The sequence below is a fragment of the Kluyvera sp. genome (genome assembly GCF_965301105.1).
Map to the genome: position 1 here is coordinate 1 of NZ_CBDKZX010000011.1, position 57671 is coordinate 57671.

Genomic DNA, 57671 nt, shown 5'->3' on the forward strand with positions numbered 1-57671 from the left:
TGACCGCATACTCCCTTAGCAGGGGAGCGCCTTCAGCCTCTCGGCCACCTCACCAACAACACCTCTTGCGAGTGCTTCGAAGAACTTGTTTCTGCTCATCGTCGCTGTGTGGCGCACATATTACTTTCTGGGACTTATAAGTCAAACAATTTTCCGCAGATTTTTTTTCGTTTGCACATTTCACAGGCAATCAGGTGTTAAAAAAAGCAGAACGGATGTTTTATCAACAGATAAAACGCGATGAAGGCCGCAAAACGGTAACCTGGGAAAATGACATCAAAGAGATAAGCAGAAGAAAAAATGGTTAATACAGAGGATAAAACGAGACAAGGGGTGGGATTTGCGTCTCACCCACTGGGTGAGACGCGAGAACTTAGTAATTGGACTGCTGGGATTTTTCAGCCTGGATACGCTGGTAGATCTCTTCACGGTGAACAGAGACTTCTTTCGGGGCATTTACGCCGATGCGCACCTGGTTACCCTTCACCCCTAAAACTGTCACAGTGACCTCATCTCCAATCATGAGGGTCTCACCAACTCGACGAGTCAGAATCAGCATTCTTTGCTCCTTGAAAGATTAAAAGAGTCGGGTCTCTCTGTATCCCGGCATTTTCCATCATATAACGCCAAAAGGTCAGCGATGACAAACACCTTCACGTGTAAGCAGTCACGGCATCACATTCTGTTAAATGTAAGTCTAGCCGATCTACATGACTTCAACCTGACTTTATCGTTATCAGTACCGCATATGCAAGACGCCGTAACAGATAACGTTAAGGCGTCTGCGTGCGTTTATTGTTATTACAGTTTAGCGCTTACCCAGCCTTTCACGCTGGCCAGTGCAGCAGGGAGTGCAGACGCGTCGGTACCGCCAGCTTGCGCCATATCCGGACGACCGCCCCCTTTGCCGCCCACCTGCTGAGCGACCATACCAATCAGCTCCCCTGCTTTCACACGGTCTGTTACATCCTTAGACACACCGGCAATCAGAGAAACCTTACCTTCCGCTACCGTCGCCAGCACGATAATCGCAGAACCCAACTGGTTCTTCAGATCGTCGACCATGGTACGCAGCATTTTCGGCTCAACGCCAGCGAGCTCGCTCACCAGCAGGTTAACGCCGTTAATCGTCTCAGCTTTGTTGGAAAGATTCGCGCTTTCCTGTGCTGCCGCCTGCTCTTTCAGCTGCTGAAGCTCTTTTTCCAACTGGCGGGTACGCTCGATAACGGTACGAACCTTCTCCGTCAGGTTGTGGCTATCGCCTTTCAGCAGTTGGGCGATGTCACTTAAGCGATCGCTTTCCGCATGCACAGAGGCAATGGCACCTTCACCGGTTACGGCTTCAATACGACGTACACCTGCGGCAGTACCCGATTCGGACACAATGCGGAACAGACCAATATCACCCGTACGGGAAGCGTGAGTACCGCCGCACAACTCGGTTGAGAAGTCGCCCATGCTCAGTACGCGCACGTGGTCGTCATATTTCTCACCAAACAGCGCCATCGCACCCTTCGCTTTCGCCGCTTCCAGATCCATGATGTTGGTTTCAACAGGCAGGTTGCGACGAATCTGGGCGTTGACCAGATCTTCAACAGCACGAATCTCTTCCGGCTTCATCGCTTCGAAGTGAGAGAAGTCGAAACGCAGCACTTTATCGTTAACCAGAGAGCCTTTCTGCGCAACGTGAGTGCCCAGAACCTGGCGCAGCGCCGCGTGCATCAAGTGCGTTGCGGAGTGGTTCAGACGGATGCGAGCGCGACGCGCTTCATCGACATCAGCCTGCACGCCATCACCCACTTTCAGCGCGCCGGTTGCCAGCTTGCCGAGGTGGCCGATAGCCTGACCATATTTTTGAGTATCGCTGACCGCAAAGCTAAAGCCCGCGCCTTTCAGCTCACCTTTATCGCCAACCTGGCCGCCGGACTCCGCGTAGAACGGCGTCTGGTCCAGAACGACAACGGCTTCCTGGCCCGCAGCGATAGACTCTACCGCTTTACCATCAACAAACAGCGCGGTGACTTTACCGTTCAGTTCCAGATGGTCGTAGCCTTTAAATTCGGACGCACCGTCAACACGGATCATCGCGTTATAGTCCGCGCCAAAACCGCTGGACTCACGCGCGCGACGGCGCTGTTCTTCCATCGCCGCTTCGAAGCCCGCTTCGTCAACTTTGATGTTACGCTCACGGCAAACGTCCGCCGTCAGATCAACCGGGAAGCCGTAGGTGTCGTACAGACGGAAAGCGGTTTCGCCGTCCAGCGTATCGCCGGTCAGTTTTGCCAGCTCTTCATCGAGCAGCGCCAGACCGCGCTCCAGGGTACGAGCAAACTGCTCTTCTTCGGTTTTCAGAACCTGCTCAACCTGCGCCTGCTGACGTTTCAGCTCTTCGCCTGCGGCACCCATCACCTCTACCAGCGGGCCAACCAGCTTGTAGAAGAAGGTGTCTTTCGCGCCCAGCATGTTGCCGTGACGGATTGCGCGACGAATGATACGACGCAGCACGTAGCCGCGGCTTTCGTTAGACGGCATCACGCCGTCGGCGATCAGGAAAGCACAGGAACGAATATGGTCCGCGATAACGCGCAGCGATTTGTTGCTCAGATCGGTTGCGCCAGTCACTTTCGCGACGGCATCAATCAGATTACGGAACAGATCGATTTCGTAGTTGGAGTTAACATGCTGCAGGACAGCGGTGATACGCTCCAGGCCCATACCGGTATCCACGGACGGCTTCGGCAGCGGTTCCATGGTGCCGTCAGCCTGACGGTTGAACTGCATGAAGACGATGTTCCAGATCTCAATGTAACGGTCGCCGTCTTCTTCCGGAGATCCCGGAGGGCCGCCCCAGATGTGGTCGCCGTGATCGTAGAAGATCTCGGTGCACGGGCCGCAAGGACCGGTGTCACCCATCTGCCAGAAGTTATCGGATGCGTACGGCGCGCCTTTGTTGTCGCCGATACGAATAATGCGCTCACGCGGGATACCGACTTCTTTTTCCCAGATTTCGTATGCTTCATCATCGGTTTCATACACGGTGACCCACAGACGCTCTTTCGGCAGGGCGAACCAGTTTTCACCGGTCAGCAGTTCCCATGCGTACTGGATAGCGTCGTGTTTGAAGTAGTCGCCGAAGCTGAAGTTACCCAGCATTTCGAAGAAGGTATGGTGACGCGCGGTGTAGCCGACGTTTTCCAGGTCGTTGTGTTTACCGCCCGCACGCACGCAACGCTGCGCGGTGGTCGCGCGAGAATAATTACGTTTGTCGAGACCGAGGAACACGTCCTTGAACTGGTTCATCCCGGCGTTGGTAAACAACAGAGTGGGGTCGTTATTCGGTACCAGGGAGCTGCTGGCAACTACCTGATGGCCTTTACTATGGAAAAAGTCGAGAAACGCCTGACGGATCTCAGCGGTGCTCTTGCTCATAATTATCCTGAAATCAAGCTACACTTCATCCTTCAAACCGCCTCTGCGTTGGCTGCGCTCGTTCACCCCAGTCACCTACTGATGCACGCTCAGGGGGTTCACTCACTTGCCGCCTTGGTGCGGCTTGAATGATTTTGTGTATTTAAGGAATATTCGTCGTAGACGCTAATCGCGATAAAACGACCTGCGCCCGGACGGAAAAAGTGGGAATAAGATAAGTTTTCTTTAGTGGGAAGTAAAATCCCGAGTGGGGTCAATCAGCAAAATTTCGCCATATTTCCTGGATATCTTCCATCAGGTAGCCGCGGTAAAGCAAAAAACGTTGAATTTTGACCTTCTCAGCGAAGACGGTTGGCAGCGGTTCGCCATATTTTCGCTGGGCCTGTTCGCGCGCCTGCGCGGCCCAGTCGATTTCGCATTCACGCATCGCCTGTTCAATCACCTCACGGGCAATTCCCTTCTGGCCCAGCTCCTGACGAATGCGTGCGGGCCCATAACCTTTGCGGCTGCGCCCGGCCATAAACTGCTGCACGAAGCGGCTATCATCGAGATAGTGGTTTTCAAAGCACCATGCCACCACCTTTTCAACATCTTCGGGCGGCGCATCGATAGGCTCCGGACCATTTTTCCCCATCACCGGGGCGGTAAGCTTGCGCCGCAGCTCCTGTTCGCTGTGGTCGCGCATCGCCAGAATACGGATAGCGCGATCCAGCAGGCGAGCGTAGGAGGAACGGCGCGGTGAGTTTTCGGTCATCGTTATCCTGCCATCGTGATAAATGCAAAAGGGCTGCATAAGCAGCCCTTAGTGTCGATTCCGAGGTTATCAGAAGTCTTCGTTGGTTTCTTCAACGCTGTTGTTATCAACAACGAAGTCAGGTTTGTCGTCCTGGTTATTGAGCAGCAGTTCACGAACTTTCTTCTCAATTTCTTTTGCCGCCGCCGGGTTCTCTTTCAGCCAGGAGATAGCGTTCGCTTTACCCTGACCAATTTTGTCGCCGTTGTAGCTGTACCAGGCGCCCGCTTTCTCAATCAGCTTCTCTTTCACGCCCAGATCGACCAGCTCGCCAAAGAAGTTGATGCCTTCACCGTAGAGGATCTGGAATTCAGCCTGTTTGAACGGCGCCGCGATTTTGTTTTTCACGACCTTCACGCGGGTTTCGCTGCCGACGACATTATCGCCTTCTTTCACCGCGCCGATACGACGGATATCCAGACGAACGGAGGCGTAGAATTTCAGCGCGTTACCGCCGGTGGTGGTTTCCGGGTTACCGAACATCACGCCAATTTTCATACGGATCTGGTTGATGAAGATCAGCAGCGTGTTGGACTGCTTCAGGTTACCCGCCAGCTTACGCATCGCCTGGCTCATCATACGTGCCGCAAGGCCCATGTGAGAGTCGCCGATTTCGCCTTCGATTTCCGCTTTCGGCGTCAGCGCCGCTACGGAGTCGACCACGATAACGTCTACCGCGCCAGAACGCGCCAGCGCGTCACAGATTTCCAGCGCCTGCTCACCGGTGTCCGGCTGGGAGCACAGCAGGTTGTCGATATCGACGCCCAGCTTACGCGCATACACTGGATCCAGCGCGTGTTCCGCATCGATGAACGCACAGGTTTTACCTTCGCGCTGCGCCGCGGCGATAACCTGCAGCGTCAGCGTCGTTTTACCGGAGGATTCTGGCCCGTAGATTTCGACAATACGGCCCATTGGCAGGCCGCCAGCGCCCAGCGCGATATCCAGGGACAGCGAACCGGTAGAAATGGTTTCCACATCCATAGTGCGATCTTCACCCAGACGCATGATGGAGCCTTTACCGAATTGCTTTTCGATCTGGCCCAGCGCTGCCGCCAACGCTTTCTGTTTGTTTTCGTCGATAGCCATTATTACTCCTGTCATACCGGGTGTTACCGGATAGTGAATTCTGTTCTGTTGAGGCAATTATACTGTATAGTCATACAGTATCAAGTATTTTGTAGAAATTGTTGCCAGAGGAGTTTTAGCGCGTAAGCCGTCGCCTGACGACGCACCGATTCACGGTCGCCAGAGAAGCATTCGCGCTGGGTCACGCCCTGCCCGTTCGCGCTGGCGACGCCAAACCAGACGGTACCGACCGGCTTTTCCGCACTGCCGCCGTCCGGCCCGGCGATGCCGCTGACCGAGACCGCGAAGTCGGCGCGCGCCGCGCGCAGTGCGCCAATCGCCATTTCGACCACGACCGGTTCGCTGACCGCGCCGTGCTGCTCCAGCGTCACTTCACGTACGCCGATCATCTGCGATTTCGCTTCATTGCTGTAGGTGACAAAACCGCGCTCAAACCAGGCGGAGCTGCCCGCCACGTCGGTGATAGTTTTCGCAATCCAGCCGCCGGTGCAGGACTCTGCGGTGGTCATGGTCGCGCCGCGCGCCTTCAGCGCCAGGCCTACCTGCTCGCTTAGCTGCAGTAATTCTGAATCTGTCATTGTCGCTCCGCTTAAGCCCGATAAAGAGGCCATCAAAGATAGCACTTTCAACAGAGATGTGGGGACGGGATGACGATTTTACGAGGGAGCTTCAGAAAATGTATCGCCCCGGCTAAACCGGGGCAAAAAAGAGCAAGACTCAGCGCATGCTATCCGCAATCAGCTTCACGTTATGACGCAGCATCTTCACATAGCTGTCCGCCACGCCGCCGGGCGCAGACAACGCTTCGGGATACAGTTCGCCGCCCGGCTGTGAACCGGTGGCAGTAGCAATCTGCTTCACCAACCGCGGGTCGAGCTGATTTTCCATAAACCAGGTGTGCACGCCGTCAGCTTTAATCTGCTTAATCAGCGCAGCCACCTGCGCCGCGCTGGCTTCGCTTTCCGACGACAGCCCCTGCGGAGCCAGGAAAGTTACACCGTAAGCGCGGGAGAAGTAGCCAAAAGCATCGTGGCTGGTCAGGACCTTACGCTTCGCTTGCGCAATACCGTCGAACTGACTTTTCGCCCAATGATGAATATCGTTTAACCGGGCGATATAGCGTTCACCGGAAGCCTTCAGCGCTGCGCTATCCTCCGGGTCGGCTTTTATCAGCCCGTTCATGATATTTTTCGCATACAGCGCACCGTTGGCTGCGCTGTTCCAGGCATGGGGATCGGTCACGGTTTTCCCGTCCTCATCCAGCGTATGCGTCTTCACGCCGGTAGAGGCCACCACCAGCTCGCCTTTGAAACCGGAGGCTTTAATCAGCCTGTCGATCCACCCTTCCAGCCCCAGCCCGTTAACCACCACCACGTCCGCCTTGCTGAGCAGCGCGCTGTCCTTCGGCGACGGCTCGAAGGTATGCGGGTCGCCGTCCGGGCCGACCAGCGTGTCGACATGCACGTGCTCACCGCCCACTTGCTGCACCATATCGCCCAGCACCGAGAAGCTGCTGACCACATTCAGCGTTTTCGCCATCGCCCCTTGCGCCGAGAGCCCCAATGCCAGCGCCAGAATCACCCCAATATGTTTCATGTTTTCCCCTATCTTGTGAGTTTTTGCCAGCTGACGGTCAGCCGGCTTCGCTTGCCAAAAAACACCGAGACCAAAAAGACGCCGCTGGCGGTCAAAACGATCGAAGGACCGGCGGGTAAATTGGCGGCCCACGACAGGCTCAACCCCATCCACGCGCAGACGCTGCCCATCAACGCCGCCAGCAGTAAAATTCCCGGCAGGGTCCTCGCCCAGCAACGTGCCGCCACGGCAGGCAGCATCATGACCCCTACCGCCATCAGCGTGCCGAGCACCTGAAAACCCGCCACCAGGTTAAGCACCAGTAAGGCCAGAAACAGGCCGTGCAGCAGAACCGGCAGCCAGCGCGCGTTGACCTGTAGCCAGGCGCTGTCGAAGGCTTCACTCACCAGCCCGCGATAAAACAGCGCGATGCAGATGAGTGTCAGGCTGGCAACGCCCGCCACAAACAGCGCCGCGTCGTTATCAACGGCCAGAATGGAGCCAAACAGCAGATGCAGCAGGTCGACGTTTGAGCCGCGCAGCGACACCAGCGTGACGCCCAGCGCCAGCGAGCCAAGATAGAATCCGGCAAAGCTGGCATCCTCCTTCAGCGGCGTGCGCCGGCTGACCCAACCGGCAATCAGCGCCACCGCAATCCCGGCGATAAAGCCGCCGACGGTCATCGCCAGCAGCGACATGCCGTTGACCAGATAGCCCACCGCCACACCGGGGAGAATGGCGTGCGATAATGCGTCGCCCATTAAGCTCATACGCCGCAGCAACAGAAATACGCCGAGAATTGTGGTGCTCAGCGACAGTGCCAGGCACACCACCAGCGCGCGGCGCATAAAGCCAAATTCAATAAACGGTTGAAAAAAGGTATGCCAGATCATGCGTGCCTCACGGAGCGAAACGCGGGCAGCACCTCATGAGTTGGCCCCCAGCAGGCATTTTGCGGCGCCAACAGCAGCGTTTCCGGGAAATAGTCCGCGACCCGCTGGTTATCGTGCAACACCGCCAGCACGGTCTGCCCCTGCTGATGCATCTCCTGAATCACCCCCATCAGATCATGGGTCGTGTTCTCGTCAATGCCGGTAAAGGGTTCGTCGAGCATCACCAGCGGCGCGCGCTGAACCAGCACACGGGCGAACAACATGCGTTGAAACTGGCCGCCAGAGAGTGCTTCGATCGGCGTTTTCGCCATCTCAGTCAGCCCCACACGCGCTAGTGCGGCCTGGATGCGCCGCCGCACGTCGTTACGCAGGCCGCGCAGCAGCGAAATACGCGGCCACGCCCCCTGACTCACGACATCGAGCACCGTCAGCGGAAACTGCGACTCCAGCGCGTGACGCTGAGCTAACCAGCCGATCGTCGGGCGCGTCGGCGACCAGCGCACCACGCCGCTCACTGGCGGAATAAATCCGGCCAACGTTTTTAGTAGGGTGGATTTACCGCAGCCGTTCAGACCGACGATGGCCGTCATGCTACCTTTGTGAATCACGCCGCTCAGCGCAGGCGTGATCGCCGCGCCTTCATATCCTGCGACCAGGTTGTCCAGTTCAATCATGGCAGCGTGACCGCCCACCAAACCGTCAGCCAAAGCGCGGCTAGCAGCGCGCAGGCCAACAACAGACGCGTCGCGCTGGACGCCATAAAAACAGGAGTCAACATCTTTGCCTCATTACATTATGTTATAACATAACAATACGAGATGAGATCTAAGATGTAAACGGCGAGAAATGATGCAAAATGTAACAAGCCCCTCCCCGGACGGAGAGGGGCAAGAAAGGAAAATTACTGACCGCGGGCCTGAGACACCGCCAGCCCCAGCTGCCAGACGGCCATCGCGTAGTGGGTGCTGTGGTTGTAACGGGTGATGGTGTAGAAGTTCGGCAGACCGTACCAGTACTGGTAACCGGTGCCAATATCCAGGCGCAGCAGGCTGGCCTGCTGATGGTTACCCAGCGGCTGCATCGGGGTTAAGCCCGCCGCCGCCAGCTGCGACACGCTGTACTTGGTCTTGAAGCCGTTTTCCAGCCCCGGCGCCTGACCCATCGCCTGCACCGCTACCGTGTCGCCCGTCACCCAGCCATGCTGTTTGAAGTAGTTCGCCACGCTACCGATGGCATCTTCCGGATCCCACAGGTTGATGTGGCCATCGCCGTTAAAGTCCACCGCGTACTGACGATAAGACGATGGCATGAATTGCCCATAGCCCATCGCGCCGGCGAACGAGCCTTTCAGATCCAACGGATCGTCTTTTTCATCACGCGCCATCAACAGGAAGGTTTCCAGTTCGCCGGAGAAGTATTCGGCGCGGCGCGGATAGTTGAAGGAGAGCGTTGCCAGCGCGTCAAGAATGCGGGTTTTCCCCATCACGCGGCCCCAGCGGGTTTCAACACCGATAATCCCCACGATGATTTCCGGCGGTACGCCGTAAACCTGCTGCGCGCGCTGTAGCGCCCCCTGATACTGATTCCAGAAAGCCACGCCGTTCTGCACGTTATCCGGGGTAATAAATTGTTTGCGATAGCGCAGCCACGCGCCGTTCGGGCCGGTTGGCGGCAGGCCGGTCGGGGCCTGTCTGTCCATCAGGCGCAGCACGTAGTCCAGACGCTTGGCCTGGGAGAGAATTTCGTGCAGTTGCTGACGGTCAAATCCGTGCTTGCTCACCATCTTGTCGATGAACTGTTCTGCCGCCGGGTTATTGGCAAAATCACCGGTCGGGATCAACGCATTATGCTGGGGTTCAAGAAGAAAACCGCCGGAGGTGGTTGCCGGCGATTCAGCCGTTTTCGGCTTACTGCTACAGGCAGCGAGCAGGACACACAGGGGGAGTAAAGCCAGAACGCGACGCTTCAACATGGGACTTCCGTTTAACAATATCAGCAAGAGTTAAATATGGTAAAGCATCCGCCTCGCTGCAAGGAAGCGCCTTCTGGTCCGGCGGGAAAAAAAATCTCCGACTCCGAACAATCATGATGCAATCGATGATCTCAATGGGTGGAATGTTTTATCATCGCCGCGCAAAACTGGACCGTGTGACGCGCTAATTATCGGAGAAAGTCATGAGTGATTTTTTGTTAGACGCCGGGCGTAAGGCCCTGTTACTGGAATTACAGGAAGCCAGCCGCCTCCCCGACCGTCTTGACGAGACCTTTGTGCAGGCCGCAAAAGCCATTCTCGACTGCAAAGGCAAACTGATCGTATCCGGAATGGGCAAGTCCGGTCATATCGGCAAAAAGCTGGCCGCCACCTTTGCCAGTACCGGCACCCCCGCCTTCTTTGTCCACCCGGCAGAAGCGCTGCACGGCGACCTGGGCATGGTTGAAAGCCGCGACGTGATGCTGTTTATCTCTTATTCCGGCAGCGCCAAAGAGCTGGATTTCCTCATCCCTCGTCTGCAGGAGAAATCGGTCGTGCTGCTGGCGATGACCGGCAAAGCGAATTCGCCGCTGGCGCTGGCAGCCGACGCGGTGCTGGATATCTCCGTTGAACGCGAAGCCTGCCCGATGCACCTGGCCCCCACCTCCAGCACCGTCAACACGCTGATGATGGGCGACGCGCTGGCCATCGCCGTAATGCAGGCGCGTGGCTTTAATGAGGAAGATTTTGCCCGTTCGCATCCGGCCGGGGCGCTCGGTGCGCGTCTGCTCAACCGCGTGCATCACCTGATGCGTAAAGACGCAGATATTCCGCAGGTCAACGTGCACGCCAGCGTCATGGACGCCATGCTGGAACTGAGCCGCACCGGGATGGGGATGGTGGCGGTTTGTGACGATGTGCTACAGGTGCATGGCGTGTTTACCGACGGCGACCTGCGCCGCTGGCTGGTGAGCGGCGGCTCGCTCGCCGACAGCGTCAACGAAGCAATGACCAAAGGCGGCGTGACGATTCACGACAAAGCGCGCGCCGTCGACGCCAAAGAGAAGCTGATGAAGCTGAAAATCAGCGCCGCGCCGGTGGTGGATGAAAATCACCGTCTGGTCGGCGCGATTAACCTGCAAAACTTCTACCAGGCCGGGATTCTCTAATCCTTGAGGCCCAGACGTTTCGCCAGCCGATGCAGGTTGGCGACGTCTGTCTCCAGCGCTCGCGCGCTCGCCGCCCAGTTGTGCTGGTTCGCATCCAGCGCCTGGCGAATCATCTGCCGCTGAAAATCTTCCGTCGCGTCGCGTAAATTATGCACCGCCGCCGCGACTGACCGCTCCTCTACTGCCGCCGCTGGCGCCCCTTCCTGAAAGGCAAAATGCTGCGCCTCCAGCACCACTTCACCACTGCTGCGGGCCGCCCGCGCCAGCACCACCGCGCGGTGAACCGCATGTTCCAGCTCACGCACATTGCCTGGCCAGCCGTAGCTTTGCAGGTGCGCGCGTGCGCCGCTGCTCAGCACCACGCGGGACAGGCCTAATCGCAGCCGACACTGCTCGCAAAAATAGCCCGCCAGCAGCACCACGTCATCACCCCGCTCGCGCAGCGGTGGCACCGAGAGCGGGAACACGCTCAGACGATGGAACAGGTCGGCGCGGAAGTTGCCCGCCAGCACCTCTTCGCGCAGGTCGCGGTTGGTCGCTGCCAGCACGCGTACGTCGACCCGCAGGCTGCGATCGTCGCCGACGCGCTGAATATCGCCGTATTGCAGCACGCGCAGCAGCTTGGCCTGAAGCGCCAGCGACAGTTCGCCAATTTCATCTAAAAACAGCGTGCCGTTGTCGGCCATCTCAAACTTGCCGCTGCGGTTACTGATGGCCCCGGTAAACGCCCCCTTCACGTGGCCGAACAGCTCGCTTTCGGCCACGCTTTCCGGCAGCGCGGCGCAGTTCAGGTAAACCAACGGGCTCACCGCGCGCGGCGAGCCTTCATGAATCGCCTTCGCCACCAGCTCTTTACCGGTGCCGGTTTCGCCGCTGATCAGCACGTTGAGATCGGAGGCCGCGACGATTTCAATCTCTTTTTTCAGCTGCATCATGCCCGGCGACAGGCCAATCATCTGCGTCTCTTTAACCTGCTCGAAGTCGCTTGCCGAGCCGGGCAGCATATTCTGGCTTTCAAGCTGTTCAATCAGCAGCGCATTGCTGAGCGCCCCTGCCGCCAGTGCGGCAATCAGCCGCAGCTCTTCATCGCTGAAGACGTCGAACTGATCCGGCGACATGCCGTCGAGAGTCAGCGCGCCAATCAGGTTCTGCCCGGCAAACAGCGGCAGGCCGATGCAGGCGTGCACTTTCAGGCTCTCCTGGCCGGGGATCAGGCCATCGTAGGGATCCGGCAAATCGCTGTCAGCGGGGAAGCGCACCACGTCGCCCGCACGGGCGATAGCCTCCAGCCGCGGGTGCCCTTCCAGCGTAAAACGGCGGCCCAGCACGTCCTTCGCCAGGCCGTCGATCGCCAGCGGAATAAACTGCCGCGCCTCGTAGCGCAGCAACGCCGAAGCATCGCACTCCAGCACCTGACGCAGCGTGGTAATCAGCCGCTGGAAGCGGTCCTGATGGCCGACGCCGCGCTGGAGTTCAATGGCGATGCCCGCCAGTACGTCAACAGAAAAGCTCATGGCAACCTCAAATAGTCATTTCGACAATGCATAATGTCATATTGACAATTTTATGCATAGTCATTTTGACTAACAAGAAATGAGTAAAAACAAAATAAAACAATAAAATCAATAGATTAAAAAGTTGGCATGCAACCTGCAATAAGCAATACATCTTTTTTGAAAACGCTGAATTAATTGAGGTTGCTATGTCTATTCTGGTTAAAAATAACATTCATTGGGTTGGCCAACGTGACTGGGAAGTACGTGATTTCCACGGGACTGAATACAAAACGCTGCGCGGCAGCAGCTACAACAGCTATCTCATCCGTGAAGAAAAAAATGTCCTGATCGATACAGTAGACCACAAGTTTAGCCGTGAATTCGTGCAGAACCTGCGCAGTGAAATTGACCTCGCGGATATCGACTACATCATCATTAACCACGCGGAAGAAGACCATGCCGGCGCGCTGACCGAGCTGATGACTCAGATTCCCGATACGCCAATTTACTGCACTGCCAACGCCATTGACTCCATCACCGGCCATCACCATCACCCGGAGTGGAATTTCAACGTGGTGAAAACCGGCGATTCGCTGGACATCGGCAACGGCAAACAGCTGATCTTCGTGGAAACGCCAATGCTGCACTGGCCTGACAGCATGATGACCTACATGACCGGCGACGCGGTGCTGTTCAGTAACGACGCCTTCGGCCAACACTACTGCGACGAACGCCTGTTCAACGACGAAGTCGACCAGACCGAACTGTTCGAGCAGTGCCAGCGCTACTATGCCAACATTCTGACGCCGTTCAGCCGCCTGGTCACGCCGAAAATTACCGAAATCCTCGGCTTCAACCTGCCGGTGGACATGATTGCCACCTCTCACGGCGTGGTATGGCGCGACAACCCAACGCAGATCGTTGAGCTGTACCTGAAATGGGCCGCTGACTATCAGGAAGATCGCATCACTATCTTCTACGACACCATGTCCAACAACACTCGCATGATGGCGGACGCCATTGCCCAGGGTATCAACGAAGTTGACCCGAACGTGGCGGTGAAAATCTTTAACGTCGCCCGTAGTGATAAAAACGAAATCCTGACCAACGTCTTCCGTTCCAAAGGCGTGCTGGTCGGCACCTCGACCATGAACAATGTGATGATGCCGAAAATCGCCGGCCTGGTGGAAGAGATGACCGGCCTGCGCTTTCGCAACAAACGCGCCAGCGCCTTCGGCTCTCACGGCTGGAGCGGCGGCGCGGTTGACCGCCTGTCTACCCGCTTACAGGATGCCGGTTTCGAAATGTCTCTGAGCCTGAAAGCCAAATGGCGTCCGGATCTGGATGCACTGGAACTGTGCCGTCAGCACGGTCGTGAAATTGCCCGTCAGTGGGCGCTGGCGCCGCTGCCAGAAATGAACACCGCGTCAGCCACAGCGAAAGAAGCGTGCGCCTGTGCCGCAGCAGCGGCGGCAGACCTCGGCCCAAGCATGCAGTGCAGCGTGTGCCAGTGGATTTACGACCCAGCGAAAGGCGAACCGAACCAGGACGTCCAGCCAGGAACCCCGTGGAGCGACGTTCCGGACAACTTCCTGTGCCCGGAATGCTCATTAGGCAAAGACGTCTTCGACGTGCTGGCAACGGAGGCAAAATGAATCATGGCATCGTGATCGTTGGATCGGGCTTCGCGGCCCGCCAACTGGTGAAAAACATCCGTAAACAGGATGCGAGCGTCAAACTGACGCTCATCGCCGCCGACAGCATTGACGAATACAACAAACCAGACTTGAGCCACGTGGTGAGCCGGGGGCAAACCGCCGCTGACCTCACCCTGCAAACCGCCGGTGAGTTTGCCGAACAGTACAATCTGAACCTGTTTCCGCAAACCTGGGTCACCCACATCGACGCCGAGGCGCACGTAGTCAAAAGCCAGCATCATGAATGGCAGTACGACAAACTGGTCCTGGCCACCGGCGCGGCGGCAATCGTTCCGCCGGTGCCGGGCAAAGAGTTGATGTTAACCCTCAACAGCCAGCAGGAATTTGGCGCGGCACAAAGTACGCTGCGCGATGCCCAACGGGTGCTGATTATCGGCGGCGGGCTGATCGGCAGCGAGCTGGCGATGGACTTCTGTCGCGCTGGCAAAGCCGTCACCGTGGTCGACAATTCGGCCAGCGTACTGGCCTCACTGATGCCGCCGGAAGTCAGCAGTCGCCTCCAGCATCGCCTGACCGACATGGGTATCCATCTGTTGCTGAAAACGCAGCTCCAGTCGCTTGAACAGACCGCCACCGGCATTCGCGCCAGCTTTGACCGCGACCGCCACGTTGAGGTTGATGCGGTAGTGGCCGCCACCGGCCTGCGTCCGGAAACGGCGCTGGCGCGGATGGCTGGTCTTGAGATTAACCGCGGCGTGAAGGTCGACAGCACCCTGCGCACCAGCCACCCGGATATCTACGCGTTGGGCGACTGTGCGGAAATTAACGGTACGGTGATGCCGTTCCTGCAACCGATTCTGCTCAGCGCCATGTGCCTGGCGAAAAACATTCTCGGCCAGCCCGGCGAGCTGAAACTGCCCAATATGCTGGTGAAGGTGAAGACGCCGGATCTGCCGCTGCATCTGGCCGGAGAAACCCGCCGTCAGGATCTGAACTGGACCATTGAAACCCGCGCCGACGGCATGCTGGCGCAGGGCTACGACGAAAGCCAGCAGTTACGGGCGTTCGTGGTCAGCGAGGAAAGAATGAAAGAAGCATTTAGTTTGTTGAAGTCGCTCGCCAGTTAAGAAGTCAGCGCTCTGTCCACTGTTTTACTTAACCCTCAAGCACATGGAAGTACTGAAGTCTGATTTTGCCCCGGTGCCCCGGGGCTTTTTTTGTTTTGCGGTTGAGGCTTCTCTGCGCTTAGCGCACCACCAGCGCGTCATAATTGCGCCAACGGTAGTTTACCATCGACACCAGCCAGCACAGCGCAAACAGGCCAATCACCACAAAGCCCGCGTTGCCGAGGTTGTCGCTCAGCATCGATACGCCGCTCCAGATACCGCCCGTCAGGTCAAATTTATCGATAATCAGCCCCAACGCTTCCAGGCCACCGATAAACAGCGCAACGACCACGGAAGCTCCGGTAATGGTCATGTTGTAATACAGTTTGCGCTGCGGCTTGTTGAAGGCCCAGCCGTAGGCGCCGACCATCAGGATGTTATCCAGCGTATCCACCAGCGCCATGCCGCTCGCGAACAGCGCCGGGAAAACCATAATCGACCACATCGACATGCCGCTGGAAGCGCTGGCGGCAGAGATGCCGAGCACACCGATTTCGGTTGCCGTATCAAAGCCGAGGCCGAACAGGAAGCCGACCAGATACATATGCCAGCTTTTGCCGATCAGGCGGAAAGTACGGCTGAACAGCGCATTCATCAACCCACCGGTCACCGGGACGTCAGCAGAAACCGATTCCCCTTTTTTCAGCGCCTGGAAGCTGCGCCATACGCCACGTAAGATAACCAGGTTTACCAGCGCCATCGCCAGCAGGAACACGGCAGAAACCGTGGTGCCGATAATGCTGCCGGTTTCGTGGAACCAGCTCATCTTATGCTGGAAGGCGGTCGCCGTGGCGGCAATCGCCACCGACGCCAGCACCACGATGGAAGAGTGGCCGAGCGAGAACCAGGCCCCCACGCCAAACGGGCGCTTACCCTGCTGCATCATTTTGCGGGTGACGTTATCAATCGCCGCGATATGGTCAGCGTCCACCGCATGGCGCAGACCGTAGCCCCACGCCAGCAGGCTGGCGGCCATCAGCGCGCCATTATGGCCAAATGACTGCCACGCCCAGCCCCAGGCCAGTAGGTTCGCTAACACCAGAACCAACACCAGCAGCGATGCCCGCGGCTGTTGACGAAGAACATTCCACAACATGAATAACTCCTTTAAAGCTGATGACGAGCTGCCGCAATGACGGCCTGCCCGTATGAAATCGCCCCATCACCCGCGGGTAAGCGCTTCGGAAAGAGCAAAGTGAAATCGCGTAAATAGTGCATTAACCGCGCACGCAGCAGCGCGTTGTGCAGCACGCCGCCGCCAAACGCCAGCGTGGAAATTGCCGCTGGTTCAGCATGTTGACGCATTAAGGCCGCCACACCGCACGCCAGCGCATCATGAAACGCCCAGGCTTTTTGCGTAGGCGTCGCCTGCCAACTCAGCCACGTTTGCCAAAAGGTGGCGAGGTCTAGCTGGCCTTCACGCACCGGCATCGTCACCGGATGGGCGACGCCCGGGCAGGTGGTCGCCAGAGCCTCCAGCCGACACGCCGCCTCGCCTTCATAGCTCAGCATCTGCGGCGCGCAGCCCAGCGCGCAGGCTACCGCATCAAACAAGCGGCCGCAGGAGGAGGCCTGTGGGCTGTTCAACCCGCGCGCGATCGCCTGCTTCAGCAACGGCCAGTTTTGTTGTTGCAGCGGTTGGGTTTCAGCGAAGGTCTGCCAGTCGGGAACGAACGCCAGACAGTGGGCCAGCAGATTGCGCCACGGCTGCTTCGCCGCCAGGTCAGCGCCCGGCAGCGCCACCGGCGGAAAGCCGCCCAGATGCTTGCATTCCCGGTAGGTCACGCGCAGGCACTCGCCGCCCCACAGCGCGCCGTTCTCGCCCATTCCGATACCGTCCAGCGCCATCGCAATAACCTCGCCCCCGTCGAGCGGCCAGTCGTGCTCGGCCAGACAGGCGGCGATATGCGCATGGTGGTGCAGCACGCGTTGCTGTGGTAATGAGCTAGCATCTGCCCAATGTGAGGAACGGTAGCCACGGTGCGCGTCGGCGACGACGGCCTGCGGCGTAAAATCGTATATCGCCTGCATTAATCCCAGCGCCTGCTGCCACTGGCTTTCAACACCGTCGTCGGTCAGATCGCCAAAATGCTGGCTGACGACCGCCTGATCACCACGGACCAGGCAGAAGGTGTTTTTCATATCAGCACCAAGACACAGCATGGGCGGCACGTGATGAAAGCCCGGCGGCAGCGGCAGCGCATCCGGCACAAAACCGCGTGAACGGCGCAGCATTTCTCCGCTCTGGCGCACCACCGAGTCGTCCATGCGCTGGACGATATCGCGGTTATGCAGCAGAAAACCGTCGGCGATGGCGGCGAGATCCGCCAGCGCCTGGTCATTGCTGAGGGCGGGCGGTTTACCGCTAAGATTGCCGGAGGTCATCACCAGCGGGCGACCCAGCGCCTGCATCAGCAAATGCTGGAGCGGGTTGGCGGGCAGCATCACGCCCACCTCAGCCAGATCCGGCGCGATAAGGTCACAAAGCCCCGTCACACGCGCTTTATCCACCAGCACAATCGGCGCGGCGGGCGTGTTCAACAGCGATCTTGCGTCGATTGGCAGCCCGTCGCTATTCGGCAGCATCACCGCCAGCGGTTTCGCCGGGCGATGCTTACGGGCACGCAGCCGTTTAACAGCCCTTTCGTTGCTGGCGTCGCAGGCCAGATGAAAACCGCCAATCCCTTTCACAGCGACGATGCCGCCAGCGTTCAGCAGCGCGACGGCGGCCTGAAGCGCGTCCTCTTTCTGCGCGCATTGGCTACCGCTAAGCCACGTCAGCCACGGGCCGCATTCGCCGCAGGCCACCGGCTGGGCGTGAAAGCGTCGATCATACGGGTTGCGATACTCCGCCTCGCACTGGGGGCAAAGTGGGAATGCCGCCATCACGGTGAAAGGCCGGTCATACGGCATAGCGTGAATAATGGTAAAACGTGGCCCACAGTGGGTGCAGTTGATAAACGGGTAGCGGTAGCGCCGCTCCTGCGGGTCGTTCATTTCCGCCAGACAGGCCGGGCAGGTCGCCGCATCGGGAACAATTTGCGTGCTCATCGCCCCACTTCCGCTCTGGCGGATAGTAAAGTCGGTTGGGATGGTCGGCCAGTCAAACGGCTTAACCTGGGTACTGTCGATGCGTGCAAGCGGCGGGCAGTACTGGTACAGCGCGGCGATGAAGTCCGCTTCATCGCCGTACAGGCGCAGCAGAACCCCGGCGCTGTCATTACAGACATCGCCCAGACAGCCGCGCTGTTGCGCCAGCTGCCAGACGAAGGGGCGGAAACCCACCCCCTGTACTTTTCCGCAGATGCGGATCTGCACGCCGTTTGCGTTCATCTGATTACCCGTTAATTGCCGCTTTCAGCCGCGTTTTCATCGACTGATAGCTGTCCAGCGCAAAGGTTTCCGCCCAGTTCTGATCCTCAATCGGCTCAACCTTGACCGCACAGTACTTGGTTTCCGGTGTTTTCGAGATAGGATCAAGATTATCCTGCGTGAGTTCGTTGCACGCACCGATCCACCACTGATAAGTCATATACACGCTGCCGCGGTTGATACGTTCGCTCACGCAGGCGCGGCTAATTACCTTGCCGCGACGCGAGGCAACCCACACCAGCTGCTTATCATGGATACCAAGCAGTCTGGCATCCTGCGGGTTCATCTGCACAAAACCGGGTTCATCGGCGAGCGATTGCAGCGCCGCGCAGTTACCGGTCATCGAGCGACAGGAGTAGTGCCCCACTTCGCGCACGGTGCACAGCACCAGTGGAAAGTCGGCATCCGGGGTTTCCGCCGGCGCGCGCCACGGTGCGGCGAACAGATGGCCTTTGCCGTCCGGCGTAGCAAACTGATTACCTTCATACAGGTACGGTGTGCCGGGATGATCGAGCGTTGGGCAAGGCCACTGCACGTGGCCCATGTCACCCATTTTTTCGTAGGTCACGCCGTAGAACAGTGGGCACAGCTCGCGCATTTCGTCCCAGATTTGCTGGTTGTCGTCGTAGTGCATCGGATAGCCCATTTCGCTGGCGATCAGGCTGATAATCTCCCAGTCGCGCTTGACGTTGTACTTCGCGTCGATGGCTTTATCGAAGCGCTGGAAGCCTCGGTCAGCGCAGGTAAAGACGCCGCCGTGCTCGCCCCAGGAAGTGGCTGGCAGCAGCACGTCAGCCTGTTCGGCGGTTTTGGTCATGAAAATATCCTGCACCACCACGAAATCGAGCGCTTCGAAGCCTTTGCGTACCAGCCCTAAATCCGCCTCGGTTTGCAGCGGATCTTCGCCCATGATGTAGTAGGCTTTGATCTTGCCTTCCATCGCCAGATGCGGCACTTCGGTAATGCGCACGCCGACTTTGTCGTCCATCAGGCTGGCATCAATCCCCCAGGCATTGGCGAATTTTTCACGCACCTGCGGGTCCGTCACGTCCTGATAGCCAGGGAACTGATTTGGCAGCACGCCCATGTCACACGCGCCTTGCACGTTATTCTGCCCACGCACCGGGCCAACGCCGACGGCTTCGCGCCCAAGGTTACCGGTCAGCAGCGCCAGGCTTGCCAGCCCTTTCACCACGTCAACGGCCTGGCCGAACTGGGTGACGCCCATGCCCCACATGATGGTCGCCGACGGCGCCGCCGCATAAGTGCGCATCGCCTGACGAACCTGTGCGGCAGGAATACCGGTCAGTTCTTCCACCGCTTCGGGCGCGTAGTCTTTAACGACTTCACGCATTTCATCCAGCCCGGTGGTATAGCGCGCAACATACTCTTTGTCGTACAGCTCTTCTTCCAGCAGCACATGGGCAAAGGCATTCACCAGCGCCATATTGCTACCGTTACGCATTTGTAGGTGCTGGTCGGCGATGCGCGCGGTTTCAATTTTGCGCGGGTCGCAGACGATAATTTTCGCCCCCTTATCTTTGGCTTTAATCACGCGCCGCGCCACGATCGGGTGCGAATCCGCGCAGTTGTAGCCAAAGACCAGCAGGCAACGGGAGTTTTCAATATCGCCGATGCTGTTGCTCATCGCGCCGTTACCCAGCACTTCCTGCAACCCGGCAACCGATGGGCCGTGGCACACGCGAGCGCAGCAATCGACGTTATTGGTATGCAGCACGCCGCGGGCGAATTTCTGCATCACATAGTTGGTTTCATTACCGGTACCGCGCGATGACCCGGTAGTCATAATGGCGCGCGGCCCGTATTTGGCTTTGATCTCACTCAGCCGTTTCGCGGTGTAGCGAATGGCTTCATCCCAGCTCACGGGGGTGAATTTGCCCCCTTTTTCATAGCGGATCATCGGCTGCGTCAGACGCGGCGTCAGCAGTTGGGTATCGTTCAGAAAATCCCAACCGTAGTAGCCTTTCAGGCACAGCTCATTCTGGTTCGTTTGCCCGTCAGCCGCCTCGGCGCGAATAATTTTACCGTGGTCGACGACCAGCTTCAGTTTGCAACCAGCACCGCAATAAGGGCATACACTCGTGATTTTTTTCATCAGTAACAGACCTGTTAAAAGAGAAATAAAGGATGATTAAAGAGAGATAGACGCAGCGCTTTCCAGCGCGGCGCGACGGCGTTTTTCCGCGCTAAGCTGTTCCAGCTTGTTGCGGTCTACGCAGAACAATGCGTGGGTCGGGCACGCTTCCATACAGGCAGGGCCTTCTTCACGGTGGAAGCAAAGGTCGCACTTGTTGGCTTCCGCTTTTTCCGCACGCACCTTCAGACCCGCGCCGCTGTCGCGCACAACCGGACGCACCACCACTTCCATGGCGCCGTACGGGCAGGCCACCACGCAGGTTTTGCAGCCAATGCAGCGCTCCTGCATCACGTGGATAAACCCTTTGTCGCGAACAATCGCGCCGTTCGGGCAGACGTTGGCGCACGGCGCGTCTTCGCACTGGCGGCAGGCGGTGGCCGTAGAAACATCTACGCCCTTAATAACGTGAATACGCGGCAGGAAAGACTGTGGCGTCAGCGCGGCGCAGTCCTGATCCTGCTGGTGAGAAACCACGCAGGCGACTTCGCACGTACGGCAGCCAATACATTTACTCGCATCAGCGATGATGAAACGGTTCATCAACTTCTCCAGCTATGACAGTGATTGCGCGGGAGAATGCATTATTCGAGCCAACTTTTATTTTATTGATTCGTAAGGGGATTTAAAAGAATGTCTGCCGGAACAGGCTGTCATCGTCACTAATGACGATGACAGCTGACGACATTAACGGTGTGGACCGGCCACGATGGACTCGCGCTCGATTAATTCGCCGGGGAAGGTTTGTTGATATTTAAAATCGCCGCCGTCGAGCATAAAAATAAGACGGTGAATCGTCTCTTTAATCATTTCCGTAACCGGAATACGCACGCTCGAGAGGGACGGAATCATATACGGCGCTAACGCAATATCGTCAAAGCCAATCACCGATACCTGCTGCGGCACCGCTATTCCGTGAGCATGAAGCCGCTTGATTGCCCCCACCGCCATATCATCGTTACTGGCCACCAGCGCGCTGAATGTGACCTGCCTTTCACGCAGAATATCGACACCTGCCGCGCCGGTGGCGGGCGTCCATTTTCCTTCCACAATCAGCTCATTACGTAGCGTAATGCCGTGTTTCGCCAGCGCATCCTTATAGCCGGAAAGACGCTCAACGCCGGTCGGGGAATCCAGCGAACCGGTAATAAAGGCAATATCGCGATGGCCGAGCGTAATTAATTTTTCCACCGCCTGTTGGCTGGAGGATTTTTGATCGCAATAAACGCAGTGGCTGCTATTTCGGCGCAGACAACGATTAATGACCATCACCGGCTGTTGCTGCTGCTGAATAATATCGTCAATTTCGTCGACGCTTAAAAAACGTGGATAAATAATAATGCCATCACAGCGCAAATCGAGCAGATACTGAATCGCCTCACGTTCCTCTTCGGCGCTGTGTTTACCGTCCGCGAGTACCAGACGACGCCCCTGATCTTCCGTCATGCTCGCCGCGTGATACAGCAGCTCGCTGAAGTACACACCGTGGTAGAGAGTGTTGGTCACCACCAGGCCGAGCGTCTGCGTTTTTTTAGTGGCCAGATTACGCGCCAGAAGATTCGGCCGGTAGCCGCTCTCTTCGATGGCCAAAAACACCCGGTCTTTCGTCTCCTGACTGACATAACCGTTGCCCGATAGCACCCGGGACACGGTGGCTTTCGATACGCCCGCCCGTCGAGCCACCTCTAGCATCGTCGTCATATTCATACCTTTGAGAAATTATCTGTCCGCAGTGTACTGCACCGCCTGGCGATTTTCAGCAATGGCGAAACGGGTGAATCTTTCATCAGGGTTATTTCCTGTGATCGGTTTCACGAATCAATCAAAAACAAAACTTAGATCTTGTAGCAACAAAATAAACACATGATGATTATGTGGAACCGGTTTCCTATGCAGCGTTTCATCTTTTGAACCATTCAGGAGATGAACCATAAGTACCTTACTGATAAAACAGGATTTTCCGATGGCTAAAAATTATGCGGCTCTGGCGCAATCTGTGATGAGCGCGCTTGGCGGCGTGGAGAATATCTCCGCCGTCACGCACTGCATGACCCGTCTACGCTTCGTGCTGAAAGATGACACGTTGGTCGATAGCGCCACGCTTAAAGGCATCAGCGGTGTGATGGGCGTGGTACGCACCGACAGCCAGTGCCAGGTGATTATTGGCAACACCGTCTCGCAGGCCTTCCGTGAAGTGGTCAACTTGCTGCCGAACGACATGCAGCCAGCCGCTCCGGTCGGGAAACCGAAGCTGACCCTGCGTCGCATTGGCGCCGGGATCCTCGATGCGCTGATCGGCACCATGTCGCCGCTGATCCCGGCCATTATCGGCGGATCGATGGTTAAGCTGCTGGCGATGATCCTCGAAATGACCGGCGTCCTGCCAAAAGGCGCGCCGACGCTTACTATTCTGACCGTCATCGGCGACGGCGCATTCTTCTTCCTGCCGCTGATGGTCGCCGCCTCTGCGGCAGTGAAATTCAAAACTAACATGTCGCTGGCGATTGCTATCGCCGGGGTACTGGTCCACCCGAGCTTTATTGAACTGATGGCGAAAGCCGCGCAGGGTGAGCACGTCGAGTTTGCCTGGATTCCTGTGACCGCGGTGAAATACACCTACACGGTGATTCCGGCGCTGGTGATGACCTGGTGCCTCTCGTACATTGAACGCTGGGTCGACAGGATTACGCCCGCCGTGACCAAAAACTTCCTCAAACCCATGCTGATCGTGCTGATCGCCGCGCCGCTGGCGATCCTGCTGATTGGCCCGATTGGGATCTGGATCGGTAGCGCCATCTCCGCGCTGGTGTACACCATTCACGGCTATCTGGGCTGGCTGTCGGTCGCAATTATGGGGGCGCTGTGGCCGCTGCTGGTGATGACCGGGATGCACCGCGTCTTTACCCCAACCATCATTCAGACCATCGCCGAGACCGGCAAAGAAGGCATGGTGATGCCATCGGAAATCGGCGCCAACCTGTCGCTCGGCGGTTCGTCGCTGGCGGTCGCGTGGAAAACCAAAAACCCGGAACTACGCCAGACCGCGCTGGCCGCCGCCGCGTCCGCCATTCTGGCTGGCATTTCGGAACCGGCGCTGTACGGGGTCGCCGTACGCCTGAAGCGTCCGCTGATCGCCAGCCTGATTAGCGGCTTTATCTGTGGCGCGGTCGCTGGTATCGCCGGGCTGGCCAGCCACTCCATGGCCGCGCCGGGGCTGTTTACCAGCGTGCAGTTCTTCGACCCGGCTAACCCGATGACCATCGTCTGGGTGTTCGGCGTGATGGCGTTGGCGGTGGTGCTGTCGTTCGTACTGACGCTGATCCTCGGCTTTGAGGACATTCCGGTAGAAGACGCCGCCGCCGAAGCACGCAAACGTCAGGCAAGTGCGCCAGTCAACGCCGCAGCCGCACAGATTTCATAAATTTATTAGCGAGGTAACGCATGTCGACATTTCCGCAAGGATTCCTCTGGGGCGGCGCCATTGCCGCCAACCAGGCAGAAGGCGCCTATCTTGAAGGCGGTAAAGGGCTGACCACCGTGGATATGATCCCGCACGGCGTCAACCGTCTGCCGGTCAAACTGGGCCAGGAGAAGCGTTTCGCCCTGCGCGATGATGAGTTCTATCCCAGCCACCGGGCGATCGACTTCTATCATCGTTATAAAGAAGATATCGCGCTGATGGCGGAAATGGGCTTCGGCGTATTCCGCACCTCCATCGCCTGGAGCCGTCTGTACCCGAACGGCGACGAACTGACGCCGAATGAGGAAGGTATCGCCTTCTATCGCGATCTGTTCCGCGAATGTAAAAAGTACGGTATCGAACCGCTGGTGACGCTGTGCCACTTCGACGTGCCGATGCACCTGGTGACCGAGTACGGCTCGTGGCGTAACCGCAAGATGGTGGAGTTCTTTACCCGCTACGCCCGCACCTGCTTTGAAGCATTCGACGGGCTGGTGAAATACTGGCTGACCTTCAATGAAATCAACATCATGCTGCACAGCCCGTTCTCCGGGGCCGGGCTGGTGTTCGAAGAAGGCGAAAATCAGGATCAGGTGAAGTACCAGGCCGCGCACCACGAGCTGGTGGCCAGCGCGCTGGCCACCAAAATCGCCCATGAGATCAACCCGCAGAACCAGGTAGGCTGCATGCTGGCGGGGGGCAACTTCTACCCCTACTCCTGCAAGCCGGAAGACGTGTGGGCGGCGCTGGAGAAAGATCGCGAGAACCTGTTCTTTATCGATGTGCAGGCGCGCGGCCGCTACCCGGCCTACTCGGCTCGAGTGTTCCGCGAGAAAGGCGTGACCATCGCCAAAGAAGCTGGCGACGATGAAGCGCTTAAGCACACGGTCGATTTTGTGTCGTTCAGCTACTACGCCTCACGCTGCGCATCGGCGGACATGAATGCCAACAACACCAACGCCGCCAACATCGTGAAGTCGCTGAAGAACCCGTACATTGAGGCCAGCGAATGGGGCTGGGGTATCGACCCGCTCGGCCTACGTATCACCATGAACATGATGTACGACCGCTACCAGAAGCCGCTGTTCCTGGTGGAGAACGGTCTTGGCGCGAAGGACGTCGTCAACGCCGATGGACAGATCGACGACGATTACCGCATCAGCTATTTACGCGAACATATCCGCGCGATGGGCGATGCCATCGAAGATGGCGTGCCGCTGATCGGTTACACCACGTGGGGTTGTATTGACCTGGTGGCGGCATCGACGGGAGAGATGAGCAAGCGCTACGGATTCGTATACGTCGACCGCGATGACTCGGGCAACGGGACGCTGGCGCGGACGCGTAAAAAATCGTTCTGGTGGTATAAGAAGGTGATTGCCAGCAACGGGGAAGATTTGGCGTAATGGCCCGGAGCGTTGACGCGAGCGGCCACTCCCCCGCAATTGTCTCTTATACACAGCTCCCCGGCGACAGTGATCAGTTAGGAGGGAGATGTATTTGGATTGATCACTTCGTTGCGCTCCTTTTCAGCTCTCGCCACATAAATTGTACGGGCGCAGGGAGCGCGCAAGGGGCGGCCAGTCGCCGCTTCGCGGTCCCCTCAGCCTACATCCCTGTGGGCTGCCCCGGCCTTCAGGGAACGCTTCGGCGATTTAGACGCCACCAACACCAGTGCGGTCTTTTAGTTAACAGCAAAAACCAGAGCCACTGAAACCGATGAGTCCCCGCTGGAAATCGGCGAACCGGAGAATGGAAGACAAGGTCAGGACGCCATGGATGGCGGACTGAGGCGAACCGAGACAGGACGTCGAGTTTCGCCGTGCCGTAGGCTGGAGTTCGTAGGTGAGCGTAGTGCGAAGCACCGATTTCCCCGCGGGGCCGCGGGGATTGTCAAGGGGGGCGCGGCCGCCCCCCTTGACCCGTTCACCGGTGATAGAACGTCATATTCCACCCAACGTAAAGTGAACGGAACCTTGCACCTTACTAACAGATATCAGGTCTTGTCTCTTGAATTTGTGTATAAGAGACAGCCCCACAAAGGATGACGGAACTACTCGAAACGCTACTCCACATCCAGCAGCCACTTCTGCGCGGGCGTCAAGCGGCTGGCGGTTTCCGGGGTGAGCCAACGGCGCTGATCCTGCTGCGCGGCGTCTGCCCGGTCGATGTACAAGCCGTGTAGCACGCGACGACGCGAACCTTCGCGGTTAGTCGTGCCGCCGTGCCAGGCATGGGCGTTGTAAATCATCACGCTACCCGCCGGGGCTGCAAAAATCACTTCATCCGGATGCGGCGCTTCCACATCGTCCAGCACCTCCTCCGGCAGCTCAGGGCGCAGGTGCGTGGCGGGGATAATACGCGGTGCGCCGTTCGCGGCGGAGAGATCGTCAATTGCCCAGATCGTGTTCACCAGATGCACTTTCGGGAAGTCCGGACGCGGCTTTTTCCAGTCGGCGTGCAGCGGTTGGTGTCCGCCGTTGTACAGCGCCTCACGGGCGTTGAGGCTGGAAACTTTAAACGCGCCCCCAAAGATATAGCGGCACGCTGACAGAACCAGCGGATGCGCCCACACTTTCTCCCACACCACGCCCTTGTTCACCAGATTGGCAACACGCGTCGCCGTCTCTTCCTGGTGATGTTCCACCGCCAGATTCTCACCTTCGCGTTCCACCAAACAATCAATTCGCTCGCGCATCGCGGCCAGCCAGTCGGCATCCGCTACGCCGTGAACGATCGTATAGCCCTGGGTATCCAGCTCATGTTTCATCGTGGCTGACAGTTCGCCGTTGGCGCCCAATGCATCCAGCCAGAATGCCGCTTGCTTGTCCATATCGCCTCTCTTTTGTTAACCATTTCACAACATGTATGAAAAGTTACTGCAGGCGTGGCCGCCATTCTGTATGAGATAGCTACACAACGCTGGATTTTTGTGTACAGCAAAATAAAGTGTGATGAGACTCAAAATCCAGAATAACAACAGGACATGAGCATGTCAGAACCAACCCTCGTCCCCGTGCTGAAACAGCTGCTTACCCGGCAGAACGAGCTCGTGGTGCGTTTTCCGCAAATCTCCCAACCCGCGCCGGAGCTGGCGATGAGCGTATCATTTCCCCGCCTTGAGATTGTGCTGGAAGGCGAGCTGGCGGATGGCTGCCTGGAAGCACCGCTTGGGCCGCTACAGGCGCTGTATATTCCCGGCGGGCGCTGGAATGCCCCGCAGTGGCACGGCCCGGCGACGTCGCTGAGCATTCTGTTCAGCAAACAAAAATTGGGCTTCAGCCTTCAACGCTTCGACGGTAAAAAATTCGTTGAGATCCGCAAGCAGCACGTGGCGCGACTCGGCCCGCGGGTGGGATCGTATCTCTTGCTGGCAATGAATGAGCTGGCGATTCGCCCGGTGATGCCCACCACGCAGATAGTCCTCAGCGGCCTGCTCAGCCACTGTATCGATCAACTGACCCATCTGGCGGATACGGTCAGCAAAAGCAGAGAATTGTTTCTGGCGATTCAGGAATATATCGACGAACACGCCGCCGAGGCGCTCAGCCGAGAGACGGTGGCGAAGAAGTTTCACATCACCCCGAACTATCTGTCGCACCTGTTTCAGAAGTCCAGCACCGTCGGCTTTAACGAATACCTCACCGCCGTGCGCCTGGAGTTGGCAAAGAAATTACTGCGCGGCTATGAGCTGAAAATTAAAGAGATTGCCCACCACTGTGGCTTTGAGGACAGCAACTACTTTTGCCGCATCTTCCGCAAGCATACTGCCCGCTCGCCGTCGGAGTATCGTCGTCACTGCCGCACCCTGTAAGGCTATTTTTTGCGCCGATATTTCTCCGGCAGCTCGGGAACCGGACGGCGGTCATCAATCAAATGGAGGATCGTGAGCAGCGGGTGACGCCAGAGCATCCGCGGTCCTGCCCAGCGCATAATCTGTTTCATCTCTTCACGCTTTGCGGGTTGGTAGCAGTGCACCGGGCACTGCTTGCAGGCCGGCTTTTGTTCGCCAAACACGCATTTATCCAGCCGCTTATCGGCATAATGGTTCAGTGCCTGGTAATGCTCAGCATCGTGCAACGCCTGCGGACAACGGCGCTGATAGAGCGCAATCATGCTGCTGATTGTCCGTTTTTCACGATCGATGCGTTTGCCTGCCATACCCGGTCCCTCACCAATAAAGATGCATTAATAATACACGTTTAATGGCGCGTTCGCAGCCGCTTTATCCTTCGTGCTTATCCACATGGCCCAGCGGTTTTTCCGGGAAGCAAACGTCGCGCACCCGACGCTTGAGCTCTGCGGCGTCCGGGAAGCCGTCGTCACGCTTACGCTCCCACACCAGTACATCCCCGACGGTAATGGTAAAAATCCCGCCGGTACCCGGTATCAGCGTTACGCAGGCAATATCGGTACTGAAGGTGTGTAACAGTTCCTGCGCCATCCAGCTGGCGCGCAGCATCCAGTTGCATTGGGAACAGTAGGTGATGGTAACTGCCGCTTTCTCGGTCATCGCTATCTCGGGAGAGTCAAAAACAAAATTGTAATCAAATTGTTGCATACAAGCAGATTTATTTGCAAATATTATTGCAAATGATAATACCTATCATTAACATTCGCATTGCATAAAATTGGAGGGCGTCAAGATGCTTAAGGAAAAGCAGATTCTGGAAGTTACGCGTGAGCCAATACTAATAACGATGAAGGCATGGCAACTATGTACAAATCCATTCAATCAGAGGCGTGGTGCAAGAAAAGCCTACTGGTGACCTCTTTGCTCGCAGCAATCTATCAGACTTCCGCGGGCGCGGCTGAAACACAGGACAAAACCGCCGTCGACAGCGCGGAACAGATGACCGTCACCGCCCCCGCACCGGTACTTAAACCGGGCAGTCAGCACGCGATAAGCGCGCAGGAGCTTCAGGACAAAGGGGCCAACGATTTTGGTTCCATTATGCGTTATGAACCGCTGATCGGTGCGACCGGCGCCAACGGTGGATCCGGCAACGGCAAAAGCGGCTTCGACCGCGGCGGCTACACCGGCTACAACATTCGTGGCCTTGAGAGCAACCGCGTCGGCATCGACGTCGACGGCATTGCGCAGCCGAACGCCACCGGCCGCAGCTACGTCAGCCGCGCCGGGCTTAACACCTTCGGCATCGGACGCGACTATATCGACCCGTACATGTACGGCAGCGTGGATATTCAATCTGGGGCGACCGACACCGAGACCGCCAATACCTCCATCGGCGGCAACGTTTCCTTCCAGCCGAAATCGGCGGACGACTATCTGCATCCGGGCAAAACCAGTGCCTTTAGCTACCGCAGCGAGTATGACTCGTCTGACCGCAGCTGGCACAATGGTCTGACGGCAGCGGGCGGCAACGAAACGCTGCGCGGCATTTTTGTCTACAGCCGCCGCGATGGCCAGGAGACTACCACCAACAGTTCGAGCGTGGACGCGTTCCCGGCGAACTGGCACTCCGACGCGTTTATGGCCTCTGGGATCTGGCAACCTAACGATCAGCACAAACTGACCAGCACCCTCGACTACTACCATAAAACCAACCACACCCACTACGATGTGTGGAACGACAGCGGTAGCAAAACCATCGGCGACGCGCAGCAGACCAGCCAGACTCGCCGCTGGGGTCTGAGCCTCAAAGATGACTGGACGCCGATGAATGACTTCATCGACAGCGCATCGACCAGGGTTTACTACCAGCATACCGAAGCGCACGACCGGACCTATATGCCGGACAGCTTCACCAGCAAGATGCAAACGGTGTACTCCAACTATGACACCGACACCTGGGGTATGCAGACCGCGCTGGCCAAAACCCTCGGCCGCCATGACCTGAGCGCGGGCTTTAACGCCAGCACCACCAAAACCCAGCGTCCGTTCAGCCAGTCACCTATCCCAAGCGTTTACAGCGAGATCATGCAGCCGGAAGCGGACAGCCGCGAGTACACGATCGGCGGCTTCCTGCAGGATCAGATCAACTTCGATCTCGACGGGCATAACTTTGCGGTGATCCCGGGCGTTCGCGTGGTGCATCAGTCTACGAAGCCGGAGAATCTTTCCAGCCTGACCACCAACAGCACGGTACTGACCGAATCCTCGGTGTCGACCCTGTACGGGAAAAACTCGGACACCCAGGCGCTGCCGTCGCTGACCTTCCAGTACGACATTACGCCGCGCATGATGACCTACCTGCAGTACAAACGCGGCGCGGAGTTCCCGAACACCAGCCAGCTGTACGGTTCATGGAACCTCGGATCCAGCTACGCGGGCCGCGGCCAGTACGCGCTGATCGGCAATACCGATCTGAAAACCGAAACCAGCGACAACGTCGAGTGGGGCATGAAGGGCGAAGTGACCGAAGGGATCACCATGCGTACCGCGTTGTTCTACAACAACTATAAAGACTTTATCGCCTATACCCGCTACACCCGTTCCAACAACCCAACCCAGTTCGCCAACGTACCGTCGAACATCTACACCATTTATCAGGCGGAAAACCGTGATAAAGCCTATATCTACGGCGGTGAGATCAGCGCGAAGTTCAACTTTGGCACCTGGTTTGAGCAGGTTGACGGCCTGAGCGCAACGCTGGCCTACGGCTACAGCGAAGGGAAGTCAAAATCCAGCTACTACGGCGACAAATACGTCGACCTCGATAGCGTAGCGCCGATGAAAGCGATCGTCGGCGTGGCGTGGGACGATCCGTCGAAAGTGTACGGTACCGCGCTGACCGCCACCTTCGTAAAAGGCAAACGCGCCACTGCCACCAACCGTGAGAGCTACACCAACACCGGCAGCGCGATTACCGATTCCACCAGCGAATACATGCGCGTACCGGGCTACGGCATGCTCGACTGGACGGCCTACTGGCGCGTCGCGAAGAACGTCCGTATCAACGGCGGCGTGTATAACCTGACCGACCGTAAATACTGGGACTACCTGAGCAGCCGCAACATTGAAACGTCCACCAATCAGGATGCCAACGATAAGTCGCTGGCGGTGATGCCGGGCCGTACCTGGCAGCTGGGCGTCAACGTCGATTTCTGATAACAACATCAACAAAACCTGCCTCCGGCCGCTGGCCGGGGTAATGATAAGGAAGAGAGTTATGCAAAACGCATCAACTGAACTGTGGCAGCGCTATCAGGACGTCAAAGCCAGCGGCGCCGCCAAATACGCTCGCGATATCGCCGCCGTAATGGGGGTGAGCGAAGCGGAACTGACCGCAGCCGGCGTTGGCCACGACGCCGTGCGCCTGCAGGATAATGCGCGCGCGATCCTCGCTTCGCTGGAAAAGGTCGGCGAAACCAAATGCATCTGCCGCAATGAGTACGCGGTGCATGAGCAGGTTGGCGCGTTCACCCACCAGCACCTCGACGGCCACGTGGGCCTGATACTCAACCCGCGTGCTCTCGACCTGCGCCTGTTCCTGAGCCAGTGGGCCAGCGCGTTTCACGTTAACGATGGAGGGCGCGAGAGCATTCAGTTCTTTGACCCGCACGGCGACGCGGTGCTGAAGGTCTATACCACTGACAACACGGACAGCGCGGCCTGGCAGGCGCTGATTGCCGAACAGACCCAATCAATGCCAGCGCCGCTGGCGCTTCGTCCGGTGGAAAACGCGCGCTATGCCGACACGGCCGACGGCGCGGCGCTGGAAAAAGAGTGGCGCGCAATGACCGACGTCCACCAGTTCTTCGCGCTGCTGCGCAAATACAACCTCTCGCGCCAGCAGGCTTTCCGCCTGGTCAACGACGACCTGGCTTGTCGCATCAATACAGATGCCCTGCCTCGCCTGCTGGAGACCCTGCAGCGGGACGGCAATGAATTTATGATTTTCGTTGGCAACCGCGGCTGCGTGCAAATCTTCACCGGCGTGCTGGAGAAGCTGACGCCGATGCGCGGCTGGATCAATATTTTCAACAGCGCCTTCACCCTGCACCTGCGCGAAGAGACCATCGACGAAGTGTGGGTGACGCGTAAACCGACCGTTGACGGTCACGTCACCAGCGTAGAGCTATTTGCCAAAGACGGCACCCAGATTGCCCAGTTGTACGGGCAGCGCAGCGAAGGCCATCCGGAGCAGCAACAGTGGCGCACTCAGGTCGACAGCCTGACGGCGGAAGGCCAGACCGTATGAAACGGCTGCTGATTCTGCTGGCGGCGCTGCCGCTGTTGGCTAACGCCGCCGAGCGCATTATTACCCTCGGCGGCGACGTGACGGAAATCGTCTATGCGCTGGATGCCCAGTCGCAGCTGGTGGCGCGCGACAGCACCAGCACCTGGCCGGCGGCGTCACAATCGCTGCCGGACGTCGGCTATCTGCGCCAGCTCAATGCGGAAGGTATTCTCTCCCTGCGCCCGACGCTGGTGCTGGCCAGCAGCCAGGCGCAGCCGTCGCTGGTGCTGCAAAAGGTGGAAGGCAGCAAGGTGAAGGTGGTCAATGTGCCGGGGGGCTACGATGCGGCGGCGATGGACAACAAAGTCCGGGTGATTGCCGACGCGCTGGGCAAGCAGACACAGGGCGAGGCGCTGCGTAAAACGCTGCATGACGATATGGCGAAAATCCCGGCGCGCCCGCTGAACAAGCGCGTGCTGTTTATCCTCAGCCACGGCGGCTCCGGGGCGCTGGTGGCCGGGCAGCAGACGGCGGCGGACGGCGCGATTAGGCTCGCCGGTTTGCAAAACGCGATGCAGGGCTTTGACCACTATCGCACCATGTCGCAGGAAGGGGTTATTGCCAGTGAGCCGGATCTGGTGGTGATCTCCGCCGACGGCCTGAAAGGCATGGGCGGTGAAGCCTCGCTGTGGAAGCTGCCAGGTCTGGCGCAAACGCCCGCCGGGCGCAATAAGCAGGTGTTGGTGATTGACGATATGGCGCTGCTCGGCTTTGGCCCGCGCACGCCGCAGGCGCTGATGGCGCTGCGTCAGAAAGCGGAGCAGACGCACTGATGAACGCGACCGCCTCACGCCCGCTGTGGCTGATGGTGCTGCTGCTCGTGGCCCTGACGCTGTTTGCCACCACGCTCGGCGCGATGCGCCTGCCGCTGGCGAGTATCTGGCCGTCGGGTGATGAGGTACTGCGCCATATCTGGCTCACTATCCGCTTACCGCGCGTGCTGCTGGCGCTGCTGGTGGGTAGCGCGCTGGCGCTCTCCGGCTGCGTAATGCAGGGGCTGTTCCGCAATCCGCTGGCCGACCCTGGGCTGCTCGGTATCAGCAGCGGCGCGGCGCTGGCGGTGGCATTCTGGCTGGTACTGCCGATTTCCGCACCGGTGCTGGTGGCGCTGTACGCGCCGATGCTGGCGGCGTTTATCGGCAGCCTGGCGGTGATGGCGGTAATTTTTGTGCTCAGTAAGGCTGGGGACGGTTCGCTCTCGCGCCTGCTGCTGGTCGGTATTGCGATTAACGCCCTGTGCGGCGCGCTGGTGGGGATGCTGTCGTGGATCAGCAACGATGCGCAGCTACGCCAGCTGTCGCTGTGGGGGATGGGCAGCCTGGGGCAGGCAGAGTGGCCGACGCTGCTGGTCTCCGCCACGCTGATTATCCCATCATCGCTGGTGGTGTGGTGGATGGCCGCACGCCTCAATCTGCTTCAACTGGGCGATGAAGAAGCACACTATCTCGGCGTTAACGTCCGGGTGCTGCAGCGCGTGCTGCTGCTGTGTAGCGCGGTGCTGGTGGCGGCATCGGTGGCGATAAGCGGGGTGATCGGCTTTATCGGTCTGGTCGTCCCGCATCTGATGCGCATGTGGCTGGGGCCGGATCACCGCGGGCTGATCCCCGGCTCGTTGCTCGCGGGTGCCATTCTGCTGTTGATTGCCGACACGCTCGCCCGCACGGTTGCCGCGCCGGCCGAAATGCCCGTCGGACTGCTGACCAGCCTGCTCGGCGCGCCGTGGTTCCTGTGGCTTATTTTTCGTCAGGAGAGATCTCCCCATGGATAAACACTATTCTGCCCGCGCGCTGTCGCTGCGTCTGGGCAAACGTCAGGTGATTGATGGCGTGTCGCTGGAGCTGCGGCGCGGCGAAGTCACCGCGCTGATTGGCCCCAACGGCGCGGGAAAATCGACCCTGCTGCGGCTGCTTACCGGCTTTCTCAACGCCGACAGTGGCGAGCTGCACATTGAAGGCAAACCGCTTGCCGAGTGGTCCGCCACCGCCCTCTCCCGCCGTCGGGCGGTGATGCTGCAACGCACGCAGCTGAACGCCAGTTGGCCGGTGGAAACGGTGATCGCCATGGGGCGCGCGCCGTGGGGAGCGGAAGTGGACCCAACGCTTATCCAGCGGGTGATGGCCGAAACCGGCTGTACCCACCTGGCGGGCCGTCTCTATCCGGCGCTCTCCGGCGGCGAACAGCAGCGCGTGCAGCTGGCGCGCAGTCTGGCGCAACTGTGGCGCGACGATGGTCCGCAGGGCTGGCTGTTTCTCGACGAACCGACCTCGGCGCTGGACCTGTTCTATCAGCAGCACCTGCTGCGACTGCTGAAGAAGCTGACCCGCCGCGGCGAGCTGCACGTGTGCATTGTGCTGCACGATCTCAACCTCGCCGCCCTGTGGGCCGACACTATTCTGTTGTTGCATCAGGGCAAGCTGGTCGCCCAGGGCACGCCACAGGAGGTGATTCAGCAGTCAGTGATTCACCGCTGGTACGGTGCCGATATCAGCATGAACCAACACCCTGACGCGGCGGTACCGCAGGTCTATCTGGCCCCCTAGCGATGGGGCCTTGCGACAGGATAATTGCGTAGGTGATTATTCTGTCATTTATTAAGCTCAGGAAACATAACCCTGCTTTAGCGCGTAGATATAATCAATCGTGACCAGATTCACAATTGAATGCACAGTTAATAGACAAAAAAATAAATTATCATAATGTATGGGCGTGTCTGATGGAGAACATACATTATGAACATCCTGAATAGAACGTATAAAATTTCGAAGTGGTTTAATATTGACAACGTCATCGTCAATCACCGTCCTTAACTCCTCGAACGACTCCACGCCTGTATCATTGTAAATAGTGGTGTAACCGCTATTTCTGATATCCAATAAAAATCTATGCCTTTCTGTTTTATTACAGCGACGCTGCACGCCTTTTTAACAAGCCGTGTAGATTGATGCCGTAATATACCGAGAGCAGAGATGGTATTCGTATTGCGCCAAAAAGTGGTTTTTTCATATTTCATGAATAACCAGCGGGGAGCCGCGCGCTAAAAATAAAGATTTAAGGATGACACCATGAATAACTTTAAACATCTGCCAGAACCGTTCCGTATTCGCGTCATTGAGCCAGTAAAACGCACCACCCGCGAGCACCGCGAAAACGCCATTATTCAGGCCGGGATGAACCCCTTCCTGCTCGACAGCGAAGACGTGTTTATTGACCTGCTCACCGACAGCGGCACCGGCGCGGTCACGCAAAATATGCAGGCGGCGATGCTGCGTGGCGATGAAGCCTATAGCGGCAGCCGTAGCTACTATGCGCTGTGCAATGCTGTAAAAGATATTTTTGGCTATCAGCACACTATTCCGACGCACCAGGGGCGCGGCGCCGAGCAAATTTATATTCCGGTGCTGATCAAAAAACGTGAGCAGGAAAAAGGCCTCGACCGCAGCAAAATGGTGGCGTTCTCCAACTATTTCTTCGACACCACCCAGGGTCATAGCCAGATTAACGGCTGTACCGTGCGTAACGTTTATATTAAAGAGGCGTTCGACACCGCCGCGCGTAACGACTTTAAAGGTGATTTCGACCTGCAGGGTTTAGAGCACGGCATTGAAACCGTTGGTCCGAATAACGTGCCGTATATTGTCGCAACCATTACCTGTAACTCGGCGGGCGGCCAACCGGTGTCGCTGGCGAACCTGAAGGCGATGTACGCGATTGCGAAGAAATACGATATTCCGGTGGTGATGGATTCGGCGCGCTTTGCGGAAAACGCTTACTTTATTCAGCAACGCGAACCGGGCTATCAGGACTGGAGTATCGAAGAAATTACCCGCGAAACCTATAAGTACGCGGATATGCTCGCCATGTCGGCGAAAAAAGATGCCATGGTGCCCATGGGCGGCCTGCTGTGCATCAAAGACGACAGCTTCTTCGACGTGTACACCGAATGCCGTACCCTCTGCGTCGTGCAGGAAGGCTTCCCAACCTATGGCGGGCTGGAAGGCGGCGCGATGGAGCGTCTGGCCGTGGGCCTGTACGACGGGATGAATCAGGACTGGTTAGCCTACCGCATCACCCAGATTCAGTATCTGGTCGACGGGCTGGAAGCCATTGGCGTGACCTGTCAGCAGGCTGGCGGACACGCAGCGTTTGTCGATGCCGGTAAGCTGCTGCCGCATATTCCGGCTGACCAGTTCCCGGCTCAGGCGCTGGCCTGCGAGCTGTATAAAGTCGCGGGGATCCGCGCGGTAGAGATTGGTTCATTCCTGCTGGGCCGCGACCCGAAAACTGGCAAGCAGCTGCCGTGTCCGGCAGAGTTGCTGCGCTTAACCATTCCGCGCGCGACCTACACCCAAACGCATATGGACTTTATTATTGAGGCCTTCGAACATGTCAAAGAGAATGCCCACAATATTAAAGGATTAACCTTTACCTACGAGCCTAAAGTGCTGCGCCACTTTACCGCCAAACTGACTGAAGTGTAATTAACCTAAGCGCCAGTGGTTATATCCCGGATATAGCCACTGGCTTATTCATGCCTGGCATTACGATATTCCTGACAACAACAACGCATTCGCCGTTATCAATAAGGGAAAGCCATGGAAGAAGATTCAAATACAAAACATTCCTCATTTTGGGGAATTATGGTGATTGCCGGCACCGTGATCGGTGGCGGGATGTTTGCTTTACCGGTTGACCTTGCCGGTGCTTGGTTTTTTTGGGGCGCTTTTATTCTTATTATTGCCTGGTTTTCCATGCTGCACTCCGGGCTATTATTACTGGAAGCCAATCTGAACTATCCGGTGGGTTCCAGTTTTAATACCATTACCAAAGATTTAATTGGCGCGAAGTGGAATATAATAAGCGGAATCACCGTCGCATTCGTACTGTATATTCTCACCTATGCCTATATTTCGGCAAACGGCGCCATTATCAGCGAAACTATCGCGATCAATTCCGGAACGCACGTTAATCCGCGAATCGTCGGTATCGGCAGCGCGGTGTTTGTCGCGTGTATTCTGTGGGTCAGTTCGCTGGCTGCCAGCCGTATTACCTCTTTATTTCTTGGTATCAAGATCATCGCCTTTATCGTGGTATTTGGATCGTTTTTCTTCCAGGTTGACTACACGATCCTGCGCGATCTCGCCGCACCGGAAGCCAATAAAACCTACCTCCCCTATATTCTGATGGCCGTGCCGGTTTGCCTGGCCTCGTTCGGTTTCCATGGCAATATTCCCAGCCTGATTATCTGCTACGGCAAACGCAAAGATAAGTTGATTAAAAGCATCGTCTTTGGTTCGCTGCTGGCCCTGGTCATTTATCTGTTCTGGCTGTACTGCACGATGGGCAATATCCATCGCAGCAACTTTAAAGAGATCATCGCCTCAGGCGGCAACGTCGACTCGCTGGTGAAGTCATTTTTAGGTACCAATCAGCACGGCATTATTGAATTTTTCCTGCTGATCTTCTCCAACCTGGCGGTTGCGAGCTCTTTCTTTGGCGTGACGCTGGGGCTATTCGACTATCTGGCGGATTTGTTCAAAATGGATAATTCGCCGTCCGGGCGATTTAAGACGCTGCTACTCACCTTTTTACCGCCCGCTGCCCTGTACCTGATTTTCCCTAACGGGTTTATCTACGCCATCGGCGGCGCGGGGCTCTGCGCAACCATCTGGGCTGTCATCGTACCGGCATTCCTGGCGCTAAAATCGCGCGAGCGCTTCCCGGACAAAATGTTCACCGTCTGGGGCGGCAAAGCGATTCCCGCGGTGGTGATTCTGTTTGGCGTGATGGTCATTCTGTGCTGGTTCGGCAGCACCTTTAACCTGCTGCCAAGGTTCGGTTAACACCGCTCCGGCGGCAGGCTGAATTGCCCGGTTCAGCCTGCCGCCGAATCTCGAACATCCTGGTGGAACAACTCTCCCACTTTCGTCTTCACCGCTTTCCCTGAAATACCTATCTCCGTTATCATAGCCACCCACTGCGACAAAAACGAAAATGAAAAAGTTCGCTTTCCACTTTTAACCAGGGACCTGGATTACACCCCATGAGTAAAATCGACAATCTCGACGCTCACACCCCCATGATGCAGCAGTACCTGAAGCTAAAAGCACAGCATCCGGAAATTCTGCTGTTCTATCGCATGGGCGACTTCTACGAAATGTTCTACGACGATGCGAAGCGCGCGTCGCAACTGCTGGACATCTCGTTAACCAAACGCGGCGCTTCTGCCGGCGAACCGATTCCGATGGCGGGTATCCCGCATCACGCGGTGGAAAACTATCTCGCCAAGCTGGTTAATCAGGGCGAATCGGTCGCCATCTGCGAACAGATTGGCGACCCGGCCACCAGCAAAGGCCCGGTTGAGCGTAAAGTGGTACGCATCGTCACGCCGGGTACCATCAGCGATGAAGCCCTGTTACAGGAACGTCAGGACAACCTGCTGGCGGCCATCTGGCAGGACAGCAAAGGCTACGGCTATGCAACGCTGGATATCAGCTCCGGTCGCTTCCGCTTGAGCGAACCGACCGACCGCGAAACCATGGCGGCGGAGCTGCAGCGTACCAACCCGGCCGAGCTGCTGTACGCCGAAGATTTTGCCGAGATGTCGCTCATTGAGGGCCGCCGCGGGCTGCGTCGTCGCCCGCTCTGGGAGTTTGAAATTGATACCGCGCGCCAGCAGCTGAATTTGCAGTTCGGCACACGCGATCTCGTCGGCTTCGGCGTTGAAGGTGCGCCGCGCGGCCTGTGCGCCGCAGGCTGCCTGCTGCAGTATGTCAAAGACACCCAGCGCACCTCGCTGCCGCATATTCGCTCCATCACCATGGATCGTCAGCAGGACAGCATCATCATGGACGCTGCGACTCGGCGCAATCTGGAGATCACCCAGAACCTCGCCGGCGGCTTTGAAAATACCCTCGCGTCGGTGCTGGACTGCACGGTCACGCCGATGGGCAGCCGCATGCTCAAACGCTGGCTGCATATGCCGGTGCGCGACACAAAAATTCTCACCGAACGCCAGCAGACCATTGGCGCGTTGCAGGATACCACCGCCGAACTGCAGCCGGTGCTGCGCCAGGTCGGCGATCTGGAACGTATTCTCGCACGTCTGGCGCTGCGTACCGCCCGTCCGCGTGACCTTGCCCGCATGCGCCATGCTTTCCAGCAGTTGCCGGAACTGCGTGCTCAGTTGGCAAGCGTCGACAGCGCACCGGTACAGATGCTGCGCGAGAAAATGGGTGAATTTACCGAACTGCGCGAGCTGCTGGAGCGTGCCATCATCGATGCGCCGCCGGTGCTGGTTCGTGACGGCGGCGTAATCGCCCCGGGTTATAACGAAGAGCTGGACGAATGGCGCGCGCTGGCCGATGGCGCGACCGATTACCTCGACCGCCTGGAGATCCGCGAACGCGAGCGTACCGGGCTGGATACCCTGAAAGTCGGCTATAACGCGGTTCACGGTTATTACATCCAAATCAGCCGTGGGCAAAGCCATCTGGCGCCGATTAACTACGTGCGCCGTCAGACGCTGAAAAACGCCGAGCGCTATATCATCCCCGAGCTGAAAGAGTACGAGGACAAAGTTCTGACCTCGAAAGGCAAGACCCTGGCGCTGGAAAAACAGCTGTACGACGAGTTGTTTGAACTGCTGCTGCCGCACCTGGCCGACCTTCAGCAAAGCGCCAGCGCATTGGCTGAGCTGGATGTGCTGGTTAACCTGGCGGAACGCGCCTATACGCTGAACTACACCTGCCCGACCTTTACCGATAAGCCCGGCATTCGGATTACCGAAGGCCGCCATCCGGTGGTGGAACAGGTACTCAACGAACCGTTTATCGCCAACCCGCTGAGCCTGTCGCCGCAGCGCCGGATGTTAATCATTACCGGCCCGAACATGGGCGGTAAAAGTACCTATATGCGTCAGACGGCATTGATTACGCTGCTGGCCTACATTGGCAGCTACGTTCCGGCGCAAAGCGTCGAGATTGGCCCTATCGACCGTATCTTCACCCGCGTCGGTGCGGCGGACGATCTGGCCTCCGGCCGCTCCACCTTTATGGTAGAGATGACCGAAACGGCCAACATTCTGCACAACGCCACCGAACACAGCCTGGTGCTGATGGATGAAATCGGTCGCGGCACCTCCACCTACGACGGTCTGTCGCTGGCGTGGGCCTGCGCGGAAAATCTGGCTAACAAGATCAAAGCGTTAACCCTATTCGCCACCCACTACTTCGAGCTGACCCAGTTGCCGGAGAAAATGGAAGGCGTCGCCAACGTGCATCTGGACGCGCTGGAGCACGGCGAGACTATCGCCTTTATGCACAGCGTGCAGGATGGCGCGGCGAGCAAGAGCTACGGCCTGGCGGTGGCACAGCTGGCGGGCGTGCCGAAAGAAGTGATTAAGCGCGCGCGCCAGAAGCTGCGCGAGCTGGAGAGCCTTTCGCCGAATGCGGCGGCCACGCAGATAGACGGCACGCAAATGTCGTTGCTGTCTGTACCCGAAGAGGTGTCACCGGCGGTTGAGGCTCTGGAAGGTCTGGATCCGGACGCATTAACGCCACGTCAGGCGCTGGAGTGGATTTATCGTCTGAAAGGCATGGTGTAAACCGTTCCTGGCGTCGCGACGCCGGGCTACACAGGTAGCCCGGCAGGTGAAAAATGGGTGCTGGAGGACAAATCCGGACAGCCAATACGCGGGGTTTCCCCCGCGTCGTCACTACTTCTTCGGTTCGTAAGCGAGAATAGCTTTAAACTCCATACCACGTTCATGGATACTCAATTCACACAGCGAATCGCGCACCAGTAACGTGAACCCCAGTGCTGTGGCACACAGCACGATGATCGCCACCAGGGCGTACTTCGTCAGCATATCTTGCCTCCCTGCAAAGAAGAGACTACCATCTGAACTGTTCGGGTTCGATGCTAGCCTCAGGTTGATAGAAATATCGCCTGGGGCTTTCACCTTTCTGGAACCCTGAAAATGCTCAAAGCCCAGAAAGCCTCAAGCACCCGCCGCTATTCTATTCCTGCCTGCCGCTTAGCAAATAAACGCCGTCCGTTGCTACGAGCCTGCTCGCAAAATAAAAAAGCCCGGATTAACCGGGCTACACATTAAAGCAGCAAGATCAGCGCTTATCTTCCGCCAGCAGCGGCGGAATGCTCGGCACCATCGGCGCGTCGTCGATATCCTTTTGCGTCATGCGGAACGCTTCCGGATAATGCTCGCGGCTGGTGCGGCGTAGCGGCTCAGTATCACGCCAGGTGTACAGGCAGTGCTGGCACTGGTATACGGTCCAGACACCTTTCACCGGCGATTTCGCCATCACTTCAATATGCTCATCGGCGCAACGTGGACAAATCATCTTTTCCTCCTTACTTACGGTTAGCCAGCATAGCGGTCAGTTTTTCAGCCCAGGCCTTGGTTTCCGGCAGGTCTTGTACGGGCTGGCTATAATGACCGCGGTTGTCCGGCGCAACCGGAGTGGTGGCGTCGATAATCAGTTTGTCGGTGATGCCCGCCGGGCTTGAGCCCGGATCCAGTTCCAGTACCGACATATTCGGCAACTGCACCAGGTCGCCCGCCGGGTTAACTTTTGACGATAGCGCCCACATCACCTGCGGCAGGTTGAACGGATCGACATCTTCATCAACCATAATGACCATCTTCACGTAGCCCAGACCGTGCGGCGTGGTCATTGCACGCAGCCCCACCGCGCGGGCAAAACCGCCGTAGCGTTTTTTGGTGGAGATAATCGCCAGCAGACCGTGGGTGTACATGGCGTTCACCGCCTGCACTTCCGGGAACTCCGCCTTCAGTTGCTGGTACAGGGGTACACAGGTTGCCGGGCCCATCAGGTAGTCAATTTCGGTCCACGGCATGCCGAGGTAAAGAGATTCAAAAATCGGTTTTGTGCGATACGAAACCTTATCGATGCGCACCACGGTCATGTTACGACCGCCCGAGTAGTGTCCGGTGAACTCGCCGAACGGACCTTCGATTTCACGCTTACGGCCTTCAATCACCCCTTCGAGGATCACTTCAGAGCCCCACGGCACGTCGAAACCGGTCAGCGGCGCGGTGGCAATCGGATACGGGCTTTCACGCAGCGCGCCGGCCATTTCATATTCCGACTGATCGTACTTCAGCGGCGTAGCGCCCATCAGGGTAATAATCGGGTCGTTGCCCAGGGTAATCGCAATCGGCAGATCTTCGCCACGCTCTTCCGCTTTATGCAGATGTAGCGCGATGTCGTGCATCGGTACCGGCTGCAGGCCAAGCTTACGCTTACCCTTCACTTCCATACGGTAAATGCCGACGTTCTGTTTACCGAAGTTATTCGGATCCAGCGGGTCGCGTGAGACGACGCACGCTTTATCGAGATAAAAACCGCCGTCGCCGTCGTTCAGGCGGAACAAAGGCAGGATATCGAACAGGTTAATGTCTTCGCCGTCGACGGTGTTTTCTGCCCACGCCGGGTTAGCGCGGCGCTCCGGCGCAATCGGGAATTTATCCCAGCGGCGAATAAACTCATCAATCTGTTTTTTCACCGGCGTGTTGATTGGCAGGCCCATGGAGATAGCGTGGTTCTGCCAGGAACCAATGGTGTTCATCACCACGCGAGCATCGGTAAAACCGCGAATATTATCAAACCACAACGCGGGCGCGCCGTCGCCAATGCGGCCTGTGGCATTGGCCGCGGCGGCCAGATCGGGCTCGGCATTGACCTCTTCACTGATTTTCAGTAGTTGTCCCTGGTCTTCCAGCGCCTGCAAGAATCCACGTAAATCATCAAAAGCCATTATGCATTCTCCTGTGAATATTGGTTCGCCGCCGGTAAACCCTGCCAGCGACGGGCCTTGTCATGTTTGAGGCCAAACTGATCGAGCACGCGGGTCACCACGTGCTGCACGATGTCGTCCACCGTTTCCGGATGGTTATAAAACGCGGGCATGGGCGGCACCATGGCAACGCCCATGCGGGAGAGCGCCAGCATGTTTTCCAGATGGATAGTGCTCAGCGGCATTTCGCGGGGTACCAACACCAGCTTGCGCCCCTCTTTCAGCACCACGTCAGCGGCACGCCCCACCAAACCATCCGCATAACCAGCGCGAATACCGGCCAGCGTTTTCATACTGCATGGGATAACAATCATGCCGTCGGTCTGAAAAGAGCCGGAAGAGATGGTCGCAGCCTGATCGGCCGGGCTGTGGCTGAAGTCGGCCATGGCGGCAACATCGCGTGCGCTCCACGGAGTTTCCAGTTCGATGGTGGTTTTGGCCCATTTCGACATCACCAGGTGCGTTTCCACCTCCGGCATGCCTTGCAGCGCTTGCAGCAGCGCAACCCCCAACGGCGCGCCGGTTGCTCCCGTCATGCCAATAATCAGTCTCATCTCTCACCTCATTTTCGTTCGTGTACGAACAATGTGGTTAAGCTACTCCTGTTGGACGAGTCTGGCAAGGTTGTTCAGCGAAGCTCGCATTTTTTGTTCAATGGGTCGGGAGCGGCTATCATAAGCGCAGATACATTGCCGGAGAGCGATCATGGAGATCAAAAACGAAGCGTTTCACCTGCTCCGCCATCTTTTTCAACAGCATACGTCACGCTGGCAGCACGAGTTGCCGGAACTCACCAAGCCGCAGTATGCGGTCATGCGCTCCATCGCCGAATGCCCAGGCATTGAACAAGTGGCGTTGACCAGCGTGGCGGTTAGCACCAAGGCGACGCTCGCTGAAATGCTGAGCCGAATGGAGGCTCGTGGGTGGGTCAAACGCGAGCATGACCCGGATGATAAGCGTCGGCGTTTTGTTTTTTTAACCCCGGACGGGGAAGCGCTACTGGCGGCGAGCCAGCCGGTGGGAAATCGCGTGGATGATGAGTTTTTGCAGCGTTTGACGCCGCAGGAACGGGAGCAATTTACACATTTAATTCGTAAGATGATGGAATAACGCGGAAAGAAAGCAAAGAAAAAGGCCAGTCTGACGACTGACCTCTTTGAATAAAACAGGCTTATTCGCGGAACAGCGCTTCGATATTCAGCCCCTGTGTCTGCAGAATTTCACGCAGACGACGCAGACCTTCAACCTGAATCTGACGCACGCGCTCGCGGGTCAGGCCAATCTCGCGGCCGACATCTTCCAGCGTAGCTGCTTCATACCCCAACAGACCAAAACGACGCGCCAGCACTTCTCGTTGTTTGGCGTTCAGTTCGAACAGCCATTTCACGATGCTTTGCTTCATATCATCGTCTTGCGTGGTGTCTTCCGGGCCGTTTTCATTTTCATCGGCCAGGATATCCAGCAGCGCTTTCTCAGAATCTCCGCCCAACGGCGTATCAACTGAAGTGATGCGTTCATTGAGACGCAGCATACGGCTTACGTCATCAACCGGCTTGTCCAGCTGTTCAGCTATCTCTTCCGCGCTCGGTTCATGGTCCAGCTTGTGGGACAGTTCACGCGCGGTACGCAGATAGACGTTCAGTTCTTTAACAATATGGATCGGCAGACGAATGGTACGGGTTTGGTTCATGATCGCCCGTTCAATGGTCTGACGGATCCACCAGGTGGCATAGGTTGAAAAACGGAACCCACGCTCCGGGTCGAATTTCTCTACGGCACGAATCAGCCCCAGGTTGCCCTCTTCAATCAGATCCAGCAGTGCCAGACCACGATTGCCGTAACGGCGGGCAATTTTCACCACCAGACGAAGGTTACTTTCAATCATCCGACGGCGTGAGGCAACGTCGCCACGCAGGGCACGACGTGCAAAATAAACTTCTTCTTCAGCGGTCAATAACGGAGAATAGCCGATCTCGCCTAAGTAAAGCTGAGTCGCATCGAGTACACGTTGAGTGGCACCTTGCGATAAGAGCTCTTCTTCCGCGAGTTCGTTGTCACTGGGTTCCTCTTCATTTAAGGCCTTCTCATCGAAAGCCTCTACTCCATTCTCATCAAATTCCGCGTCTTCATTTAAATCATGAACTTTCAGCGTATTCTGACTCATTTTAAGGTGGCTCCTACCCGTGATCCCCAGGCAATGCACCTTATCATGTCACTTTTCAGGCGACCTCTGCGGTCGCCGACGTCACCTGAAAGCGTTCATGTGAAGTACTTTGCCGACTTATCGCTGCGGTAAATACTGCAGCGGGTTGACGGATTTCCCCTTGTAACGAATTTCAAAATGCAAACGTGTTGAACTGGTTCCGGTGCTACCCATGGTAGCGATTTTCTGCCCCGCCTTGACGTCCTGTTGTTCCCGGACCAGCATTGTATCGTTATGAGCGTAGGCACTCAGGTAATCATCGTTGTGTTTGATGATAATAAGATTACCGTAACCGCGCAGTGCGTTACCGGCATAGACGACGCGCCCATCGGCGGTTGCGACGATTGCCTGTCCTTTACTGCCTGCAATATCGATACCTTTGTTGCCACCGTCGGTGCCGCTAAAGTTCTCGATTACCTTGCCGTCAGTTGGCCAGCGCCATGAAGAGATCGGCGAACTGGTTGAAGTACTGCTGGCAGTCGGTACGGTTGTGCTCGCAGTTGGTGCCGTTACAGGCGCTGTGACTGTCGTCGCAGGCTTGTTGTTAGGCAACATTTTGTTAGCACTTTGTTCACCTGAATCCTCAGAATACGTAATTGTCGGAGTCGACGCAACAACCGCGGTTGAATTTTGTGCAGGTTTTGAGACTAATCCGGAATTTCCGCTGCTGGCCTGTGCGCTGGCCATGGCGACAGGGTTATTGCCGGTAATCGGCTGACCTGAAGCGTTCCCCACCTGCAGAACCTGGCCGACATTCAGGGCGTACGGCGCCGCGACGTTGTTGCGCTGGGCCAGGTCACGGAAATCATTCCCGGTCACCCACGCGATGTAGAACAGCGTATCGCCATGCTTCACCGTGTAGGTGCTGCCGCCGGTATAGCTGCCTTTAGGAATGTCGCCATATTTACGGTTATAGACGATATGACCGTTCTGCATCTGCACCGGTTGTTCAGCAACAGGCTGCGCGACTTGCGGCTGCGCCTGCACCGGCTGGGTCTGAACCGGCTGTACCGGTTGAATCTGAGGCGTTGACTGCGCCGTGCTGCCCATTTTTGGCGGCGGCGTAATCAGCATGCCGGAGTTCGTGCTGCTGGAGCCTCCGCTGTTCACGGAGCTGACTGGCGCTGGTGTATTATTCGAAGAAGTACAACCGGCCAACCAAAGTGAAACCAGTGATAATGCCACAACACGATTGACGGTAAATTTAGGGCTTCCCGCGCTCATTTATCCCCCAGGAATAGGTTAACTGCCAGTGACTTAATACCGTGCAACGCAGGCGATGAACACTGGAAAACGTGTTCACCATACGCTGAATTTCGCTGAATACCCTCAGAAAAATCCGGGACTCAGGCCAGCTCCCCTTTTACCAGGGGAACGAAGCGAACAGCCTCAACGGTATCAATAATAAATTCGTCTCCCCGCCGATGAACGCGCTTGAGGTACTGGCGATCGTCGCCCACGGGTAAAACAAGGATACCGCCTTCGTCCAGCTGCGACATTAACGCAACCGGAATCTCCAGCGGTGCCGCCGTAACGATGATAGCGTCAAACGGGGCGCGTGCCTGCCACCCCTGCCAGCCATCGCCGTGGCGGGTCGATACATTATGTAAATCAAGCTGCTTCAGGCGACGCCGGGCGTGCCATTGCAGACTTTTTATCCGCTCAACGGAGCAGACATGATGCACCAGATGCGCCAGAATCGCCGTCTGATAGCCCGACCCGGTGCCAATCTCCAGCACCCGGGACCCCGGCGTCAGCTCCAGCAGCTCGGTCATGCGCGCCACCATATAGGGCTGCGAAATCGTCTGGCCCTGGCCTATCGGCAACGCGACGTTTTCCCACGCGCTATGTTCAAACGCTTCATCAATAAATTTATCGCGCGGAACCTGCGCCATCGCATCAAGCACCCGCTCATCGCGGATGCCCAGTTGACGAAGTTGGTTGAGCAGACTCTGGATACGTTTACTGACTACCATTGCGCATCGACCCTCGCCTGCTCCAACCAGCCGGTGACCACCTCATGCGCACTGTGCGCGGTGAGATCCACATGCAGCGGCGTCACCGATACGTAGCCCGCGTCCACCGCGGCAAAATCGGTATCCGGCCCGGCGTCGCATTTGTCGCCCGGCGGCCCAATCCAGTAGAGAGTATTACCGCGCGGATCCTGCTGTGGAATCACTTTATCCGCCGGATGGCGGCTGCCGCAGCGGGTCACGCGAATGCCTTTGATTTGGTCGAGCGGCAGGTCGGGCACGTTGACGTTGAGGATGCGCCCGGTGCGCAGCGGTTCACGGGCGAGCGCACGCAGCAGCGAGCAGGTCACCGCCGCGGCGGTCTCATAGTGCTGATGACCGTTTAGCGACACCGCGAGGGCGGGAAAGCCTAAATGGCGGCCCTCCATGGCGGCGGCAACCGTGCCAGAGTAGATCACGTCATCGCCCAGATTGGGGCCGGCATTAATGCCTGAAACCACGATATCCGGGCGCGGACGCATCAGCACATTGACGCCCAGATAGACGCAGTCGGTTGGCGTGCCCATCTGCACGGCAATGTCGCCGTTATCGAAAGTGAAGGTACGAAGCGAGGATTCCAGCGTCAACGAGTTCGACGCGCCGCTGCGGTTACGATCGGGTGCAACTACCTGAACCTCGGCAAATTCCCGCAAGGCTCTGGCCAGCGTCTGAATGCCTGGCGCATGGATCCCGTCATCGTTACTCAGCAATATTCGCATAATCACCTGTTGTATTGATAAGTTCCCTTACCACGCTGGTCGCGAAACTGCCCGCCGGCAGCCAGAAGCGCAGTTCGACGGTGACGTCGTCCCACCAGTTCCAGCTCAGCTGCTGCGGATAGAGCAGCATGGCGCGGCGCGCGGCTTCGACTTTTTCACGCTGCAGCAGCGACTGCAGCGCCGTCTCTTCAGCCAGCACGGTCTGTTCAAATTCCAGGGCGGTACGCTGTGTTCCCCAGTCGCCACTCCCAGGCAGCGCTGCGGTAATCATTAATTCACGCGCGTCGACGCGAGCCTGCAGTACGGCCTGCTCTTCATCGGTGGCAACAAACCAGCTGCCGCGTCCCGCTAATTGTAGCGCATCGCCGTCAACAACTTGATTAAAGTCCGGTTTTTTTAGGCGTTCGCTCACTATCTGATTAAACAACGCGCTGCGGGCCGCCGACAACCAAAAACTGCGTTTATTACGATCCCGCACCGGCGCGCCGCTTTCTGCCCAGCGCAGTGCGCCCAGCAGGTTACTGCCGCCAATGCCAAAACGCTGAGCGCCGAAGTAGTTCGGCACGCCGCGTTCGGCAATCGCCTGTAATCGTGTCTCGACGTCATCACGGCCGCTCACCTCACGCAGCACCAGCGTAAACTGGTTGCCTTTTAGCGCGCCTAAACGCAGCTTACGCTTATGACGCGCGTATTCCAGCACCTGACAGCCTTCCAGCTGAAACTGGCTTAAATCCGGCATCGTATTGCCCGGCACGCGCGCGCACAGCCACTGCTCGGTGACCGCATGCTTATCTTTCTGTCCGGCAAAGCTCACTTCGCGAGCATGTATTTTAAGGAATTTAGCCAGCGCGTCGGCAACAAAGCGGGTATTGCAGCCGTTTTTCAGGATGCGCACGAGAATGTGCTCGCCTTCACCGTCCGGCTCAAAACCTAAATCTTCAACCACCAGGAAATCTTCCGGGCTAGCTTTTAACTGCCCCGTTCCCTGCGGCTTGCCGTGCAGGTAGGTCAGTGCATCAAACTGAATCATGACGTCGCCTTTTGCAGCAGTGCGACCGCTTCGCAGGCAATGCCTTCACCGCGCCCGGTAAAACCCAGCTTCTCGGTGGTGGTCGCTTTAACGTTAACGTCATCCATATGGCAGTCGAGGTCTTCGGCAATAAACACGCGCATTTGCGGGATGTGCGGCAGCATTTTTGGCGCCTGGGCAATGATCGTGACATCAACATTGCCAAGCGTGTAGCCTTTGGCCTGCACGCGTTTCCACGCTTCGCGCAGCAGGGCGCGGCTGTCCGCGCCTTTAAAGGCGGGATCGGTGTCCGGGAACAGTTTGCCGATATCGCCCAGCGCCGCCGCGCCCAGCAGGGCGTCGGTCAACGCGTGCAGCGCAACGTCGCCATCGGAGTGCGCCAGCAGCCCTTTTTCGTACGGGATGCGCACGCCGCCAATGATAATCGGGCCTTCGCCGCCAAAGGCGTGTACGTCAAAACCGTGTCCAATTCGCATTATGCATTCTCCGGGTTACCCGAGCGGGTGAGGTAAAATTCAGCGAGCGCCAGATCTTCCGGGCGGGTCACCTTAATATTATCAGCACGTCCGGCAATCAACTCGGGATGAAAGCCGCAATATTCTAATGCCGACGCTTCGTCGGTAATCGACGCGCCTTCGTTCAGCGCGCGGGTCAAGCAATCCAGTAACAGTTCGCGCGGGAAAAACTGCGGCGTCAGCGCATGCCACAGATCGTTACGATCGACAGTGTGCGCAATCGCAGCTTTCCCCGGCTCGGCGCGCTTCATGGTATCGCGCACCGGCGCGGCCAGAATACCGCCGACCCGGCTGGTTTCGCTTAAGCTGAGCAGACGCGCCAGATCGTCCTGATGCAGACACGGACGGGCCGCGTCGTGTACCAGCACCCATTGCGCATCATCAATCGCACGCAGGCCCGCCAGCACGGAATCCGCGCGCTCAGCGCCGCCTTCAACGACGGTAATCTGGGGATGTTGCGCAAGAGGCAGCTGCGCGAAGCGTTCGTCTCCGGCAGAGACGGCGATAATCACCCGCTGGACGCGGGCGTTAGCCAGCAGCGCATCCACCGAGTGTTCAAGAATCGTTTTGTTACCGATTGAGAGATATTGTTTTGGGCAGTCCGTTTGCATGCGGCGGCCAAATCCGGCTGCCGGCACCACGGCGCATACGCCCGGAAAAGTCACGGCCATGTCGTCATCCTGGGACTGATTATCGATTAGTTTGCGTTTGCCCCGCGCCCTGCGTGCGTTTAGACGCATCCGGAACCAGACGATAGAACGTTTCGCCCGGACGGGTCATGCTGAGTTCATTACGTGCGCGTTCCTCAATCGCTTCCTGGCCGCCATTAAGGTCATCAATTTCGGCGAAAAGCTGATCGTTGCGCGCTTTTAATTTTGCGTTGGTTGTTTGTTGTACGGATACATCATCACGGACTCGGCTGAAGTCATGCAGACCGTTCTTTCCGAACCACAGCGAATATTGTAGCCAGACCAGCAAAGCCAGTAATAGCAGCGTTAATTTACCCATCCTGCCCCCTGAAAAACGGCTCTATCATCCCATAACTTGCCGTCATACTCCACTCCGGCCGCAGGCGATACCGCATATCGCCGGAAATGTACCACATTTCCCTTGCCTATTGGCGTGGAATCCGCCGCCGCTGAACCCTCATACGAAGGTATTAACTCATAATCCACATGAATAGCAAACCACACAGGAGGGCGACAGTCAGTAGCGTTGCAACAATGGTGTAACCTAACTTGCCTTTCACCAGCGAGTGAAACGCAACGCCAACCACCACCGCGACGGGCATCAGAGCAAGGAAAAAAGGCCAGGTGTAGAGGAAAAAGAACAGCGTGTTATTGCCGTAATGCAGATAGGGGATACCCAGCGCCATCAACCACGCCACAAAGCCGACAAAAGCCCCTGACAAAGACCAGGTGGTTTCATCATAAGCAGAGGCTAGTGACTCGGGCTGGGCCACGTTGATGTTCTGAGTGTTACGCATAAATAATCCTGTTAGGTCGGAGCAGGCAAACTCCGACACGTTTTCAGGATCTGATAATATCGCTCTGCCTCAGTAGATCTAATAATTGCGCAACCAAATTTGTTACTAATTGTTCACCGTCCAGGTGGATCGCAGGCTGCTCGGGTGATTCATACGATGAATCAATTCCGGTGAAATTACGCAACTCTCCGGCGCGCGCTTTTTTATACAGCCCTTTCGGATCGCGGGCTTCGCAAGTTGCCAGCGGCGTATCGACAAAGACTTCAAAGAAGCGATCGTCCCCTACGCGTTCACGCACCATCTGCCGTTCGGCGCGATGAGGCGAGATAAATGCGGTCAATACCACCAGCCCGGCATCCACCATCAGTTTCGCCACTTCGCCGACGCGGCGAATATTTTCTTTACGGTCTGCATCGGTAAAGCCGAGATCGCTGCACAGCCCGTGGCGCACATTATCGCCATCAAGCAAATAGGTGCTTACACCAAGCTCATGCAGCGCCTCTTCCAGCGCCCCGGCCACGGTGGATTTACCCGAGCCCGAAAGCCCGGTAAACCACAGCACAACCCCACGGTGACCGTGGAGTTGTTCACGCTGCTGCGCGGTGACGGGATGGGCATGCCAGACGACGTTTTCGTCATGTGCCGCCATTACTTGCCTCCCAGCAAATCGCGCGCGCCCCAATGCGGGAAGTGTTTGCGCACCAACGCATTCAGCTCAAGTTCAAAAGCGCTGAACTCTGAATTCACCACCGCATCCTCGGTATTCGGTTCACGCACCATGCCCGCACCGACGGTCACGTTGCTTAAGCGGTCAATAAAGATCAGGCCGCCGGTGACCGGGTTTTCCTGATATTTATCGAGCACCAGCGGCTCATCAAAAGTCAGATCCACCAGGCCGATACCGTTCAGCGGCAGCGCGTCCACTTCACGCTGGGTGAGGTTATTGATATCAACCTGATACTGAATGCCATCGACGCGGGCGCGGGTTTTCTTACCGGCGACTTTAATATCATAGCTTTGCCCTGCCGCCAGCGGCTGCTCGGCCATCCACACCACGTCAACGGAAGCGCGTTGCACCGTCGGCAGCGCGTCCTGTGCGTCAAGCAGCAGGTCGCCACGGCTGATGTCGATTTCATCTTTCAGTACCAGCGTGATGGCTTCGCCTGCCGCCGCTTCCTGCAGATCGCCGTCAAAGGTCACGATGCGCGCCACGGTAGACTCTACGCCTGACGGCAGCACCTTAATGCGCTGGCCGACCTTCACGGTGCCGGAAGCCAGCGTGCCGGAGAAACCGCGGAAATCGAGGTTCGGGCGGTTCACGTACTGAACCGGGAAACGCATCGGTTGGGTATCCACCGTACGACGGATTTCCACCGTCTCCAGCACTTCCAGCAGCGTCGGGCCGCTGTACCACGGCAGCTTGTCGCTGTTGCTGGCAACGTTATCGCCTTCCAGCGCGGACAGCGGGACGAAGCGAATATCGAGGTTGCCCGGCAGCTGCTCGGCAAAGGTCAGATACTCTTCGCGAATGCGGTTAAAGGTCTCTTCGCTGTAGCCGACGAGATCCATTTTATTGACAGCCACCACCAGATGCTTGATGCCCAGCAGTGTGGAAATAAAGCTGTGACGACGGGTCTGATCCAGTACGCCTTTACGCGCGTCGATCAGCAAAATCGCCAGGTCGCAGGTCGACGCGCCGGTGGCCATGTTACGGGTGTACTGCTCGTGCCCCGGGGTGTCAGCGATAATAAATTTACGCTTCTCGGTGGAGAAATAGCGGTACGCCACGTCGATGGTGATGCCCTGCTCGCGCTCGGCCTGCAGGCCGTCCACCAGCAACGCCAGATCGAGCTTCTCGCCCTGGGTGCCGTGACGCTTGCTGTCATTGTGCAGCGACGACAGCTGGTCCTCGTAAATCTGACGAGTATCGTGCAGCAGGCGGCCAATCAGCGTACTTTTGCCGTCATCCACGCTGCCGCAGGTCAGAAAACGCAGCAGTCTTTTGTGCTGCTGAGCGTGCAGATACGCTTCAACGCCGCCTTCATCGGCAATTTGTTGTGCAATAGTGGTGTTCATGGCGGCTCCTTAGAAATAACCCTGACGTTTTTTAAGCTCCATGGAGCCGGCCTGGTCGCGGTCAATCACGCGTCCCTGGCGTTCACTGGTGGTCGAGACCAGCATCTCTTCGATAATTTCCGGCAGCGTTTGCGCGTCGGACTCTACCGCGCCGGTCAGCGGCCAGCATCCCAGGGTACGGAAACGCACCATGCGTTTTTTGATCACTTCACCAGGCTGCAAATCAATACGATCGTCATCGATCATCATCAGCATGCCGTCACGTTCCAGCACCGGGCGCTCAGCGGCCAGGTACAGCGGAACAATTTCGATGTTTTCCAGGTAGATATACTGCCAGATATCCAGCTCGGTCCAGTTAGAGAGCGGGAAGACGCGGATGCTTTCACCTTTGTTGATCTGGCCGTTGTAGTTGTGCCACAGCTCCGGACGCTGGTTTTTCGGATCCCAGCGGTGGAAGCGGTCGCGGAAGGAGTAAATACGCTCTTTGGCGCGAGATTTCTCTTCATCGCGACGCGCGCCGCCGAACGCGGCATCAAAACCGTATTTGTTCAGCGCCTGCTTCAGCCCTTCAGTTTTCATAATGTCGGTGTGCTTGGCGCTACCGTGGACAAACGGATTGATCCCCATCGCCACCCCTTCCGGGTTTTTATGCACCAGCAGTTCGCAGCCATAGGCTTTCGCGGTACGGTCGCGGAACTCGTACATTTCGCGGAACTTCCAGCCAGTGTCAACGTGCAGCAGCGGGAACGGCAGCGTACCCGGATAAAACGCCTTGCGCGCCAGATGCAGCATTACGCTGGAATCTTTGCCGATGGAGTACATCATCACCGGATTAGAGAATTCGGCGGCCACCTCACGGATGATATGGATGCTTTCCGCCTCCAGTTGCCGCAGGTGAGTAAGTCGTTTTTGGTCCATAACCGTTCCTTAAGCCTGATTCATTGCACGTCTGTTGTGTTGAGGGCCGATCTTGTCGTTGGCGCTTATTGGGTTGTTGCTGCGGGGTCGTGCTACAACTCGCTAACAATCAGCAATAGAGGGACTATAGGGGTAGGTTTAGACCAAATGAAATTACGAAAAGGAATGAGTAGTTACTCAAAGGAATAACGCGCTGGAAAAGCAAATATCAAAAAGTGCTTAACATGCTATTTTTCGGGCATTTAAGAGCTTTTGAAATTGTGTAATGAAAACCACAGTTTCATACTAAGCGCGTCTATTTTTTTGCTCTGTTGTAAGGACTTCCTATGTTCTCCGCATTGCGCCACTGCATGGCAGCCCTGGCGCTCGGCGTATGCTTCTCCCTCCCGGCACAGGCCGCCGCTTCGTCACTGGGCACCATCGCCAATACGCAGGCTCGCTATATTGCCACCTATTTCCCCGGACGCATTACCGGCACGCCCGCTGAAATGCTCTCCGCCGACTATATTCGTCAGCAGTTTGCGCAAATGGGTTACCAGAGCGATATCCGTACCTTTAACAGCCGCTATATCTACACCAGCAAAGATAACCGAAAAAACTGGCATAACGTGGTCGGCAGTACGGTTATCGCGGCGCATGAAGGGAAATCCAGCCAGCAGATTATTATCATGGCGCATCTCGACACCTACGCGCCGCACAGCGACAGCGACGTCGAACAGAATCTCGGCGGTCTGACGCTTCAGGGCATCGACGATAACGCACTGGGCCTCGGCGTAATGCTGGAACTGGCGGAACGTTTTAAAAATATTCCCACAGAGTATGGCATCCGTTTTATCGCTACCAGCGGTGAAGAAGAGGGAAAACTCGGCGCTGAGAATTTACTTAAGCGCATGAGCAGCGCGGAAAAGAAAAATACGCTGCTGGTCATTAACCTCGATAACCTGGTCGTCGGCGACAAACTCTATTTTAACAGCGGCGTCAAAACTCCGGCCTCGGTGCGCAAGTTAACCCGCGACCGGGCGCTGACCCTGGCCCACAGCCGCGGCATTGCTGCCGCCACCAACCCAGGCCTCAATCCGCAATACCCGCAGGGTACTGGTTGCTGCAACGATGCCGAAGTCTTCGACCAGGCGGGTATCCCGGTACTCTCCGTCGAAGCCACCAACTGGTCGCTTGGCAAAAAGGACGGCTACCAGCAGCGCGCGAAAAGCGCCAGCTTCCCGGACGGCACCAGCTGGCATAACGCGCAACTCGACAACCAGCAATATATTGATAAAGCGCTGCCGGGGCGTATTGAGCGCCGTAGCCGTGAAGTGGTCAGAGTGATGATGCCGCTGATGCGAGAGCTGGCGAAGGCAAAAACGCACGGCTGATACCCTCAAGGTCAGGCAGCCCGCCTGACCTTTACCGCATTACACCGTGGGGATCGTTCCGCCATCAATAACGTACTCACTGCCGGTAATCGAACCGGCTCGCTCAGACGCCAGGAAAGCAATCAGGTTCGCCACCTCTTCCGGCGCTGACGGACGACCAAGCGCAATACCGCCCAGCGAATCCATAATGATCTTTTTACTGTCCTCGTAATCGATTCCTTTCTCAGCAGCCAGCCGCTCGGCAAAGCGTACGGCGGCCTCGGTTTCAATCCATCCAGGCGCTACCGTCAAAACACGAACGCCTTTTGGCGACACTTCTTTGGAGAGGCTTTTGCTGTAGGTGGATAGCGCAGCTTTCGCTGCCGCGTAGGCCGTAGTGGACTCCGGTAAAGGCAAGGTACGCTGAATAGACGAGACGTGAACGACCACACCCTGCCCGTTAGCCACCATCGCAGGCAGCAGCAGGCGATCCAGACGGACGGCGGGATAGAGGTTCAACACCAGCTCCTGTTGCCAGATATCATCGCTGAGCACGGCGTAGCCTCCGGCCGGTGACGACGAGCCGCCAAGCATATGGACGACAATATCAACACCGCCAAGCTGCGTCTGTACAGCATCAGCCAACGCCACACAGCCCTCCGCGGTTGTGAGGTCAACGGCGACAAAAAGCGCATCGCTATGGGCCTCCGGTTGATGTCTGGCACAGGTCATCACCCGCGCGCCCTGCGCTAAAAATAGCGCCACCGTCGCCGCGCCTGCGCCTTTGGTCCCCGACGTGACCAGCACACGTTTTCCCTCAAGACCCAGAAAGCTCGGCATAACCAATCTCCAGTTCAACAATACTGTCTTTTAGCAGACGGAAATCGTAGTCCAGCACAACAGGGCTACCCGGGAAGTTGCCGCTAACGTTGGCACGAATCGTCACGATGTCGCCACGTGCAAACATATCGAATGGTTCAGAGACAAAATCATACTGTTCTCTGGAAGCGACCCGCCATGCGCGGATAGCCGTGCGGCCGGTATAGGTATTCCCCTCATCTTTGACCACCGCATATTCCGCAAAGGCACTCATCGCCGTGTCGAGACTTTCTTCATTAAAGAAATGCTGTATTGCCGTTGGCATATTCATGCTGCCGCTCCTTTCAATAAACGTTACGGGTTTACTGTAAGGATCCGCTATAGTTTAAACAATCAGGACAAATGTTGATGAAGTGATGAAGGAAACGGGATAATGTCGCGCGTTGCGCTCACTGATTTAGAAGCCGTCATGGCGATTGCCCGTCGTGGAACTTTCCGCGCGGCGGCGGTCGATTTGGGTGTTTCCACCACGGCGCTGAGCCACACGATTGCCAAATTTGAGTCCGGGCTTGGCGTCCGGCTGTTTAACCGCACCACCCGTAGCGTCAGCCTGACCGATGCCGGTCGCCTGTTTATTGATAACGTCGGCCCTTCGCTTCAGGGGGTTTATGATGCCCTGGAGGTCGTTCGCGCCCGCCGCGAAACGCCGTCGGGGCTGCTGCGAATTAATACTCCGCCCTTTGCCGCGCGCACCATTCTCTCTTCGCTGGTGCTGAAGTTTCTGCAGCGCTATCCCGAAATGCAGGTCGATATTGTCACCGATGGTCGCCTGATTGATATCGTGGCGGAAGGCTTTGATATGGGCGTCCGTGTGGCGAAGCTTATTCCCAATGACATGATTGCCATTTCATTAGGCCAGCCGCAGCGTCACGCTATCGTCGCTTCGCCTCAGTATCTTAAAGAACAGGGCAGCCCTGAAACACCGCTCGATCTTCTCCATCACGCCTGCATTCGCGTCAGGCTGCCCGACGGTACGATTTACCGCTGGCACCTGGAAAACGCCGGAGAGGTTGTGCAGGTGGATGTTCAAGGGCGACTTACGCTTGATGAGGCCTCTTTAGCGCGGATTGCCGTGCTGGAAGGCGCCGGGATTGGCTGCTTTCTGGAGCAGGATGTGGTGGAGGATATTGCAGCAGGTCGTTTGGTTCGCCTGCTCAACGACTGGACACCACCCTTCCCCGGCCTGTGTATTTACTACCCCGGGCGTCGCAACC

54 protein-coding genes (1 of these 54 running past the window's edge) are annotated in these 57671 nt (G+C 57.3%); 18 read left to right on the forward strand and 36 right to left on the reverse strand.

What is annotated here, in order from left to right:
- Positions 1-373: 373 nt before the first annotated feature.
- From csrA to mltB, 9 genes are all read right to left on the reverse strand, one after another.
- On the reverse strand, positions 374-559 hold the full coding sequence (gene csrA, locus ACW14G_RS06805; RefSeq protein ID WP_007370562.1) for a carbon storage regulator CsrA: 186 nt from the start codon (positions 557-559) through the stop codon (positions 374-376).
- Between the two features lie 242 nt (positions 560-801).
- Positions 802-3429, reverse strand: coding sequence for an alanine--tRNA ligase (alaS, locus tag ACW14G_RS06810; RefSeq protein ID WP_419058429.1), 2628 nt, complete (start codon positions 3427-3429; stop codon positions 802-804).
- Between the two features lie 253 nt (positions 3430-3682).
- Positions 3683-4183, reverse strand: a complete 501-nt coding sequence (gene recX, locus ACW14G_RS06815; protein WP_249022851.1) for a recombination regulator RecX — start codon at positions 4181-4183, stop codon at positions 3683-3685.
- A 69-nt stretch (positions 4184-4252) separates the two neighbouring features.
- The gene (gene recA / locus ACW14G_RS06820; protein WP_163446259.1) at positions 4253-5311 is read right to left on the reverse strand and encodes a recombinase RecA; all 1059 of its coding nucleotides are present in this window, start codon (positions 5309-5311) and stop codon (positions 4253-4255) included.
- A gap of 80 nt (positions 5312-5391) precedes the next feature.
- On the reverse strand, positions 5392-5889 hold the full coding sequence (gene pncC, locus ACW14G_RS06825; RefSeq protein WP_064543208.1) for a nicotinamide-nucleotide amidase: 498 nt from the start codon (positions 5887-5889) through the stop codon (positions 5392-5394).
- Between the two features lie 139 nt (positions 5890-6028).
- On the reverse strand, positions 6029-6907 hold the full coding sequence (locus ACW14G_RS06830; protein WP_249022850.1) for a metal ABC transporter substrate-binding protein: 879 nt from the start codon (positions 6905-6907) through the stop codon (positions 6029-6031).
- A gap of 8 nt (positions 6908-6915) precedes the next feature.
- Entirely contained in the window at positions 6916-7779 is an 864-nt protein-coding gene (locus tag ACW14G_RS06835; RefSeq protein ID WP_249022849.1) for a metal ABC transporter permease, read from the reverse strand.
- Entirely contained in the window at positions 7776-8486 is a 711-nt protein-coding gene (locus ACW14G_RS06840; protein WP_249022848.1) for a metal ABC transporter ATP-binding protein, read from the reverse strand. The genes ACW14G_RS06835 and ACW14G_RS06840 overlap by 4 nt, the downstream gene beginning before the upstream one ends.
- Before the next feature lie 194 nt (positions 8487-8680).
- Positions 8681-9751 (reverse strand): lytic murein transglycosylase B, encoded by a 1071-nt coding sequence (mltB, locus tag ACW14G_RS06845; protein WP_065358289.1) that lies wholly within the window; start codon positions 9749-9751, stop codon positions 8681-8683.
- Between the two features lie 203 nt (positions 9752-9954).
- Here mltB and gutQ point away from each other — a divergent pair, with 203 nt between their 5' ends.
- Positions 9955-10920 carry an arabinose-5-phosphate isomerase GutQ gene (gutQ, locus tag ACW14G_RS06850; protein WP_249022847.1) on the forward strand — a complete coding sequence of 322 codons (966 nt, stop codon included), beginning with the start codon at positions 9955-9957 and terminating at the stop codon, positions 10918-10920.
- On the opposite strand, the gene norR is transcribed toward gutQ, so the two are convergent.
- A complete protein-coding gene (norR, locus tag ACW14G_RS06855) occupies positions 10917-12434 on the reverse strand; it encodes a nitric oxide reductase transcriptional regulator NorR (protein ID WP_249022846.1) in 1518 nt (505 codons plus the stop codon). The two genes, gutQ and norR, sit on opposite strands and share 4 nt — an antisense overlap.
- Positions 12435-12622: 188 nt before the next feature.
- On the opposite strand from norR, the gene norV reads away from it, so the two are divergent.
- A complete protein-coding gene (gene norV, locus ACW14G_RS06860; protein ID WP_455648548.1) occupies positions 12623-14071 on the forward strand; it encodes an anaerobic nitric oxide reductase flavorubredoxin in 1449 nt (482 codons plus the stop codon).
- Entirely contained in the window at positions 14068-15201 is a 1134-nt protein-coding gene (gene norW, locus ACW14G_RS06865) for an NADH:flavorubredoxin reductase NorW (RefSeq protein WP_167575163.1), read from the forward strand. The genes norV and norW overlap by 4 nt, the downstream gene beginning before the upstream one ends.
- A gap of 118 nt (positions 15202-15319) precedes the next feature.
- Here the strand turns inward: norW and ACW14G_RS06870 are convergent, their stop codons facing one another.
- From ACW14G_RS06870 to ACW14G_RS06890, 5 genes are all read right to left on the reverse strand, one after another.
- A complete protein-coding gene (locus ACW14G_RS06870) occupies positions 15320-16336 on the reverse strand; it encodes a HoxN/HupN/NixA family nickel/cobalt transporter (RefSeq protein ID WP_163446269.1) in 1017 nt (338 codons plus the stop codon).
- A gap of 11 nt (positions 16337-16347) precedes the next feature.
- Positions 16348-18573 (reverse strand): carbamoyltransferase HypF, encoded by a 2226-nt coding sequence (gene hypF / locus ACW14G_RS06875; protein WP_249022845.1) that lies wholly within the window; start codon positions 18571-18573, stop codon positions 16348-16350.
- Between the two features lie 4 nt (positions 18574-18577).
- Entirely contained in the window at positions 18578-20728 is a 2151-nt protein-coding gene (gene fdhF / locus ACW14G_RS06880) for a formate dehydrogenase subunit alpha (RefSeq protein ID WP_167575159.1), read from the reverse strand.
- A 36-nt stretch (positions 20729-20764) separates the two neighbouring features.
- A complete protein-coding gene (gene hydN, locus ACW14G_RS06885) occupies positions 20765-21310 on the reverse strand; it encodes an electron transport protein HydN (RefSeq protein ID WP_064543184.1) in 546 nt (181 codons plus the stop codon).
- Positions 21311-21454: 144 nt separating this feature from the next.
- Positions 21455-22468 carry a LacI family DNA-binding transcriptional regulator gene (locus ACW14G_RS06890; protein WP_249022844.1) on the reverse strand — a complete coding sequence of 338 codons (1014 nt, stop codon included), beginning with the start codon at positions 22466-22468 and terminating at the stop codon, positions 21455-21457.
- 262 nt (positions 22469-22730) lie between these two features.
- On the opposite strand from ACW14G_RS06890, the gene ascF reads away from it, so the two are divergent.
- Both ascF and ACW14G_RS06900 read left to right on the forward strand, forming a co-directional pair.
- Positions 22731-24188 (forward strand): PTS cellobiose/arbutin/salicin transporter subunit IIBC, encoded by a 1458-nt coding sequence (gene ascF / locus ACW14G_RS06895; RefSeq protein ID WP_223803226.1) that lies wholly within the window; start codon positions 22731-22733, stop codon positions 24186-24188.
- 20 nt (positions 24189-24208) lie between these two features.
- A complete protein-coding gene (locus ACW14G_RS06900; protein ID WP_419058437.1) occupies positions 24209-25633 on the forward strand; it encodes a 6-phospho-beta-glucosidase in 1425 nt (474 codons plus the stop codon).
- A gap of 659 nt (positions 25634-26292) precedes the next feature.
- On the opposite strand, the gene ACW14G_RS06905 is transcribed toward ACW14G_RS06900, so the two are convergent.
- Complete coding sequence (locus ACW14G_RS06905; protein WP_167575157.1) at positions 26293-27060, reverse strand: phytanoyl-CoA dioxygenase family protein; 768 nt, start codon at positions 27058-27060, stop codon at positions 26293-26295.
- A gap of 159 nt (positions 27061-27219) precedes the next feature.
- Here ACW14G_RS06905 and ACW14G_RS06910 point away from each other — a divergent pair, with 159 nt between their 5' ends.
- Positions 27220-28041 (forward strand): helix-turn-helix transcriptional regulator, encoded by an 822-nt coding sequence (locus ACW14G_RS06910; protein ID WP_163446277.1) that lies wholly within the window; start codon positions 27220-27222, stop codon positions 28039-28041.
- Positions 28042-28043: 2 nt separating this feature from the next.
- On the opposite strand, the gene ACW14G_RS06915 is transcribed toward ACW14G_RS06910, so the two are convergent.
- Together ACW14G_RS06915 and ACW14G_RS06920 are read right to left on the reverse strand one after the other, a co-directional pair.
- Positions 28044-28388, reverse strand: coding sequence for a nitrous oxide-stimulated promoter family protein (locus ACW14G_RS06915; protein ID WP_163446278.1), 345 nt, complete (start codon positions 28386-28388; stop codon positions 28044-28046).
- A 64-nt stretch (positions 28389-28452) separates the two neighbouring features.
- Entirely contained in the window at positions 28453-28740 is a 288-nt protein-coding gene (locus tag ACW14G_RS06920) for a SelT/SelW/SelH family protein (protein WP_163446353.1), read from the reverse strand.
- A 204-nt stretch (positions 28741-28944) separates the two neighbouring features.
- Here ACW14G_RS06920 and ACW14G_RS06925 point away from each other — a divergent pair, with 204 nt between their 5' ends.
- From ACW14G_RS06925 to mutS, 9 genes are all read left to right on the forward strand, one after another.
- Positions 28945-31299: a TonB-dependent receptor domain-containing protein gene (locus ACW14G_RS06925; protein ID WP_249022842.1), complete on the forward strand. Its 2355-nt coding sequence runs from the start codon at positions 28945-28947 to the stop codon at positions 31297-31299.
- Between the two features lie 61 nt (positions 31300-31360).
- Positions 31361-32392 carry a hemin-degrading factor gene (locus tag ACW14G_RS06930; RefSeq protein ID WP_249022841.1) on the forward strand — a complete coding sequence of 344 codons (1032 nt, stop codon included), beginning with the start codon at positions 31361-31363 and terminating at the stop codon, positions 32390-32392.
- Positions 32389-33204: a heme/hemin ABC transporter substrate-binding protein gene (locus ACW14G_RS06935; RefSeq protein ID WP_249022840.1), complete on the forward strand. Its 816-nt coding sequence runs from the start codon at positions 32389-32391 to the stop codon at positions 33202-33204. Before ACW14G_RS06930 ends, ACW14G_RS06935 begins: the two co-directional genes overlap by 4 nt.
- The gene (locus ACW14G_RS06940) at positions 33204-34199 is read left to right on the forward strand and encodes a FecCD family ABC transporter permease (protein WP_249022839.1); all 996 of its coding nucleotides are present in this window, start codon (positions 33204-33206) and stop codon (positions 34197-34199) included. Before ACW14G_RS06935 ends, ACW14G_RS06940 begins: the two co-directional genes overlap by 1 nt.
- Positions 34192-34971 carry a heme ABC transporter ATP-binding protein gene (locus ACW14G_RS06945; protein ID WP_249022838.1) on the forward strand — a complete coding sequence of 260 codons (780 nt, stop codon included), beginning with the start codon at positions 34192-34194 and terminating at the stop codon, positions 34969-34971. The genes ACW14G_RS06940 and ACW14G_RS06945 overlap by 8 nt, the downstream gene beginning before the upstream one ends.
- Before the next feature lie 189 nt (positions 34972-35160).
- Positions 35161-35238: a tryptophanase leader peptide gene (tnaC, locus tag ACW14G_RS06950; protein WP_074398737.1), complete on the forward strand. Its 78-nt coding sequence runs from the start codon at positions 35161-35163 to the stop codon at positions 35236-35238.
- A gap of 255 nt (positions 35239-35493) precedes the next feature.
- Complete coding sequence (gene tnaA / locus ACW14G_RS06955; protein ID WP_064543156.1) at positions 35494-36909, forward strand: tryptophanase; 1416 nt, start codon at positions 35494-35496, stop codon at positions 36907-36909.
- Positions 36910-37023: 114 nt separating this feature from the next.
- Positions 37024-38271 (forward strand): low affinity tryptophan permease TnaB, encoded by a 1248-nt coding sequence (gene tnaB / locus ACW14G_RS06960; protein WP_167575146.1) that lies wholly within the window; start codon positions 37024-37026, stop codon positions 38269-38271.
- Positions 38272-38471: 200 nt separating this feature from the next.
- On the forward strand, positions 38472-41033 hold the full coding sequence (gene mutS / locus ACW14G_RS06965; protein WP_455648549.1) for a DNA mismatch repair protein MutS: 2562 nt from the start codon (positions 38472-38474) through the stop codon (positions 41031-41033).
- Positions 41034-41144: 111 nt separating this feature from the next.
- Here mutS and ACW14G_RS06970 read toward each other — a convergent pair whose 3' ends face one another.
- The 4 genes from ACW14G_RS06970 to ACW14G_RS06985 form a co-directional block, all read right to left on the reverse strand.
- Positions 41145-41297, reverse strand: coding sequence for a Hok/Gef family protein (locus ACW14G_RS06970; protein WP_223803940.1), 153 nt, complete (start codon positions 41295-41297; stop codon positions 41145-41147).
- A gap of 256 nt (positions 41298-41553) precedes the next feature.
- Positions 41554-41790 carry a non-oxidative hydroxyarylic acid decarboxylases subunit D gene (locus tag ACW14G_RS06975; RefSeq protein ID WP_065357919.1) on the reverse strand — a complete coding sequence of 79 codons (237 nt, stop codon included), beginning with the start codon at positions 41788-41790 and terminating at the stop codon, positions 41554-41556.
- A gap of 10 nt (positions 41791-41800) precedes the next feature.
- Positions 41801-43228: a non-oxidative hydroxyarylic acid decarboxylases subunit C gene (locus ACW14G_RS06980; RefSeq protein WP_249022836.1), complete on the reverse strand. Its 1428-nt coding sequence runs from the start codon at positions 43226-43228 to the stop codon at positions 41801-41803.
- Complete coding sequence (locus ACW14G_RS06985; RefSeq protein WP_064543129.1) at positions 43228-43821, reverse strand: non-oxidative hydroxyarylic acid decarboxylases subunit B; 594 nt, start codon at positions 43819-43821, stop codon at positions 43228-43230. The genes ACW14G_RS06980 and ACW14G_RS06985 overlap by 1 nt, the downstream gene beginning before the upstream one ends.
- 151 nt (positions 43822-43972) lie before the next feature.
- Between ACW14G_RS06985 and ACW14G_RS06990 the strand changes: the two genes are divergently transcribed.
- Entirely contained in the window at positions 43973-44377 is a 405-nt protein-coding gene (locus ACW14G_RS06990; RefSeq protein ID WP_064543127.1) for a MarR family winged helix-turn-helix transcriptional regulator, read from the forward strand.
- Positions 44378-44438: 61 nt separating this feature from the next.
- Here ACW14G_RS06990 and rpoS read toward each other — a convergent pair whose 3' ends face one another.
- From rpoS to cysD, 12 genes are all read right to left on the reverse strand, one after another.
- Positions 44439-45431 carry an RNA polymerase sigma factor RpoS gene (gene rpoS, locus ACW14G_RS06995; RefSeq protein ID WP_106926080.1) on the reverse strand — a complete coding sequence of 331 codons (993 nt, stop codon included), beginning with the start codon at positions 45429-45431 and terminating at the stop codon, positions 44439-44441.
- A 117-nt stretch (positions 45432-45548) separates the two neighbouring features.
- Positions 45549-46694 carry a murein hydrolase activator NlpD gene (nlpD, locus tag ACW14G_RS07000; RefSeq protein ID WP_163446287.1) on the reverse strand — a complete coding sequence of 382 codons (1146 nt, stop codon included), beginning with the start codon at positions 46692-46694 and terminating at the stop codon, positions 45549-45551.
- A gap of 122 nt (positions 46695-46816) precedes the next feature.
- A complete protein-coding gene (locus ACW14G_RS07005) occupies positions 46817-47446 on the reverse strand; it encodes a protein-L-isoaspartate(D-aspartate) O-methyltransferase (RefSeq protein WP_249022835.1) in 630 nt (209 codons plus the stop codon).
- The gene (surE, locus tag ACW14G_RS07010) at positions 47440-48201 is read right to left on the reverse strand and encodes a 5'/3'-nucleotidase SurE (RefSeq protein ID WP_249022834.1); all 762 of its coding nucleotides are present in this window, start codon (positions 48199-48201) and stop codon (positions 47440-47442) included. Before surE ends, ACW14G_RS07005 begins: the two co-directional genes overlap by 7 nt.
- Positions 48182-49231 (reverse strand): tRNA pseudouridine(13) synthase TruD, encoded by a 1050-nt coding sequence (gene truD / locus ACW14G_RS07015; protein ID WP_163446289.1) that lies wholly within the window; start codon positions 49229-49231, stop codon positions 48182-48184. Before truD ends, surE begins: the two co-directional genes overlap by 20 nt.
- Positions 49228-49707 carry a 2-C-methyl-D-erythritol 2,4-cyclodiphosphate synthase gene (ispF, locus tag ACW14G_RS07020; protein WP_249022833.1) on the reverse strand — a complete coding sequence of 160 codons (480 nt, stop codon included), beginning with the start codon at positions 49705-49707 and terminating at the stop codon, positions 49228-49230. Before ispF ends, truD begins: the two co-directional genes overlap by 4 nt.
- Complete coding sequence (ispD, locus tag ACW14G_RS07025; protein ID WP_167575142.1) at positions 49707-50417, reverse strand: 2-C-methyl-D-erythritol 4-phosphate cytidylyltransferase; 711 nt, start codon at positions 50415-50417, stop codon at positions 49707-49709. The genes ispF and ispD overlap by 1 nt, the downstream gene beginning before the upstream one ends.
- Before the next feature lie 19 nt (positions 50418-50436).
- Complete coding sequence (gene ftsB, locus ACW14G_RS07030; RefSeq protein ID WP_163446291.1) at positions 50437-50754, reverse strand: cell division protein FtsB; 318 nt, start codon at positions 50752-50754, stop codon at positions 50437-50439.
- A gap of 151 nt (positions 50755-50905) precedes the next feature.
- On the reverse strand, positions 50906-51232 hold the full coding sequence (locus ACW14G_RS07035; RefSeq protein WP_163446292.1) for a DUF3561 family protein: 327 nt from the start codon (positions 51230-51232) through the stop codon (positions 50906-50908).
- A 43-nt stretch (positions 51233-51275) separates the two neighbouring features.
- Positions 51276-51881, reverse strand: a complete 606-nt coding sequence (gene cysC, locus ACW14G_RS07040; RefSeq protein WP_163446293.1) for an adenylyl-sulfate kinase — start codon at positions 51879-51881, stop codon at positions 51276-51278.
- Positions 51881-53308, reverse strand: a complete 1428-nt coding sequence (gene cysN, locus ACW14G_RS07045) for a sulfate adenylyltransferase subunit CysN (protein ID WP_455648550.1) — start codon at positions 53306-53308, stop codon at positions 51881-51883. Before cysN ends, cysC begins: the two co-directional genes overlap by 1 nt.
- A gap of 9 nt (positions 53309-53317) precedes the next feature.
- Complete coding sequence (gene cysD, locus ACW14G_RS07050; protein WP_064543103.1) at positions 53318-54226, reverse strand: sulfate adenylyltransferase subunit CysD; 909 nt, start codon at positions 54224-54226, stop codon at positions 53318-53320.
- Between the two features lie 326 nt (positions 54227-54552).
- Here cysD and ACW14G_RS07055 point away from each other — a divergent pair, with 326 nt between their 5' ends.
- Positions 54553-55599, forward strand: coding sequence for an aminopeptidase (locus tag ACW14G_RS07055; RefSeq protein WP_167575140.1), 1047 nt, complete (start codon positions 54553-54555; stop codon positions 55597-55599).
- A gap of 39 nt (positions 55600-55638) precedes the next feature.
- Here ACW14G_RS07055 and ACW14G_RS07060 read toward each other — a convergent pair whose 3' ends face one another.
- Both ACW14G_RS07060 and ACW14G_RS07065 read right to left on the reverse strand, forming a co-directional pair.
- Positions 55639-56418, reverse strand: coding sequence for an SDR family oxidoreductase (locus ACW14G_RS07060; RefSeq protein WP_249022831.1), 780 nt, complete (start codon positions 56416-56418; stop codon positions 55639-55641).
- Positions 56396-56722 (reverse strand): nuclear transport factor 2 family protein, encoded by a 327-nt coding sequence (locus tag ACW14G_RS07065; protein ID WP_419057976.1) that lies wholly within the window; start codon positions 56720-56722, stop codon positions 56396-56398. Before ACW14G_RS07065 ends, ACW14G_RS07060 begins: the two co-directional genes overlap by 23 nt.
- Before the next feature lie 108 nt (positions 56723-56830).
- On the opposite strand from ACW14G_RS07065, the gene ACW14G_RS07070 reads away from it, so the two are divergent.
- On the forward strand, positions 56831-57671 hold the 5' portion of the coding sequence (locus tag ACW14G_RS07070; RefSeq protein ID WP_249022829.1) for a LysR family transcriptional regulator. Its footprint extends 62 nt past the window's final position; the window shows 841 of its 903 coding nt (coding positions 1-841); the start codon lies at positions 56831-56833; the stop codon falls past the right edge of the window.

Coding starts and splice junctions, on each gene's coding strand:
- csrA (WP_007370562.1), bottom strand. CDS start 559: ATGCTGATTCTGACTCGTCGAGTTGGTGAGACCCTCATGATTGGAGAT.
- alaS (WP_419058429.1), bottom strand. CDS start 3,429: ATGAGCAAGAGCACCGCTGAGATCCGTCAGGCGTTTCTCGACTTTTTC.
- recX (WP_249022851.1), bottom strand. CDS start 4,183: ATGACCGAAAACTCACCGCGCCGTTCCTCCTACGCTCGCCTGCTGGAT.
- recA (WP_163446259.1), bottom strand. CDS start 5,311: ATGGCTATCGACGAAAACAAACAGAAAGCGTTGGCGGCAGCGCTGGGC.
- pncC (WP_064543208.1), bottom strand. CDS start 5,889: ATGACAGATTCAGAATTACTGCAGCTAAGCGAGCAGGTAGGCCTGGCG.
- ACW14G_RS06830 (WP_249022850.1), bottom strand. CDS start 6,907: ATGAAACATATTGGGGTGATTCTGGCGCTGGCATTGGGGCTCTCGGCG.
- ACW14G_RS06835 (WP_249022849.1), bottom strand. CDS start 7,779: ATGATCTGGCATACCTTTTTTCAACCGTTTATTGAATTTGGCTTTATG.
- mltB (WP_065358289.1), bottom strand. CDS start 9,751: ATGTTGAAGCGTCGCGTTCTGGCTTTACTCCCCCTGTGTGTCCTGCTC.
- gutQ (WP_249022847.1), top strand. CDS start 9,955: ATGAGTGATTTTTTGTTAGACGCCGGGCGTAAGGCCCTGTTACTGGAA.
- norR (WP_249022846.1), bottom strand. CDS start 12,434: ATGAGCTTTTCTGTTGACGTACTGGCGGGCATCGCCATTGAACTCCAG.
- norV (WP_455648548.1), top strand. CDS start 12,623: ATGTCTATTCTGGTTAAAAATAACATTCATTGGGTTGGCCAACGTGAC.
- norW (WP_167575163.1), top strand. CDS start 14,068: ATGAATCATGGCATCGTGATCGTTGGATCGGGCTTCGCGGCCCGCCAA.
- ACW14G_RS06870 (WP_163446269.1), bottom strand. CDS start 16,336: ATGTTGTGGAATGTTCTTCGTCAACAGCCGCGGGCATCGCTGCTGGTG.
- hypF (WP_249022845.1), bottom strand. CDS start 18,573: ATGAACGCAAACGGCGTGCAGATCCGCATCTGCGGAAAAGTACAGGGG.
- fdhF (WP_167575159.1), bottom strand. CDS start 20,728: ATGAAAAAAATCACGAGTGTATGCCCTTATTGCGGTGCTGGTTGCAAA.
- hydN (WP_064543184.1), bottom strand. CDS start 21,310: ATGAACCGTTTCATCATCGCTGATGCGAGTAAATGTATTGGCTGCCGT.
- ACW14G_RS06890 (WP_249022844.1), bottom strand. CDS start 22,468: ATGACGACGATGCTAGAGGTGGCTCGACGGGCGGGCGTATCGAAAGCC.
- ascF (WP_223803226.1), top strand. CDS start 22,731: ATGGCTAAAAATTATGCGGCTCTGGCGCAATCTGTGATGAGCGCGCTT.
- ACW14G_RS06900 (WP_419058437.1), top strand. CDS start 24,209: ATGTCGACATTTCCGCAAGGATTCCTCTGGGGCGGCGCCATTGCCGCC.
- ACW14G_RS06905 (WP_167575157.1), bottom strand. CDS start 27,060: ATGGACAAGCAAGCGGCATTCTGGCTGGATGCATTGGGCGCCAACGGC.
- ACW14G_RS06910 (WP_163446277.1), top strand. CDS start 27,220: ATGTCAGAACCAACCCTCGTCCCCGTGCTGAAACAGCTGCTTACCCGG.
- ACW14G_RS06915 (WP_163446278.1), bottom strand. CDS start 28,388: ATGGCAGGCAAACGCATCGATCGTGAAAAACGGACAATCAGCAGCATG.
- ACW14G_RS06920 (WP_163446353.1), bottom strand. CDS start 28,740: ATGACCGAGAAAGCGGCAGTTACCATCACCTACTGTTCCCAATGCAAC.
- ACW14G_RS06925 (WP_249022842.1), top strand. CDS start 28,945: ATGTACAAATCCATTCAATCAGAGGCGTGGTGCAAGAAAAGCCTACTG.
- ACW14G_RS06930 (WP_249022841.1), top strand. CDS start 31,361: ATGCAAAACGCATCAACTGAACTGTGGCAGCGCTATCAGGACGTCAAA.
- ACW14G_RS06935 (WP_249022840.1), top strand. CDS start 32,389: ATGAAACGGCTGCTGATTCTGCTGGCGGCGCTGCCGCTGTTGGCTAAC.
- ACW14G_RS06940 (WP_249022839.1), top strand. CDS start 33,204: ATGAACGCGACCGCCTCACGCCCGCTGTGGCTGATGGTGCTGCTGCTC.
- ACW14G_RS06945 (WP_249022838.1), top strand. CDS start 34,192: ATGGATAAACACTATTCTGCCCGCGCGCTGTCGCTGCGTCTGGGCAAA.
- tnaC (WP_074398737.1), top strand. CDS start 35,161: ATGAACATCCTGAATAGAACGTATAAAATTTCGAAGTGGTTTAATATT.
- tnaA (WP_064543156.1), top strand. CDS start 35,494: ATGAATAACTTTAAACATCTGCCAGAACCGTTCCGTATTCGCGTCATT.
- tnaB (WP_167575146.1), top strand. CDS start 37,024: ATGGAAGAAGATTCAAATACAAAACATTCCTCATTTTGGGGAATTATG.
- mutS (WP_455648549.1), top strand. CDS start 38,472: ATGAGTAAAATCGACAATCTCGACGCTCACACCCCCATGATGCAGCAG.
- ACW14G_RS06970 (WP_223803940.1), bottom strand. CDS start 41,297: ATGCTGACGAAGTACGCCCTGGTGGCGATCATCGTGCTGTGTGCCACA.
- ACW14G_RS06975 (WP_065357919.1), bottom strand. CDS start 41,790: ATGATTTGTCCACGTTGCGCCGATGAGCATATTGAAGTGATGGCGAAA.
- ACW14G_RS06980 (WP_249022836.1), bottom strand. CDS start 43,228: ATGGCTTTTGATGATTTACGTGGATTCTTGCAGGCGCTGGAAGACCAG.
- ACW14G_RS06985 (WP_064543129.1), bottom strand. CDS start 43,821: ATGAGACTGATTATTGGCATGACGGGAGCAACCGGCGCGCCGTTGGGG.
- ACW14G_RS06990 (WP_064543127.1), top strand. CDS start 43,973: ATGGAGATCAAAAACGAAGCGTTTCACCTGCTCCGCCATCTTTTTCAA.
- rpoS (WP_106926080.1), bottom strand. CDS start 45,431: ATGAGTCAGAATACGCTGAAAGTTCATGATTTAAATGAAGACGCGGAA.
- nlpD (WP_163446287.1), bottom strand. CDS start 46,694: ATGAGCGCGGGAAGCCCTAAATTTACCGTCAATCGTGTTGTGGCATTA.
- ACW14G_RS07005 (WP_249022835.1), bottom strand. CDS start 47,446: ATGGTAGTCAGTAAACGTATCCAGAGTCTGCTCAACCAACTTCGTCAA.
- surE (WP_249022834.1), bottom strand. CDS start 48,201: ATGCGAATATTGCTGAGTAACGATGACGGGATCCATGCGCCAGGCATT.
- truD (WP_163446289.1), bottom strand. CDS start 49,231: ATGATTCAGTTTGATGCACTGACCTACCTGCACGGCAAGCCGCAGGGA.
- ispF (WP_249022833.1), bottom strand. CDS start 49,707: ATGCGAATTGGACACGGTTTTGACGTACACGCCTTTGGCGGCGAAGGC.
- ispD (WP_167575142.1), bottom strand. CDS start 50,417: ATGGCCGTGACTTTTCCGGGCGTATGCGCCGTGGTGCCGGCAGCCGGA.
- ftsB (WP_163446291.1), bottom strand. CDS start 50,754: ATGGGTAAATTAACGCTGCTATTACTGGCTTTGCTGGTCTGGCTACAA.
- ACW14G_RS07035 (WP_163446292.1), bottom strand. CDS start 51,232: ATGCGTAACACTCAGAACATCAACGTGGCCCAGCCCGAGTCACTAGCC.
- cysC (WP_163446293.1), bottom strand. CDS start 51,881: ATGGCGGCACATGACGAAAACGTCGTCTGGCATGCCCATCCCGTCACC.
- cysN (WP_455648550.1), bottom strand. CDS start 53,308: ATGAACACCACTATTGCACAACAAATTGCCGATGAAGGCGGCGTTGAA.
- cysD (WP_064543103.1), bottom strand. CDS start 54,226: ATGGACCAAAAACGACTTACTCACCTGCGGCAACTGGAGGCGGAAAGC.
- ACW14G_RS07055 (WP_167575140.1), top strand. CDS start 54,553: ATGTTCTCCGCATTGCGCCACTGCATGGCAGCCCTGGCGCTCGGCGTA.
- ACW14G_RS07060 (WP_249022831.1), bottom strand. CDS start 56,418: ATGCCGAGCTTTCTGGGTCTTGAGGGAAAACGTGTGCTGGTCACGTCG.
- ACW14G_RS07065 (WP_419057976.1), bottom strand. CDS start 56,722: ATGCCAACGGCAATACAGCATTTCTTTAATGAAGAAAGTCTCGACACG.